The sequence below is a fragment of the Candidatus Methylomirabilota bacterium genome (genome assembly GCA_036002485.1).
Taxonomy (GTDB): Bacteria; Methylomirabilota; Methylomirabilia; order Rokubacteriales; family CSP1-6; genus AR37.
Genome location: DASYTI010000177.1, coordinates 1 through 49,702 on the forward strand (window position 1 = coordinate 1; position 49,702 = coordinate 49,702).

Below are 49,702 nucleotides of genomic sequence, written 5' to 3' on the forward strand. Positions count from 1 at the left end.
CGACAGCTTGTCCCAGAGGGGGCTGCCGTAGATGTCCACGAGCTCGTCGGCGAGGGGGCGGCCGTCCTCCGGCTCCGGGGTATCCCAGGCGATGTCGCGGGAGGCATTCCACTGATCGCGCTTGGCCTTCTCGTAGAGGCCGCGCATGTCCTCGGCCTGCACCGCGTAGTCGAACTCGAAGACTGTATCCATCGGGCTGGGGATCACGCGGCGATCCATGGCGGAACCTCCCGGGCGGCCCTGGCCGTCCTCTTTGGATGGCAACACGATCGCAAAAAACTCCAAGGTATTCTTTTGAGACTATACGGTTTTTAGCATGCCGGAGGCGTCCCGTCAAGTAGACTCCGGAGCCATGAACGCCCGGCGGCAGGCCGTCCGCGACCAGATCCTCCGCACGGCGGCAGACCTCTTTCGCGAGCGCGGGTATCGGGCCTCCACCCTCGACGACATCGCCCGGCGGCTCGGCATGTCCAAGGCCTCGCTCTACGCGTACTTCCACGCCAAGGACGAGATGCTCGCGGCCATCTCCCGGGAAACCATCGAGGGATTCACCCGGGAGCTCAGCCTGGTGCTGCGCTCGAGCTTGCCCCCGGAAGACAAGCTCCGCCGGGTCGTCCGGCAGCACGTGCGCTTCGTCATCGCCAACCGCTCGTTCCTCACTGTCTTCTTCAGCGAGGAGGCCAACCTGCCCGCGCGCTTCGCGCGCCAGCTCGCCGCGCAGAAGGACCGGTATGACAAGGGCGTGGAGTCCATCGTGGACGAAGGCATCCGGCGGGGGATCTTCCGCGACGTGCCCCCCCGCCTCGTCGTCTTCGGGCTCCTGGGGATGCTCAACTGGCTCTACAAGTGGTACAACCCGGCCGGCCGCTGGGGCGCCGAAGAGGTGTCCGGCGCGTTTCTGATGCTGGTGGAAGACGGGTTGCACCGGAAGCCGCCGCGGGGGCGGACCCTGACGGGAAAGATGCGGCGGCTCAAGCGCGAGCTCCAGGCGGTGGAGCGGGCGCTCGATGCCTGATCTTCTCGGGGCCCACATGTCCATCGCGGGAGGAGTCCACCGGGCTCTCGAGCGCGGGCGCGAAGTCGGCTGCTCGGTCGTCCAGATCTTTCTCAAGAACCAGCTGCAGTGGACGGCCGCCCCCTACACGGAGGAGGACATCCGACGATTCAGCACAGCGTGGAAAGCCACGCGCATGCGGACGGTCTTCGCCCACTCGAGCTACCTGATCAATCTCGCGGCCCCGGCGGAGACGGAGTGGAAGCGCGCGGTGGCGGCGTTTCACGATGAGCTCGAGCGGGCGGAGGCGCTCGGGCTGCCCTTCGTGATCATCCACCCCGGCTCCCACCGGGGCGAAGGCCTCGAGGCCGGCATCGACCGCATCGTGGCCGCCCTCGACGAGTTGACGGCGCGCACGCGGGGCTATCGCGTCATGGTGCTGCTCGAAAACACCGCGGGCGGCGGCGCCACCATCGGCCGGACCTTCGAGGAGCTGGAGAAGCTTCTGGACGCCGTCAAGGCGCCCGAGCGGGTCGGCGTTTGCCTCGACACTTGCCACCTCTTCGCCGCGGGCTACGACCTGCGTACACTCGAAGGCTACGAGGCGGCCATGCAGGCGTGTGCCCGCCACCTCGGGATCCGGAGGGTCCGCGCCTTTCATTTGAACGACGCCAAGGCGCCGCTGGGCTCCGGGCTCGACCGCCACGAGAAGATCGGCAAGGGCAAGCTGGGCGTAGCCGCGTTCCGCCGGCTCATGACCGACCCGCGCTTCCTGCGCGTGCCCATGGCCCTCGAGACGCCGAAGGAGCCAGAGCCGCAGTCGGACCGAGCCGCCCTCGCCCTCCTGCGCAAGCTCCGCGCCGGCGGTCCGTCCACATAGTTGGTGTGTCCTCGCCAGCAAGAATGCTCCGCTCCGAGCGCCGGCTTCGCCGGCGCAATCCCATCGTGGGGGAGGCTCGGAGGGGGCCGTCGAGGCCCCCCTCCGATTGTGACTAGCGCGAGCGCATGACGCCCACGCGGGCGCAGCGGGGGCTCACGGGGCACTCCGAGCATCTGGGCGAGACGGGCTGGCAGATGTTCTGCCCGAAGGACACGAGCAGATCGTTGTAGCCGATCCAGTACCGGCGGGGCAGCTGCTTTCTCAGCGCCGTCTCGGTCTCGGTGGGGTTCTTCGTCTTCACGTAGCCCAGGCGGTTCGAGATGCGGTGGACGTGGATGTCCACGCAGATGCCCGGCTTGTTGAAGCCCTGGGTGACCACGAGATTGGCGGTCTTTCGGCCCACGCCCTTGAGGGTGAGGAGCTGATCGATCTCGTCCGGCACCTGTCCTCCGAAGCGCTCCAGGAGATCCCCGCACACGCCCAGGATGACGCGCGCTTTGGTGCGGTAGAAGCCGACGGGAAAGATCGCGCGCTCGATCCGCTGGGCGGGCAGCCGGAGCATGGCTTCCGGCGTGTCGGCCATGGCGAAGAGGCGGGCGGCCGCGGGCCCCGTGGTCTCGTCCTTGGTTCGCAGCGAGAGCAGACAGGCGATGAGCACGCGGAAGGGGTCGCGGCGCTCCGCCGCCACCTCGGCCATCGACGTCTTGCGCCAGCGCGGGGCGTGCCGGGTCAGGGTCTCGATGACCCGGCCGATCTCCACCCGCCGCCCTTTCCCCCTCAGGTGCGCGCCTTGATCTTGGCGAGGAGGGCCTTGGCGTCCGGCACGTCCTTCATGGTCCAGTCCGCGGGATTGAAGGGCGCCTTCTCTTCGAGCACGGCCTCGAGCTCGCGCCGGGCATCGGCCCCGCGGCCCTTCTTCCACAGCGTGCGGGCGAGGCCGAGCCGCATGTTGGTGTGGTGCGGGTCGATCTCGAGACCCTTGCGGAAGAGGGCCTCGGAGCGGTCGAGGTCGCCGCCCGCGAAGGCCGGGACCTCGTAGTAGATGGTGCCCCCGAGGGCGTAGGCGGGCGCGTAGGAGGGATCGAGATCGAGCGCCGTCTGCATCGCCTCCTTGACCGCGGGCAGGAGAAAGAGCGAGCGGAGCACGCCCTTGGTCTGCCCCCAGCGGCCCGTGTTGGTGCCGTACCAGAACCGGGCGGCAGGACTCTTGGGGGCGAGCTCGATGGCGCGCTGGGCGGCCTGACGTCCGCGGTCATAGGCCTCGAGCTTTTCCTGCGTGCTCTTCGCGCGGACATCGCCGTACATGAAGCAGGCCTCGGAGAGAGCGAGGAGGATCTCGGGCTGCGGGTCCGACTGCGCGGCCTTCTCGAGGGCGGCCCGGAGCTCGTCGATGCGCGGGAGGTTCTCGTGATAGCGCGTCGACAGGAAGCGGAGCTCGCTCACGAGCGACGATTCGGCTCCCGCCGTGATCGCGGTGGCCATCACGAGCAGAGCGACCACGAGCGCGCGCATGGTCTGATGCTAGGGGCCGCCCGCGAAGGTGTCAACTTGAACTGGGGCGAAGGGGCCGCTACTGTGGACGCGATGAAGCAGGTGACCGTGGCCGCCCTCGGACTCTGGCTCGGCGCCATGGGCTTCTTTGCCTTCGTGGTGGCGCCCGCGGCCTTCTCGACGCTGGACCGGGAGGCGGCGGGCCGCTTCGTGGGGGTGGTCTTTCCGAAGTACTATGCGGTGGGATTGGGGCTCGGGCTGATGGCCCTGGCCAGTGTGGTCGTGCGGGTGCTCGGGCGCGGGGTCCGGCCGCTGGACTGGGTGCCCATAGGCCTCCTCGTGCTCATGCTGGCCCTGACGCTCTACGCGGGCGCCGTGGTCCTGCCCGCGGCCCATGCCGCTCGCGAGGCCGTGCGCGCGGCCGGCGCGGATCCGGCGACGGCGGCCGGTTTCGCCCGGCTCCATCGCCTGTCGAGCATCCTGAACGTCATCGTCATGCTCGCGGGCATCGTGACCTTGATCATGGAGGCGGTGAGGACCCGATGAAAACCTTCGACCCGCTCGGTCTCGACCACATCGTGTTGCGCGTGAGCGATCAGGAAGCCTCCCAGCGCTTCTACGTCGACATCCTGGGCTGCACGCTCGACCACGTCAATGCCCGCATCTCGCTCGTGCAGCTCCGCTTCGGCGAGCAGCTCATCGATCTCCTGCCCGGCCGGCCCTCCGCGGAGGGTCTCGATCACTTCTGCCTGTCCATCCGCTGCGCCGATCTCGGCGCGGTCAGGGAGGCGCTGGCGGACCGCGGGGTCAAGCTCGAGGGCGAGGTGGTGGAGAGGCGCGGGGCCTATGGCACGGGGCCGTCGCTCTATCTCCGCGATCCCGACGGCTACCTGATCGAGCTCAAGCCCCGCTGAGGGTCAGGCCCAAGAGGGTTCGCACGATCTCCCCGGGCGGCACCGCGCCCCCTTGCGTCGCCGATTGGAGGAGGCAGCCCTCCGCCGCTCCCAGGATGACGGCGGCCACGGCGCCGGCGTCGAGATCTTTCCGAAAAGTGCCCGCGGCCGCTCCCGCCTGAAGGATCTCCTGGAGGGCGAGGCGGAGCTGCTCCCGCTGCCAGGCCAGGGCCAGCCGATGGTGCTTGTCGCGGCGCGCCCGCATCCAGGCCGTGAGGAGGAGCTCGGAGAAATCCGGATCGCTCTGCCCGTGGGCGCCGAAGATGATCTCCATCGCCCCCTCCAGCCTCACCGCGGGCGATTCGCTTCCCCGGGCCACGCGGTCCACGGCGGCCACGATGGGAGCGAAGCGCTCCTCGATGGCGCGGACGGTGTCGGCGGCAGCCTCGGGGCCGGGCGCGGGCGACGCCGCCTTGGGAGCGTCCGGCGTGATCCGCGGCGCGGGCGGCGGGCGGGGAGCTTTGCGCTTCACGCGTCGATTATCCCATGCGACAATCCCCGCTCATGGACTTCCGCCTCTCGCCTGAGCAGGAGCGATTCCGCGCCGAGCTGGGCGAGTGGCTCGCCGTCAATTCTCCCGGGGACTGGGGGAAGATCCGCGCGGAGCTCAAGAATCGGGACGCGCAGGCCGCCTTCCTCATCGACTGGCAGCGAAAGCTCCACGCGGCGGGCTATGTCGGGCTTCAGTGGCCGGCGGCGTATGGCGGCCGCGGGGCCACCATCATGGAGCAGGCGCTCTTCTACGAGGAGATGGCTCGGGCGCGGGCCCCCGAGCTGCCCAACGCGATCGGGCTCGACATGGCGGGCCCGGCCCTCATGACCCACGCGACAGAGACCCAGAAGCGCCTGCACCTGCCGCGCATCCTCTCGGCGGAGCATATCTTCTGCCAGGGCTTCTCGGAGCCCGATGCGGGAAGCGATCTCGCGTCCGTGCAGACTCGGGCCGAGCGCACGAATGGCCGATACGTGATCAACGGGCAGAAGGTGTGGACCTCCTATGCCCACTACGCCAACTGGTGCATTCTCCTCGCCCGCACCGACCCCGCCGCCCCCAAGCACAAGGGTCTGACCTTCTTTCTCGTGGACATGCAGAGCCCGGGCTTCACCGTCAAGCCGCTGCGCCAGATGAGCGGGGACGCCGAGTTCAACGAGCTCTATTTCGACAACCTCGAGGTGCCGGCGGACAACGTGGTCGGGCGGGAGAACGGAGGCTGGGCAGTGGCCATCACCACGCTCATGTTCGAGCGCGGGCCCCGCGCGCTCTCCCGCCAGCTCATCCTCCGCCAGGGCCTGGCCGAGGCGCTGGAGCTGGCCAAGGCGCGCGGCAAGGCGGGTGACCCGGTCATGCGCCAGCGACTGGCGCAGGCGTTGATCGACAGCGAAGTTCTCCGCTATGCCAATCTCCGCCTCCTGACGCGGCTGATCCGCGGCGAGCCGCCGGGCCCCGAGGGCTCGGCCTCCAAGCTCTTCTTCAGCGAGACCTGGCAGCGGCTGCTCGAGCTCGGCGTCGAGCTGCAGGGGCCCTATGCCGCGCTCTGGCAGGGGACGGATCGCGCGGTCGAGGATGGGTGGTGGCAGTTCCGCATGCTGCGCTCGCGCGGGGACACCATAGCCGGCGGCACCTCCGAGGTCATGAAGAACATCCTGGCCGAGCGGGTGCTGGGCCTGCCCAAGGACTAGAGAGCGCTACGGGCTCTCCGTCCGTCGGGCGCCGCTGACAAACTCGAAGGCCTCGATCTCCACGCGATAGCGGCGGTCCGTCCCCGACGACGAGAGCCTGATCTCGAAGGGCACCGTGGCCTTCGCTCCCACGGTGCCCGGCACATAGGCCCGACCTCGGCTCACCACCCGGCCATTCTCGTCGAGGCCCTCGGCCCTGACGACGACGCGCTCGCAGGCCTGGGCCGAGGCATTGCGCACCTCGCCCAGGATGAGCACGCGAGCGCCCCCCTCCCGCTGCGTCTGGAACGTCAGCGTAAGGTCCTTGGAGGACTGGGGCGTGAAGGTATATGTCTGGGCGGCCGCCGGGCCAAGCCAGGCCGCGGCCACTACGCAGGCCAGCAGGAGCCGGGCCGTCATTCGTAGCGGAGCGCTTCGATGGGATTGAGGCGGGCGGCCTTGCGGGCTGGATAGAAGCCGAAGAAGATCCCGATGGCCGCCGCAAAGCCGAAGGCGATGACGATGGCTTCCGGCCGGACCAGGGTTCGCCAGCCCGCGAAATAGGGAATCGTGTACGAGGTGACGAGACCGAGCACCACGCCGATCGTCCCCCCGATCAGCGAGAGGGTCACCGCCTCCACGAGGAACTGCATCAGGATGTCGCGCCCGCGCGCGCCCACGGCCATGCGGAGGCCGATCTCGCGGGTCCGCTCCGTCACCGAGACGAGCATGATGTTCATGATACCGATCCCCCCCACGAGCAGCGAGACGGAGGCGATGGCGGCGAGGAGGATGGTCATCACGCGCGAGGATTCTTCTTGCGCCGCCGCGTACTCGGCGAGGTTGCGGATGTCGAAGTCGTCGTCCTGATACGGCTGGAGCCGATGGCGCTGGCGCAAGAGCTCCCGCGTCTGGGTCTCCGCGTTCTTCATGTCCTCGCCCTCGCGCACCTTGACGGAGATGGCGCCCACGGAGCGCGCATTGGCCTGGCTCACCCCGAGGAGCTTGCGCTTGGCCGTGGAGAGCGGAACCAGGATGATGTCGTCCTGGTCCTGGCCCCAGGTGGTCTGCCCCTTCTTGCCGAGGACGCCCACCACGGTGAAGGGGACCTTGCGGATGCGAATGACCTGGCCGAGAGGATCCGAGTCGGCGAAGAGATTGCGGGCCACGGTCTCGCCCAGGAGCGCCACCTTGGTCGCGCCGTCCACTGCATCCTGGGCAAAGGCCTGCCCCGCCACCACCGACCAGTCCCGTGCCTCGAAGAACTCGGGCGTGATGCCCTGCACCTGGGTCGACCAGTTGAGGTTGCCCCAGACCACCTGGGACCAGCCGCGCATGCTCGGCGCGGCGGCCTCGACAAGCGGGACCTCGCGCTTGATGGCCCAGGCATCCTCCTCGGTGAGGCTGAGCTGGGAGCCCGTCCCCAGGCGCAACCCGCCCGTCGTGCGGGAGCCCGAGAGCACGATCAGCATGTTGGCGCCGAGACTCTGGATCTGCTCGGCGATGCGGGCCTGCGCGCCCGAGCCGACCGAGATCATGGCGATCACCGCGGCCACGCCCATGATGATGCCGAGCATGGTCAGGATGCTCCGGAGCTTGTTCACGCGGAGGGCGCGAACGGCGATGCGGGCGCCCGCGAGGATGTTCACTCCTCGTCCTCTTCCTCGGGCAGGGTGGCGAGCACCCGGCGCGCGTCGCGGGTCTCCGCCATCGCTTCGTCCTTGAGCACCCGACCGTCGCGGAACGTGATGGTCCGCGCGGCGAAAGGCACGATGTCGGCCTCGTGGGTCACGAGGACGATCGTGATGCCCTGGCGATTGAGGTCCTGCAGGATGGCCATGACCTCCACGCTGGTGCGCGTGTCGAGGTTGCCCGTCGGCTCATCGGCCAGGATCAAGACCGGGTCGTTGACGAGGGCGCGGGCGATGGCCACGCGCTGCTGCTGTCCGCCCGAAAGCTGCGAGGGGTGATGGTCGGCCCGGTCGGCCAAGCCGACCGCCACCAGCTTGGAGCGGGCGCGCTCATGCCGCTCGCGGGCCGGCAGGCCCGTATAGAGAAGCGGCAGCTCCACGTTCTCGAGGGCGCTCGTGCGGGGCAGCAGGTTGAAGCCCTGGAAGACGAAGCCGATCTTGGCGTTGCGGATCTTGGCGAGAGCGTCGCCCGACAGGTTGGACACGTCCTGGGTATCGAGCACGTAGCGGCCGGAGCTCGGACCGTCCAGGCATCCGAGCAGGTTCATGAAGGTAGACTTGCCCGAGCCAGAGGGCCCCATGACGGCGACGAACTCGCCAGCGCGGACTTCCAGCGAGACCTGACGCAAGGCGTGCACGACCTGGGCGCCCACCCGGTAGTTCTTGGTCAGCTCGTGCGTCTCGATGAGGGCGCTGCCCACGCTAGAGCCTCAGCCGGGGACTATCGCTGGGCCGCGAGGGTGAGCGCGAGTCCGCCGTGCCCACCAGAACCTCCTGGCCCTCCTTGAGGTCGGAGGCGAGCACTTCGGTGAAGCTCCCGTCGCTGATGCCCAGCCGCACCGTGACGGGAACGGGCTTGGCGTCCGGCCCGAGCACGAATACGCGCCCCGAGACGGCCTGGCGACCCGCCCGCGCGTCGGCCATCTCCTTGTCGTACTTGGCGCGCTGCTCCGACGTCAGGATGGCCCGGATCTGCTCGCGCGAGGCCTCGCGGATCCGCTGGCTCTCGAGGCGGCGCTGATTGTCATTGGCCCCGGGCGTGGCGAGCGCGCGGATCTTTTCCCGAGTCTCCTGCAGGATGGGCTCGAGCTTCTGCACCTGCTCCGGAGTGAGCCCCAGGGACTTGGTGAGGCGCTCCCGGATCTCATCGATCGAGGGTTGTGCTGCACCGCCGCCCGCGCCGGCGCCGGGGGCGACGCCTCGCACGGGCACGCTGTCATCGCCGGGCAGGCGGAAGCGAAGGGCGGAGTTCGGCACCTTGAGGACGGAGTCCTTCTGGTCCACGATGAGGCGCACGTTGGCTGTCATGCCGGGCAGGAGCCTGAGGTCCGGGTTCCGCGCCGAGATCACGACATTGTAGGTGACGACGTTCTGGAGCACCTGGGGCGCCTTGCGTACCTGCATCACCTCGCCCGAGAAGGTCTGGTTGGCGAAGGAGTCCACCGTGAAGGTGGCGTGCAGCCCTTCCCGGATGCGACCGACATCGGCCTCGTCCACGTTGGTATCCACCTGCATCTGCGTCAGGTCCTGGGCGATGGTGAAGAGCGTGGGGGCCTGGAGGCTCGCGGCCACCGTCTGACCGACGTCCACGGTACGCGAGACGACGACCCCGTCCACGGGTGCCCGGATCTCGGTATGGTCCAGGTCGACCTGGGCTTGTCTGAGACCGGCCTCCTGCTGAACGACGTTCGCGGACGCGGCCTGGAGCTGCGCCTCCACGACGCGCAGCTGCGCTTGAGCCGATCGAATCTGAGAGGCCTGAGCGTCCTCCTGGGCCTTGGCGGACTCGGCCTGGGCCACGGCGGAGTCATAGGCCGCCTGCGCCGTGTCCTCGTCGGCCTGCGCGATGAGGCCCCTCTTCCTGAGATCCGTGTTTCTGGTGAGAGTGCGACGGCTATCGAGCACGGCCACCTGGGCCTTGGCGGTCTGCGCCTTGGCCACGGCCAGCGCCGCCTGGGTGTTGGCGAGATCAGCCCGGGTCTTCTCGACGAGCGCCCGCTGATTGAGGACGTTCGCCTTGGCCGCGTCGACCTGGGCCTTGGCCTGGGACACCGCGGCCTGGAACTTTTCCGGATCTATCCGGGCCACGAGCTGGTTGCGCTTGACCTGGGAGTTGAAGTCGGCGAAGAGCTCCTTGATCTGCCCCGAGACCTGGGAGCCGACCTGGACGGTGACGACGGCATTGAGGGTGCCCGTGGCGGAGACGGTGGCCGTGAGCGGCCCCCGCTCAACCTTGGCCGAGCGGAAGCGGGGCGTGCTGCCGCGGCTCTGCGCGTAGAACCAGGCGCCGCTGGCCCCCGCGGCCAGCACGACCATGACGACGATGATCCACGCACGACGACCCATAGCCATGAGACTAACCTGCGAGAGGCTTTATTCCTAGAGCCGGGCTCCGCGCCCGCGACAACGGACTGTCCCAAGTAGCTCTCATGCCCTCGCGCGCAGGAGCGTTCCACTTCGAGCGCCGGCGTCGCCGGCGCAGTTTTAGGATTGCTCGCCTCGGACGGTGGGGCCCCAGCCCCACGACGTCCTGCGGCTCGCCCTGCATCGGGGGAGGCATCGGAAGGGGGGCGGAGCCCCCCTCCGACCCATCTAGCGCCGGCCGAGGAACCGCTCGAGCTGGGCGATGGCGATTCGGTAGTTCGCCAGGGCCTGGACCAGGGTGGCCTGGGCCGTGGTCAGGGCGAGCTGCGCGTCGGTCAGCTCGATGATATTGGCCACGCCGGCATCGAACCGCCCCTGGCTCAGGCGGAAGTTCTCGTCGGCGGATTCCACGCCCTTGGTGGCCGCGCCGATGGATTCCTCGCTCTGGATGGCCGTGTTGTATGCCTGCTCCACCTGCTGCCAGATGGTCAGCTCGGTGTCCCGCACCCTCGCTTGCGCGGCGTCCCGCTGGGCCTGGGCCTGCTTGTAGAGCGCGATCTTTCCCCCGCCATCGAAGATGGTCCAGTTGAGCTGGACGCCGTAGTTGTAGATCTCGTTCATGTCGGCGCGCGCGGCCCCGTAGGTGCCGCTGGCGGTGATGTTCGGGAAGAAGTTGCGGAATTGCTGCTTGACCGTCTGCTCGGCCTGCTCGAAGCGCGCCTTGATCTGGCGGTACTCGGGACGCCGGGCGAAGGCTTCCGGCAAGAGCGTCTTCGGATCGAAGTCCACGTGCTGGTAGGCCAGGATGTCCCGGACCCGGGTCGGCGTGTTCACGGGGATGCCCATGAGCGTGTTGAGCGTGGTGCGCGAGATTACCACGGCATTGAGGGCGCCGATCAGGTTGACCTGGGCCGTGGCCACGTCCACCTCGGCGCGCGTCACCGCGGACTTGGGCTGGGTGCCGACGTCGAAGAAGCCCTTGGCGCTGCGGAGATTGACGAGGGCCCGCTCGAGGGCCGCCTGGTTGACCTCGACGAGCCGCTCGTTGAGGATCAGATTGAAATAGCCCGTCTTGACGAGACGCACGCTCTCGTCCTTCTGGATCTCCACGTCCTCGGCCGAAGACTTCGCGCCCGCTTTGGCGGCGGCGGTGGCGGCCAGGGTCTTCCCGAAGTCCCAGAGGAGCTGCGAGGCGGTCACCGTCGCCGTGGTCGAGAGCGAGTGCGACGTCGTGGTGACGTTGCGGATCTGGGAGAGCGGAGCCAGCTGGCCGGAAGGGGACGGGCCCGATGAGACGGTCTGCTGCTGGAAGCCGTTCCACTGGCCCGTGAGCTGAGGCAGCTGGGGGGCGAGCTGGATGTAGATGTTCTGGATCGAGGACTGGTAGTCGCCGATCCGCGCCAGGATGAGCGGCTGATTGTCGAGGGCGATCTTGATCGCCTCCTCGAGCTCAAGCTCTTTGCCCTTGAGCTCGTCCGGAGTCGGGAAGGCCCGGATGCCGGGGGGCGTGGGCAGCATTTCTCGAATGGGAACCTGGGTCGCAGGGAGGCCCGGGATGGACCCGGTTCCCGCCGGGGGTCTCGTGGCATCGCTCGGAGGCGTGATCGTCATGGGAGGCGCCGTCACGGGCCCGGACGGCGTGGCAGGACCGGGAGCAGGCGTCGGGGGGGCGCCCGGCGTGGCCGGCGGCGTACCCGGCAACGTCTGGATGGTGCCCGGGGGAGTCTGGGTGGCGCCCGGCGGCAACTGGGAGCCTCCGGGCGGTATGACCTGCGATCCCCCTCCTGGCGGCGGCTGGGTCTGCCCGGCGGCCAGGGAGACACAGAGCGCGGAGCCCAAGAGGGCCAGCACGAGGAGCCTTCGCGGTGCCCGCCCGCTCATGCGGTCTCTCCCTGGAGCGACAGTTGGGCCGCGTCTTCCATCCGGCGCGGGAAACGCTCTTCGAGGATGACGTAGAGCGTGGGGATGAAGAGAAGCGTCAGAACCGTGGACACGGCGAGGCCACCGATGACGGCTCGGGCCAGCGGGGCATTGGCCTCGCTGCCCGTGCCGATCCCGAGCGCCATGGGGAGGAGGCCCACGAGCGTGGTCAGGCTCGTCATGAGGATGGGGCGGAGCCGGGTGCGGCCGCCCCTGACCACGGCCTCGCGGAGGGGCAAGCCTTGCCGCCTCAGCTCGTTCATGTACTCGACGAGCAGGACGCCATTGGATACCACGATGCCCACCATCATGATGATGCCCATGAACGACGTGACGTTGAGCGTGGTGCGCGTGAGGAAGAGCGCCCACACGACGCCGATCATCCCGAGGGGCACCGAGAACATGATGATGAAGGGATCGAGGAGCGAGCGGAACTGGGAAGCCATGACCATGTAGACGAGGACGATGGCGAGAGCCGAGGTGAACTTGAGGCTCCCGAACGCCTCGCGCTGCTGCTGGATCTGGCCGCCCATCTGGAAGGTGAAGCCGGGGGGTACGGGCAAGGCCTTGAGATTGTCCTCGATGTCCTGGGCGATGGCTCCAAGGTCACGGTCTGCGGCCGGCTGGGCGTTGATCTTGATGAGGCGCTGCTGGTACTTCCGCTCGATCATGACGGGCCCGACGCCCTGCTTGACCTCGGCCACGGCGCCCAGGAGAACCGGCCGGCCCCCTTCACCCATGACAAAGAGGCGCGACAAGTCCTCGGACGTGGTGCGAAAGGGCTCGTCCAGCTGCACGACGACATTGTATTGGTTGCCGGTTCGGGGATCGGTGAAAATAGACGGGTTGAGGCTGACGTTGCTGTTCAGCGAGATCAGGGCCGCCTGGGCGATGTCCCGCTGGCTCAGCCCCGCCATGGCCGCCTTCTCCCGGTCAACCACGATGTCGAACTGCGGATAGTTCTCCTCCCTGCTTATGAAGGGGAAGGTGACGCCCGGCACGTCCTGGATGCTCCGGACGACCTGGCGGGCGGTATCCCTGGCGTCGCGAAGGTCATAGCCCAGTTGCTCGATCTCGATGGGCTGCTGCGCCCCCGAATTGATGACGCGGCTGACGATGCCGCCAAACTGAATGGTGAAGATCGTTCCGGGAGACTGCCCGCCGAGCTTTGGACCAATCTCGGCGAAGATTTGCTTGTCTTTCCGGGTCCTTTTGTCTGGGTCGCTCAGATAGACCTGGAGCTGGGCCGCATGCGGCCCCGTGTTCTGGGAAAAGAGTCCCGACCGGCCCCCGGGCACCCCGATGGATGACACGATGGTCTTGATCTCTCCCGGCCTGGCCGTGGAGCGAATGACGTCCTCCATCCGCTTGACGATGCGCTCGGTCTCCTCCACGCGGGTCCCGACCGGAGCCCTCACCTGAAGGCGAAACTGGCTTTCGTCCGAGGCCGGGAAGAACTCGGTTCCCACCGCATTGGGGATGAGATAGATGACGACGGCCGAGGCCGACATCGCGAGGATGCCGCCGATCAGGGCTCGGCGGTGGTCGAGGGACCACTCGAGGCACCGCTGATACCAGGCGTCGAGCCGCTGGAAGATCTTGCCGCTCCACACGAAGAGCCGGTCGAACCGTCCTCGGAGACTCCGGTGCTCCGTCATCTCGTGCTCGCTCTTGAGCCACTGCAGGCACAGGAGCGGGGTGACCGTTCTCGAGACCAGGAAGGAGGCGAAGAGCGAGAACGAGATGGTGAAGGTCAACGGGATGAAGAGCAGCCTCGACTGGCCCTCCAGGAAGACGGTGGGCAGGAAGACGACGATGGTGGTGATGGTGGACACGAAGATCGGCATGGCCACCTCGCGGGCAGCGTCGAGCACGGCCTTGCGGCGCGGCTTGCCCGGCATGTCGAGGTGACGGTTGATGTTCTCGAGCTCCACGATCGAGTCGTCCACGAGACGGCCGACGGCGAGGGCCAGCCCGCCCAGGGTGAAGATGTTGAGGGTCTGGCCGAGGAAGTACATGGCGATGAGGGTCAACAGGAGGGACAGGGGGATGGCAATCGAGATGATGATGGTCGACACGAAGGAGCGCAGGAACACCAGGATGACCAGGAAGGCCAGGATGGAGCCCATGGCCGCCTCGTGCCAGAGGCTTTCGATGGACTGGCGGATATAGGTCGACTGGTCGAAACTCAGATTGACGTTGACGCCCGGGGGCACGCCGAGGAGCTTCGGAACGGTGGCCCTGACCGCGTCCACCACCTCGACGGTGTTCGCTCCCGGCTGCTTGTTGATGCGCAGAAACACCGAACGCTCACCGTTGACGCGGACGATGGAGACCTGGGTCTCCGCCGAGTCCTCCACCCGCCCGATGTCGCGCAGGCGGATCGGGGTGGTGCCCGTGCGGCGCACGATGATGTCCTCCATGGGCTCGACCACGGAGAACTGGTTGTTGGTGAACACGTTGTAGTCGAAGGAGCCGACCTTGACGTCACCTGAGGGCAGGAGGAAGTTGGCGTCGTTGACCGACTTGGTGACCTCATTGACCGAGAGCCCCTTCGAGTAGAGCCGGTCGCGATCCAGGTTGATGGTGATCTGCCGGATCTTCCCGCCGTCCACGCTCGCGGAGGCGACGCCGGACAGCCGCTCGAACTGTGGCTCGATGGTGTTGTAGGCCAGATCGTAGAGGGCGCGCTCGTCGAGGCCGCCCCCCGAGACCGTGACCACACAGACCGGGATGTTCGACAGGTCCGACTTGACGATGAAGGGCTGCTGCACCCCCGGGGGGAGGGTGTTGATGATCTGGTTGATCCGCTGCACCACCTCGGTCAGGGCCGCGTCGATGTCGGTGCCCCACACGAACTGCACGATGACCAGCGAGAACCCCTGGCGCGAGCGCGACTCGACGTGCTTGACGTTGGCGACGGCCGAGACCGCCTTCTCGAGGGGATAGGTGACGCTGCGCTCGATGTCCTGCGCCGAGGCGCCCTTGTAGACCGTGCCCACCTGGATCTGGGGGAAGTTGATGTTGGGAAAGAGGTCGATGGAGATGCGATTGATGGACGTCATGCCAAGCAAGACGATGGCGAGCGACGCCATCAGCACGGCGATGGCGTTCCGCATGGCCGCCAGGGTCAGCCACATGCGCTACTGGCCTGTCGCCGGCGTCGTGCGAACCTTCTGCCCCTGTCGCACCAGGTCCTTGCCCTGGAGGATGACCTGGTCATGCTCGGCCAGACCCTTGACGATCTCGATGCCCTTGGTGTCCGCGGCGCCAAGCTGTACCGGTACGGGCTCGACGGCGTTGTTCCTGACCACCATGACGAGGGGCGGGCCATCGCCGATGCGAAGGGTTTCCATGGGCACCGAAAGCACGCCCTTTCGGACTTCGACCACGGCCTCGACGCGCGCGAACATGCCGGGCTTGAGCCGGGCATCCGGGTTCGGGATCTCCACCTCGACACCCATGGTGCGCGAGCGGGGGTCGAGGTTGTGGACCACCCGCGCGATGGACCCCGCGAAGACCTCACCCTTGTACGGATCGGCCGTCACGCGTACTTCGCCGCCCACCTTCACCCGCCCGATGTCCCGCTCCGGCACCTCGAGCTGAACCTTCACGCTCTTGATGTCCTGGAGGACGATGATGCCCACCGATGTATTGGTGGTGCTCGAGGACTGCCCGCTCACCGCGGCCCCCTGATCAAGGTTGCGCTGGGCCACGTATCCCGCGAAGGGCGCGAGGAGCCTGGTATTGCTGAGATTGGTTTGCGCGAGGGACAACGCCGCCCGGTATGTCTCCACCTGTGCCTGGGCGAGCCGCACCTGGCTTTCCTGGGTGGTGATCTGCACCGTGGCCAGCCTGACCTGCGCCTCCGCGGCATCCGTCGACGCGGCCGAGGAGTCGGCGGTGGTCCGCGCATTGTCCCAGTCGGCCGCCGCGACCATGCCCTTCTGAAACAGGGTCTTCATCCGCTCGGCCTGGCGAGCGTCATTGGCGGCGACGGCGCGGGCCTTGGCGAGGTTGGCTCGCTGATTCTCGAAGTTGGCGCGCTGTCCCTCCAGCGTGGAGCGAGCGACCTCGAGCCCCGCCTGGGACGAAACGAGCGCGGCCCGGGCCTGTTCGGCGGAGGCCCGAAGCTCGAGGTCGTCGATCTCGGCCAGGAGCTGGCCCTCCTTGACGAAGTCTCCTCGCTCCACGTGGAGCTTGCGGATATAGCCGGAGACCTTCGAGAAGATCGCGGCCTGCTGGATGGGCAGGATGTCGGCCGTGAAGGAGAGCTTGACCTCTATGTCACGCCGCTGCGGGGAGATGATACCTACCAAGGGGTCTGGGCGACCCCGGGTCGCGCCGCGGGCCGGCTGAGCCCGGCTCCAGAGAAGGAGGCCGCTCCCGGTCGCCACGAGGAGGACGATGACGACGACCAGGACGCGATAGCGTCTGAGGAGACTCATCTCTTCTCGGGAACCGGAGGGGACAGGATCATCGGCTTTTGGCTGCAACCATTCTATGGATGGCGGGCAAAGAGTCAAGCCCGCGATTCTCCTATGTTAAGATGAGGTTCATGGAAGCTCAGATCAGACCGTCCAAAGCGGGTCGCTGGTCGGAGCCTGCCTTGCGGGTGCTGACCGAGCGCTACCTCGCCCGCCGCGACGGCCGCGTCGTCGAGACCCCGGAGGAGATGTGCTGGCGCGTAGCGCAGACTATCGCCAACGCCGAGTCGCGCTTCGGCCGGAGCCCGGCCGCCTCCCAGGAGATCGCCGCCGCCTTCTACGACATGATGGTCGAGGGCCAGTTCCTGCCGAATTCGCCCACGCTGATGAACGCGGGCAAGGACAACCAGCTCCAGTACTCCGCCTGCTATGTCCTGCCCGTGGGCGACTCGATGGAAGAGATCTTCGACTCCGTCAAGGCCGCCGCCATCATCCACCAGTCGGGTGGCGGCACGGGCTTTGCCTTCTCGCGCCTCCGGCCGAAGAACGACTTCGTCCGCTCGACGGGCGGGCGCGCTTCGGGCCCCGTGTCCTTTCTCAAGGTCTTCAACAGCGCGACGGAGGCGGTGAAGCAGGGGGGCACGCGCCGCGGGGCCAACATGGGCGTGCTGCGCGTCGATCACCCGGACATTCTCGAATTCGTCGAGTGCAAGCTCGACGGCGGCATGACCAACTTCAACATCTCGGTGGCCGTGACCGATTCATTCATGTCGGCCCTGGAGGCGGGCGGGGACTACGACCTCATCAACCCGCGCACGGGCATGGCGGTGGGGCGACTCTCGGCCCAGGAGGTCTTCGACCGCATCGTGCGCGCGGCGTGGCGGACGGGCGACCCCGGTCTCGTCTTCATCGACCGCATCAACGCGAGCCCGGCCAATCCCACACCCCAGGTCGGCCTCGTCGAGGCCACGAACCCATGCCTCGCCGGCGAGACGCTCGTGGCCACGGACCAAGGTCTGATGCGCATGGACGAGCTGGTCGCGCGTTACCGTGAGGGCGGGGTGGCCGTCAAGGTCGACGAGCGACTCCTCCCCGCGCGATTCATGGTCTGGGAAGGCACGCACAATGTGCCGGTTGCCTCGTACGGCGACGGGTGCCTGCCCATCAGCCAGGCCATCTCCTCCGGCGAGCGGGAGACCGTGCGGCTCCGGACCCGGGCCGGCTTCGAGCTCGTGTGCACCCCGGACCATCGCGTCATGACCGATCGCGGCTGGACGGCGGCGGGCGCGCTGAAGCCGGGTGAGCACCGGGTGTGGATCCAGAGCGATCCTGGCGCCTTTGCCTCCGATCCGCGGCTTCCCTTCCCCGGCGACTTCTATGAACAGCGCTTCTCCGATCCAGTGGTCAGCGTCGAACCGGCCGGCGTGCGCCGCGTCTACGATCTGACCGAGCCGCAAAGTCACTCGATGATCGCCAATGGTCTCGTGGTCCACCAGTGTGGGGAGCAGCCTCTCTTGCCCAACGAGGCGTGCAATCTCGGCTCGCTCAATGTCGCCCGCTTCGCTCGAGAGCAAGACGGGCGGTGGAGCCTGGACTGGGACGAGCTCGAGCGCGTGGTCCGCCTCGCCGTGCGCTTCCTCGACGACGTGATCGAGGTCAATCCCTATCCGCTGGCCGTCATCGACGCCATGGTCAAGGCCAATCGCCGCATCGGGCTGGGCGTCATGGGCTGGGCCGATCTCCTCTTTGCCCTCGACATCCCGTACGACAGCGCGGAGGCCCTCGAGCTGGGCGGACGGCTCATGGCCTTCATCCAGGACATCGGCCACGACCAGTCGGCCCGGCTCGCCGAGGAGCGCGGACCCTTCCCGAACTACGAGCGGTCCATCTACACGCGCGGCCAGGCCCTCCGGAACTCCACGGTGACCACCATCGCGCCCACGGGCACCATCTCCATGATCGCCGGCTGCTCGTCGGGCATCGAGCCGGTGTTCGCGCTGGCCTTCGAGCACCGGGTCAAGGGTGTCGAGGGCGAGCGCGTCCTGCCCTTCGTCAGCCAGAGCTTCGAGCGCATCGGCCGGGAGCGTGGCTTTTACTCCGACGCGCTCATGGTCGAGGTCGCTCGCCGCGGGACCTTGGCGGGCATCCCCGGAGTCCCGGAGGCGGCCCGCGCGGTCTTCAAGACCGCGCACGAGATTCACTGGAGCTGGCACGTGCGTCATCAGGCGGCCTTCCAGAGACATACGGACAACGGCGTGTCGAAGACCATCAATTTGCCGGCCGACGCCACGGGACAGGATGTGGCGGACGCCTATCTCCTGGCCTGGCGCGAGGGATGTCTGGGCATCACCGTGTTCCGCGACGGCTGCAAGGGTGGTCAGGTGCTCAACCTGGGGGTGGGCGGGGACGCGGAGGCCGCACCGGCGGGCGCGGAAGCGATCGACGATCGCGTGGTCAGGCCCCGTCCGCACAGCCTCGCGGGCGCGACCTATCGCATGGAAACGCCCATCGGCACCGCCTTCGTCACCGTCAACGAAACGGCAGGGGGCGATCCCTTCGAGGTGTTCGTCCAGGTCGGCAAGGCCGGCTCCGATACCATGGCGGTGGCCGAGGCCCTCGGACGACTCATCTCTCTCGTGCTCCGCCTGCCGTCGCCCCTGTCTCCGCGCCGGCGGCTCGAAGAGGTCATCAGCCAGCTCGCCTGGATCGGCGGAGGGCAGCCCACGGGCTTCGGAGCGGCCAAGGTGCTCTCCCTGCCGGACGCGCTGGCCCGCACGCTGGGAGAGCACATCGGCATCGGCCGCGGCCCCGCGCGGGATGCGCCGGATGCGAGCGAAGCCGGCCGCCGCCGGGTGGGCGATCTCTGCAAGGAGTGCGGGCAGGCGACGCTCGTGTACGAGGAAGGGTGCAAGAAGTGTCTGTCCTGCGGCTTCAACGAGTGCTAGGTGCCGGGCCGATGTACTTCGCCATACTTCGTTCTCAGTCGCCCGCGACGCTCAACGTACATACAGGTACGCCTCGCGCCGCGGGCTCCTTCGGGCCTCGTCTGGCTCGCACCTCGGCCCGGCACGAGCAGTAGGAGAAGCGCGTGTTCAGCGGCGGTGACTACGACGAGGTGGCGCGCTGGCTCGCGAACTTCGCCACCTCCCATGCCAAGCGCGAAGATCTCCACGCGGAAGTGCGGCTCGACCGTGAGGGCCCGCGCGAGGGCAAGGCCTACGGGCTGCGCGTCAGGATCGGCGAGCGGCTCTCATCCGAGATCGAGCTGGCCTACCCGGAAGTGAGAGATCGCCGCGGCAGCCTGGCCTGGTGCCAGGCCCTCGCCGAGCGGATCCGCGGGCTCGTTCGCGACACAGTGGCGCCGGCGGCGGGCCAGCGAAGATCCGCCTAGGGTGACGGTGGCGCGCCGCGGCCCGCGCTGGGTCGCGCCCGGAGACGTGAACGCCTTCTTCGGGCTCGCCCTCGACAACACCACCCAGCTCGTCATCCTCTCCAGCATCCTCATCGGCGTCTTCAAGTTCCCGCCCGACCTCGTCCTCCAGCGCATCGTGCCGGGAACCGCCGCGGGCGTGCTCATCGGCGATCTCGTGTACACGTGGCTCGCCGTGCGCCTGGCCCGCGCCTCGGGTCGGGACGACGTCACCGCCATGCCCTTCGGCATCGACACCCCGTCGCTCTTCGGCATCGTCTTCGGCGTCCTCGGGCCCGCGATGCTCGCCACCGGAGACCCGGTCCTCGCGTGGAAGATCGGCATGGGGGTCACCGTGGCCATGGGTGCCCTCAAGCTCGTGCTGGCGTTCGCCGGTGATTGGGTCCGGCGTCTCGTGCCGAGAGCGGCGCTCCTCGGCTCCATCGCGGGCGTGGCCATCCTGCTCATCGCCTTCCTGCCCGCCCTCAAGGTCTTCGCCGACCCGCTGGTGGGGCTCGTCTCGCTAACCGTGGTCCTCGTGGCCCTCGTGGGCCGGGTACGCCTTCCCGGCGGCGTGCCCGGCGCATTCGTCGCCGTGCTGGCAGGCGCGGCCGTCTTCTGGCTCCGCGCCGCCAGCGGCTGGGGGCCGGCATCGACGATGGAGCCACCCCACCTCGCCCTCGCCGTCCCCTGGCCGACCCTGGCATGGGTCGAGACCTTCGGCGCGGTCTTGCCGTACCTGTCCCTGGCCATCCCGTTTGCCGTCGCCACGGTGATCGGGGGTATCGACAACACCGAGTCCGCCATCGCGGCGGGGGACGAGTACCGCGCGCGAGATATCTTGCTGACGGAAGCCGTGGCGACCATGGCCGCCGGGCTTTGCGGGGGAGTCATTCAGAACACGCCGTACATCGGCCATCCCGCCTACAAGGCCATGGGCGCGCGGGCGGGCTACACGCTGGCCACGGGCCTCGCCATGGGCGTGGGCGCTTCGCTCGGACTCGTGGGGCTTCTCGTGAGCGTCTTGTCCGAGGCCGCCGTGGCGCCCATCCTGATCTTCATCGGCCTGGAGATCACCGCCCAGGCCTTCATCGCCTCGCCGGCGCGACATGCGGCGGCCGTCGCCGTCTCCTTCATTCCCGCCGTGGCCGCCCTCGTCCTGATCCAGATCAACACGCTCCTGGCCTCGGTGGGGAAGGGCGCGGCGGATCTCCGCGGCGACGGCCGGCTCGCCTACGAGCACCTCCTCGTGCTCGGCAATGGCTTCATCGTGACCGCGCTCCTGTGGGGATGGGCCCTCGTGAGCATCGTCGAGGGACGCCTCCGTCGCGCGGCCGCCGTGTTCCTCGTGGCGGGGACGGCGACGCTCTTCGGGGCCATTCACTCGCCGCGGGCGAGCGGGGCGCTCTTCTGGCCATGGTCGGCGGGAAGCGCGTTTCCGCTCCTGCTCGCCGCCGGCTATGGACTGGGCGCGCTGATCCTCGTGCTCCTGTCGGCTTCGACGGGCAGGACACAAGCGCGCCCCCCGGCGGGCTAGGAGTCTGTCTCAGTGAGCGCCAAGCTCTCGCCAGCCGGAATGTTCCACTTCGAGCGCCGGCTTCGCCGGCGCGATCCTCAGATTGCTCGCCTCGGACGGCGGGGCCCCAGCCCCGCGACGTCCTCCGGCTCGCCCTGCGTCGGGGGGAGGCTTCGAAAGGGGGGCAGAGCCCCCCTCCGAGCTATTTAGCCGGAGAGAAGGGCCAGCATCTCGTCATCGCTGGCGAACTTGAACTCCTCGACGCCTTCGCGGCTGGCGCGCTCGCGCTCCGCGTCCTCGATGCGGAGGACTTCGTCATAGGTCACGGGCCGTGCCCCGGCTGTGCGGAGCTCGTGCATGATCGCCGTCACCGGACGCTCCGCCTCGGCGGGCGAGCGCGTGGGCCGCGAGCCGAGGATCTTCAAGATGTGCTTGATCCCCGTCTCGGCGTCGAGACGGGCCCGGCCGACCACGCCGTCACTGGCCCGCCGAGCCCAGCCGACCACGAAAACGTCGGCGAGGGGCTGGCCCAGGGCGGGATCCCAGACCTGATAGGCCGCGGCCGGGTCCTGCTCTTCCCCGGGCGCCGTCACGTAGAGCCCCTCCTTGTAGGGCAGCCCCGCCCGCTCGTCCACGCGGTCGCCCACCGCGAAGACCACGGTGTCGCACGGTATGAGCGAGATCTCACCCGTGCCGACCGCGCTGATCCGCTCGCCCTTGCGCTCGAGCCGCGTCTCCTCGACCTCGAGGGCGATGACGCGACCGCCTTCGGTCACCACGCGCCTCGGGGAAGCCAGGAAGCGGAAGGACAGGCGGGCCCGGCAGCGGCTCTCGGCCTCTGGCCGGGCGGCCAGCGCCTTCAGGACGTCCTCCGCGCTCTGTCCCGCGGCCTCGAGGCGGGGGCGAATGCGCTCGACCTCGCGCCGGTACGCCTCCCGGTCGAAGGCGTCCTCGACATCCTCGAACTCCCGGTCGTCGTAGGCCTTTTCGTGCGGCCCCCGGCGCGCCACGGCGATGATCTCATCGCACTCGCAGAAGTGCGCGCAGTAGTTCGCGATGTCCACCATGACATTGCCGACGCCCACGATGGCCACCCGACGTCCGATGGGGAAATGGCGCTCCGAGAAAGGGGGAAGGCGGTTGTAGTGATAGACGAGGTCCTTGGCATGGTAGACGCCCGGCCGTCGCTCGCCCTCGATGCCGAGGTACTTGGTGCCCTGGGCGCCGATGGCGAAGACCACGGCGTCGAAGCCGGCCGCGCGGAGGGCGGGAACGCTCAAGGGGGCGCCCTCGCCCACCGCCACGTGACCGAGATAGGTGACGAGCGGATCCGTGAGGATCTTGTGGAACTGCTTTCGGAGGCCGCCCTTCATCTTGTACTTGTTGAGGAAGATCCCGTACTCGGCCAGTCCGCCCGCCTTGATGTCTCGGTTGATCAGGAGGACGCGGCATCCCGCCGCGGCCAGGGCGCGGGTCGCGAACAGCCCCGCCGGTCCCGCGCCCACGACCGCCACCGCGTGGGTCGCCGCTTCGGTCATGGGCCGAGACGATAGCACAGGGCTCTTCGGGCCGCGAATGGAGGTGAATCGAAGATTCGGCTTGACCGTCGAATCTTTCGGATGCTAACTGATACGCGACTTGTCAGTGATACGCGACGTGCCCCAGTGATACACGACGTACCAATGACGTATGCCAAGGGGGAGCGATGGCGATGGGGGTGAGACGGTCAGCCGTGATGGCGACTCTGGCGCTCGCGCTGGCCGCGGTGATCGCGCCGGCCGGACTGGCGACAGCCCAGGCTCCGTGGACGGCGCCCGCTAGCGAGAAGGGCAAGAAGAACCCGCTGCCCGCCGATGCCAAGACCATCGAGCAAGGCAAGAAGGTGGCGGAGGTCAACTGCGTCACCTGTCATGGGCCCAAGGGCAAAGGCGATGGAGCTGCCGCGGTGGCCCTCAACCCCAAGCCGGCCGATTGGACATCGAAGAAGGTGCAGGCCGAGTCGGACGGCGAGATCTTCTGGAAGATCAGCAACGGCCGCGGGCCGATGCCCGCGTGGAGGCATCTGCCCGAGAACGAGCGCTGGGCGCTGGTCCGGTATCTACGTACTCTCGCCGTCAAGTAGCGCCGAGGGTGGGTGCTGGGCCAATTTGCTTCGCCAGTTCTACTCAGCCCTCGCTTCGCAGCTGCGCTGCTCAGCTCGAAGGGCCACGTTCTCGGTCGCCTGCAACGCTCAACGTACATACAGGTACGCCTCGCGTTGCAGGCTCCCTCGGGCGTGGCAGTTCGAGCCGAGGGCACAGCCCGAGGTGAGGGCTGAGTTGAACTGGCTCGCAACTTGGCCCAGTACCCAGCGGGTCGGCCTCGGCCCTCACCCATTTGACTTGAGGAAATGACCTGCTCCTCGCCCGGCTGAAGTTTGCCAGGCAGGCGAGCACGACGCCGCAGTAGTATCTTGCCGGGCTGCCCATGAGCGACGACGAGCAGGTCTCCCCGGATCCGACTCCGCAAAGCCTCCACGGCGCGCTCCTCGAGATCCGACAGGGCATCGAGTCGCTGGCTGACCGGCTCCGGAGGATCGGGCTTCCCTCCGCCTCTGCCGCGCCGCGGGCCGCCGCCGAGGCTCCGGAAGAGCGAGACGCCCTCACCGTCGGCGAAGAGATCCTGGCCATCCCCTCTCGCGGCCTCGAGCCCTCTCAGATCTTTTCTCTCGCCATGGATCACGTGGCGCGTCTTCTCACGGCCGACCGCGCCATGCTCTTCACCTGGGAGGCGGAGGCTTCGAGGCTCGTGCCGCGCGCCGGTCGCGGGTTCCGTCGAGACGATCTCGACTCCATCTCCATCAAAGCCGGCGAAGGGCTCGTCGGCCAGGCCTTCCAGGACGAGAGGCTCGCCCGGGTTACCGGAGGCGCCCCCCGCATCGTCGAGGATCCTTTCCTGGTCCTCTTCCCCGTTTACGACGCGATCGCGGTGCCGGTCCGCACGGGCGGCAGCGCAGCGGGCATTCTCTACGCGGGCCGCCGCGCGCCGCGGCTGGCATTCTCGGAGCACGAGATCTTGCTCCTGCTCGTGATCGCCGATCGGATCGGCAATGCCCTGGGCCATCGTGACGCGATCGAGACCACCCGAGGCCACATTGGCCGGCTCCGCGAGCTCGAGGTCTTCCTGGGCCATGTCCTGGTGGGACAGGACATGGAGGCCGTCCTCGCGCGTGCGTGCGAAGTCGCCTGCCGGCTGACCGAGGCGCGTGTCGCGGCCATCGGCGTGCCGGGCGGCAGGGGGGGGTTTGCCCTCGCCGCGGCGCTGGGGCTCTCCGCCGACGTCCTCCACACCGTGCGCGTCGATACCGACCGTGGACTGACGGGGGAGATGTTCGCGACGCAGCGCCCGGCGTCATGCCGGGACATTCAAGGCCGCGCGGGATCCGAGGACGACTTCCTTCTCCAGGTGGGACTGCGCGCGTGTCTTGCCGTGCCCGTGCGTCTCCGGCGCCAGACCGTGGGCGCGCTCTATGTGGGCGACCCCGAGGCACGCGAATTCTCCCCTGACCAGATCGAAGCCGTCCAGGTGCTGGCCTCCATGCTCGCCCTGGGAATGGAAAACAACCGGCTCTACGGCGAGGTGCAGGGCGCTCTCCAGGGCCTCGAGAGCGCCCAGGAGCAGCTCGTCCAGACCTCGAGCGCGCGGGCGGTGGGCGCCATGGCGGGCGGCATCGCCAACGAGTTCAACAATATCCTCGCCATCGTGCTCGGCAAGACTCAGCTCATGCTCTCGCGCGTGTCCGACGGGCCGCTGCGCGAGGACCTGGCCGACATCGAGGAGGCGGGCTGGCGCGCCGCGGATATCGTGCGGCGCCTTCAGGGCTTCGCGGCGACCAGCACGGACGATGCCACGGGGCCGGTGGACTTGGTCGCGGTCGTGCAGGACGCGGTGGCGCTGACCCGCGCGGTGTGGAAGGACGAGGCAGAGGCGCGCGGGGTGCAGATCGAGGTCGTGACCGATCTGGATCGTCTCCCTCCGATGGAGGGGCAGGCGACCGCGCTCCGCGAGGGCATCATGAACCTGATCCTCAACGCCATCGACGCCATGCCGCAGGGCGGCCGTCTGGGCCTGACCGCGCGCCGCGTGGACCCGGGAGTCGAGCTCCAGGTCTCGGACACCGGGGAGGGGATGCGCGAGGACATACGCCGGCGCATCTTCGATCCATTCTTCACGACCCGGGCCCCGCATCGTACCGGACTCGGCCTCTCGGTCGTCCGGGGGGTGGTCAGCCGCCACCGCGGCACCGTGCACATCCGCAGCGAGCAAGGCGCGGGTACGACGGTGGCGCTGTGGTTTCCCGCCGCTTCTGAACATGATGTGGAGGCGTCTCGGCCCGTGGCCGCAGAGGGCGGGGCGACCGCACGGTCGGACGTCGCCTCCATCCTGGTGCTCGAGGACGAAGACCCGATCCGGGCCCTGCTCGTGGAGGCCCTGACCTCCGCAGGCCACCACGTCGAGTCGGCGACCGACGGCTTGACGGGCCTCGCGCGCTTTCAGGGTGGCGCCTTCGACGTCGTGCTGACCGATCTCTCGCTGCCGGAATGCTCGGGGCTCGATGTCGCCAGCTCGGTGAAGCGCCTCCGTCCCGAGACTCCGGTCGTCCTGATCACGGGCTGGGGCCACCTGCTCGATCCCGAGCGTCTGCGGGAGGCGGGGGTGGACTTGATGCTCGTCAAGCCGTTCAGGATCGAGCGCGTGCTCGCCGTGCTCGCCGACGCGCTGCGCCTGCGTCCTTCCAAGTAACGTCCGAGTGAAGCGGGTCGCCGCCGTCGATCTCGGCACCAACACCGTGCGTCTCCTCGTGGGGGAAGCGCGACCATCCGAGTGGCGCCCTCTCCTCGAGACCCAGCGCGTGACGCGCCTCGGCGAAGGCCAGGCCGCGCGCGGCGCGCTCGGGGACGCGCCCATGCGCCGGACCACGGCCGTGGTGGCGGAGTTCGTCGAGCGGGCTCGAGCCCTGGGGGCTGAGGAGATCCGGATCGTGGCCACGAGCGCGGTGAGGGACGCCTCGAACCGCGACGACCTCCTGGCCGCCGTTCGCGCGGCGTGCGGGTGTTCGGTCGAGGTGATCTCGGGTGAAGATGAGGCGCGCCTGACGCTCCTGGGAGTCTCGGCCGGGCTGCCCGCCCTCGGGGGCTCCTTCCTTCTCTTCGACATCGGAGGCGGCAGCACCGAGTTCGTCTTGGCCGAGTCCGCGCGCCCTGCGGTCATGGTGAGCCTGAGGCTCGGTGTGGTCGCTCTCGCGGAGCGTCACACGGACGCGGGCCCCGTGGATCTGCGCCAGCTGGCTCGTCTGGAGGCGGCGATCGACCAGGCCCTGTCTGCCGGGCTCATCCCCGGCATCAGCGGCGCGCGGTCCCCGGAGCTCGTGGGCACCGCCGGCACGGTGACGACGCTGGCCGCCCTCGATCTCGAACTCACGGCCTACGATGCCGCCCGGGTCCAGGGCCACCGGCTCACCAGGCGCGCGATCGAGGTCCAGCTCGCGCGACTCGCCGGGCTGACCGTGAGCGAGCGGGCGGCCTTGCCGTGCCTCGAACGCGGGCGGGCCGACCTCATCGTGCCGGGCGCGGCCATCTGCCTGGCCGTCCTGACGCGCCTGGGCTTCGACAGCCTGATCGTGAGCGACCGTGGTCTGCGGGAGGGCATCCTGTATGAGATACTGAGCAAGTCATGATGCGAAGATGGGCGGCCAGGCGCGGTGCCGAGCGGTCGAGCGTGCTCGGGGCCCTCGTGAGCCTGGCCCGCTGAGACGGAGGAACCATGGCGAATCGATCCGGCCAGTACACCGAGAAGCAGGAGCGCCGATTGGGCATCCAGTTGGCGCCGCGAGCGCCCAAGCTGGCCTGGCTGGAGTGGGTCCTGCCCGTGTGCGCGGCCGCGCTCCTTCTCATCATGTTCCGTCCCGACGTCGTTCCGCGCCTGCTCTCGGAGCCCGCGGCCTCGCCCGCGGCGTGGGTCGCCTGGGGGCTGGTGGGAGCGCTCTCGGGGATCGTGCTCTTCTCGGCGGCCCTCGTCGTGTTCTTTCTCGTCTACTCGCCGGTCTATCTCGCGGGGAAGATGCCCCAGCTGGTGGGCAAGGGCGGCTGGACCGATCGGCGCGAGATCCGATTCTACGGCCTGTGCTTTTTGCTCCTCTGCCTCATGATCGCCCTCATCGCCGTCTCGCTCATGACGGACGACTGGCGCTGGGTGGGCTCCGCTTTCCTCGCCCTCACCGGGTTCGCGCCGGTGGTCTGGCGGTCCCTGGTCTAAGGCGCGGTGTTGACAGTGCTCGGACCGCTGACTATCCTTGACGAACGGATATGAACGACATCGCGGTCCTGGTGCTCAACTACACATACGAGCCGCTCCATTTCACCAACGCCAAGCGCGCCGTCACCCTGCTCCTCGCGGGCAAGGCCGAGAGCGTGGAGAGCTCGCCCCGCGTGATCCGCTCGCCCTCGCGGGCCTTCCCGCTGCCCTCCGTCATCCGGCTGGCCGCCTATATCCGGAAGCCCTTCCTGGAGCGGGTAGCCTTCAACAAGAAGAACATCCTCCGCCGGGATGGCTACACCTGCCAGTACTGCTCCCGGCGCGGGGAGAAGCTCACGGTGGATCACGTCATGCCGCGCTCGCGGGGCGGCCAGACGACGTGGACCAATGTGGTGGCCGCCTGCCTCCGCTGCAACCTCTTCAAGGGCAATCGGACCCTCGACGAGTCCCGCATGCGTCTCATCCGAGAGCCGGTCCACCCGCAGTTCCTCTTCTCGGTCCACCTGATGCGGCACCCGCACGCGACCAGCTTCCTCGACTCGTGGCGGAAGTACCTGGTGGCGGTTCCCACCGCCCCCTGAGCGTGTCTTTCAGGCTGTCCTCGGAGTACGCGCCCGCGGGCGATCAGCCCGGGGCCATCGAGCGCCTCGCCTCTCTGGTGGCCGAGGGCCACCCGCACGCCGTGCTCCTCGGGATCACGGGGAGCGGCAAGACCTTCACGCTCGCCAACGTGATCAGGCAGCTCGCGCGGCCCGCCCTCGTCATCTCGCCCAACAAGACCCTGGCCGCGCAGCTCTACGGCGAGTTCAAGTCGTTCTTTCCCGACAATGCCGTGGAGTATTTCGTGTCGTATTACGATTACTACCAGCCCGAAGCCTATATCCCGCAGTCGGACACCTATATCGAGAAGGACGCCCTCGTCAACGACGAGATCGACCGCATGCGGCACTCGGCCACCACCTCGCTCTTCGAGCGCCGGGACGTCATCGTGGTCGCCTCCGTCTCGTGCATCTACGGAATCGGCGAGCCGGAAACCTACCAGGGCATGCACGTCGGGCTCGAGGTCGGACAGACGTTCGAGCGCGACGCCCTCATGCGGAGCCTGGTGGCCATCCAGTACGAGCGCAACGACGTCGACTTCCGGCGGGGCACCTTCCGCGTGCGGGGCGACGTGGTCGAGATCTTCCCGGCCGCCGCCGAGGCCGAGGCGCTTCGCGTCGAGCTGTGGGGCGATACCATCGAGAAGCTCTCCACCCTCGACCCTCTCCGCGGTGTCGCCACCGGCGCGGTGTCGGGGGCGCGCATCTATCCCGCCAGCCACTACGTCACCCCCGCCGACCAGACCGAGCGCGCGATCGCGGGCATCCTCGAGGAACTGGGGGAACGGCTGCGGTTCCTCAAGGCCCGGGGCAAGCTCCTGGAGGCCCAACGGCTCGAGCAGCGCACGCTGTTCGACATGGAGATGCTGCGCGAGATCGGCTATTGCCACGGCATCGAGAACTACTCGCGGCACCTGTCGGGCCGGAAGCCGGGCCAGAACCCGCCCACCCTCATGGACTACCTGCCCAAGAATGCCCTCGTGATCATCGACGAATCCCACGTGACGGTGCCCCAGATCCGCGGCATGTACCCGGGCGACCGGTCGCGCAAGGAGGCCCTCGTCGAGTACGGGTTCCGGTTGCCTTCGGCCTTCGACAATCGACCGCTCACCTTTCAGGAGTTCGCCGCCCTCGTGCCCCAGACCCTGTACGTCTCCGCCACTCCGGGACCGTACGAGCTCAGGCTGGCGGGGGGACGACGCGCGGCGCCCGGTCAGCCGTGGCTGGGCGGGGCGGTGGCCGAGCAGATCATCCGCCCCACGGGACTCATGGACCCGAAGATCACGGTGCGGCCCGCGGGCGTCCAGGTCGACGACCTGATGGCCGAGGTGCGGGCGCGGGCCGAGCACGACGAGCGGGTCCTCATCACCACCCTGACCAAGCGAATGGCCGAGGACCTGACCGAGTACTACCAGCAGAGTGGGTTGCGCGTACGATATCTGCACTCGGACATCGACACGCTCGACCGCGTGGCCATCATTCGCGAGCTCCGGCTCGGCAAGTACGACGCCCTCGTGGGCATCAATCTGCTGCGCGAGGGCCTCGACCTGCCCGAGGTCTCCCTCGTGGCCATTCTGGATGCCGACAAGGAGGGCTACCTCCGCTCGGCGACCTCCCTCATCCAGACGGCGGGGCGGGCGGCCCGGCACGTCAACGGCGAGGTCATCATGTACGCCGACACCGTCACCGGCTCCATGCAGGAGGCCATCGCCGAGACCGAGCGGCGTCGGTCGGTGCAGCGGCGGTACAATGAGGAGCACGGGATCACGCCCGAATCGGTCAAGCGGTCGCTGCGCGACCTCCTGGACAGCGTGCCCGAGCGCGACTACTACACGGTCGAGGTGCCCACCACGGCGGAGCCGACCTGGGAGAGTCCGGCGGCGCTCCAGGCCCACATCGTGGAGCTCGAGGGTGCCATGCGCGAGGCGGCCCGGCGGCTCGACTTCGAGCGGGCGGCCGAGCTCCGGGACCGGATCAAGGCCCTGCGCAAGGTCGACCTCGGCGTGCACTGAGGGTCTCCGCAAAGTGTTCGTGGTCAAGTGGACGCTGATATTCTTCGCCGTGCTCGCGGTGGCGCTGGTGGTGCTTTCCAAGCTGATCGCCTTTCTCAACCCGGCGAGGCGGGGGCGCGCCGGCGCGGTTGCGCTGCGGCGCTGGGGGGAGATGCTGACGTGGATGGTGCTGGTGCCGGCGCTGGTGGGCCTCGCCCTCCTCGCGGTGACCTTGTGGCTGGGCGCGTAGGGGCATCGGAGCTCGAGGACAAGCTCGACCGGCTGCCCGCCCGGCCCGGCGTCTACCTCTACAAGGACGCCAAGGGCCAGATCATTTACGTGGGGAAAGCCGCCTCCCTCAAGAGCCGCGTCCGCTCCTACTTCCAGGAGTCCCGCACGCCCGACGCGAAGACGGACGCCCTCGTCGCACAGATCCGCGACCTCGACTACATCGTCACCGGCAATGAGCTCGAGGCCCTCATCCTCGAGTCGAACCTCGTCAAGAAGCACCGGCCCCGCTACAACATCATCCTGCGGGACGACAAGCACTATCCGGTCCTCAAGCTCACCACCAACGAGGAGTACCCGCGGCTGGTGGTGGCCCGGCGCGTGCAGCAGGACGGCGCCGCCTACTTCGGGCCGTTCTACCCGGCCACGGCCATGCGGGAGACGCTCCGGCTCGTCCGCCAGCTCTTTCCCCTCCGGACCTGCCGGATCAAGATCGACGGCCAGCGATCGCGGCCGTGCCTGCAGTACTACATCCATCGCTGCAATGCGCCCTGCACGGGGTGGGAGAGCCGGGAAGGCTATGCGGGAACGGTGGCCGACGTCGAGCGTTTCCTCGAGGGGAAGAACGACGGGCTCGCTCAGGAGCTGACCACCCAGATGGAGACGGCGGCCGAGGAGCTCAAGTTCGAGCAGGCCGCGCGGCTGCGTGACCGCGTCCAGGCCCTGAACACGGTGCGGGAGCGGCAGAAGATCATCTCGACGGAGGACAGCGACCTGGACATCATCGGTGGCGTGCGTCAGGGGGCCGATGCCTGCGTCCAGCTCTTCTTCGTCCGCCGGGGCCGTCTCCTCGGGCGGGAATCCTTCTTCTTCGAGCGGCTGGGCGGGGAAGGCGAGGGCGAGCTCCTCTCCGCGTTCCTCCGCCAGTTCTACGCGCGCGAGGTGACGCCGCCGCCCGAGATCCTCCTCTCCGCCGATATTCCGGAGGCGGATCTGGTCATCGCGTGGCTGGCCAAGCGGCGGGCCGGTCGCGTCGAGCTCCTGGCCCCCCAGCGCGGGCGGAAGCGCGAGCTCGTGGGGATGGCGGAGGAGAACGCGGCGCTGGCCCTGCAGACGCACCTGCTCTCGCGGGGCAACCGGGTGCAGGCCGTGCTCGACGAGCTGCAGCGCGCCCTCAATCTGCCCGAGGCGCCGCACCGGATCGAGGCCTTCGACATCTCGACCTTCCAGGGCGGGGAGACGGTGGCCTCCATGGTGGTCTGGCAGGACGGGGAGATGAAGAAGGACGACTACAAGCGCTACCGCATCCGCACCGTGACAGGCACGGACGACTTCGCCGCCATGCACGAGGTGGTGACGCGCCGCTACGGCAAGGCCCTCGAGACCGACGGCGTGCTTCCGGACTTGGTCCTTCTCGATGGCGGCCGCGGCCAGCTGGGCGCGGGACTCAAGGCGCTCGAGGCGCTGGGTCTCGACTACCTGCCCATGGCCTCGCTGGCCAAGAGAGCCGAGGAGGTGTATACGCCGGACCGGCTCGAGCCCCTCGTCCTCGATCTGACCTCGCCCGCGCTCCAGGCGCTGCAGAAGGTCCGCGACGAGGCGCACCGCTTCGCCATTACGTATCACAAGAAATTGCGGACGCGGCGCACCATCAGCTCAGTGCTCGACCAGATCCCCGGGGTGGGGCCGACATTGAGAACGAGCCTGCTTCGCAGCCTGGGCTCGGCCCGCGCGGTACGCGAGGCCTCGGTCGCGCAGCTCGCCGCGGTGCCGAAGGTTTCGCCCAAGCTCGCCGAGCGCATCCACGACTTCTTCCACGCCACCCCTGGGCCTCCGGTGAATGAAGGGGAACCGGCGCCGTCAGATGGGGAACCCACCAGTTCGGATAGAGGTTAGAATGCCGACAGTCACGGAAAGGGGGTGAACACATGAGGAAAGTCCTGATAGCTCTTGCCCTGGTCGTCGCGACCGCCGGGGCGGCGCTGGCCAACCAGTGCCCGCTCCTGATCAAGCAGATCGAGGACGCGACCGCTGGCAAGACGGATGATGCGTCGAAGAAAGCTCAGGCCCTTGCCAAGGAAGCCAAGGCCCTTCATGACTCGGGCAAGCATGCCGAGTCGGTAGCCAAGGCCGACGAGGCCGCCAAGGCGATCAACCTGACCCTCACGAAGAAGAAGTAGCCCTCTCCATCCCCGGGGGCCGCCGGCCCCCGGGGGGCATTCTTGCGTCCCCCCAGCTAAGTGTGGTAAAAATCAGCCAGAATATGGCCACCGACGACCGCCAGGACCGCTATCCCTTCCGTGACATCGAGCCCAAGTGGCAGGGGGTCTGGGAGAAGAGCAAGCAGTTCCGGGTCACCGAGGATCCGGGCCGGCCCAAGTACTACTGCCTCGAGATGTTCCCCTATCCCTCGGGCCGGATTCACATGGGCCATGTCCGCGTCTACACGATCGGCGACCTCTTGGCCCGCTTCAAGCTCATGCGGGGCTTCAACGTCCTTCACCCCATGGGATGGGACGCCTTCGGTCTCCCGGCCGAGAACGCCGCCATCGACAACGGGGTCCAGCCCGCCGTGTGGACCCTCGAGAACATCGCCAACATGAAGACGCAGCTCGGCCGTCTCGGCATGTCCTATGACTGGGACCGGGAGCTCGCGACCTGTGATCCTTCCTACTATCGGTGGGAGCAGCTCATCTTCATCCGCATGTTCGAGCGCGGGCTGGCGTACAAGCAGCGCTCCAAGGTTAACTGGTGCCCGTCGTGCCAGACCATCCTCGCCAATGAGCAGGTGGAGGCGGGCCGCTGCTGGCGCTGCGATTCCGAGGTCGAGGCCAAGGAGATCGAGGGCTGGTTCTTCAAGATCACCGATTATGCCGAGGAGCTTTTGGACTGGTGCGACCGGCTGCCCGGGTGGCCCGAGCGGGTCCTGACCATGCAGCGCAACTGGATAGGCCGGAGCGAGGGCGCCGAGTTCGACCTGCCCGTCGTGGGACGTCCGGGCCTCGCCATCACGATCTTCACCACGCGTCCCGACACGGCCTTCGGCATGACCTATGCCGTGCTCGCTCCCGAGCATCCCCTCGTGGACGCCCTCGCGTCCGATGCGGAGGAGCGCGCGCGCCTCGCCGCCTTCAAGCAGGAGGTGGCCCGGGAGTCCGAGATCGAGCGCCTGGCCGCCGACCGGCCGAAGCGCGGGATGCGGCTGGCCGTGCGCGCGATCAACCCGTTCACGGGTGCGGAGATTCCGCTCTTTCTCGCCGACTATGTCCTGATGGGTTACGGCACCGGCGCCATCATGGCCGTGCCGGGAGAAGATCAGCGGGACTGGGACTTCGCCAAGCAGCACGGGCTCGACATCATCGCCACCGTCAAGCGCCCGGAAGGCTGGCAGGACAGCCAGGCTTATACGGGCGACGGCGTCAAGATCAACTCGGGCTTCCTCGATGGCATGCCCGTGGCGGAGGCCAAGCGCGCGGCCATCGACTGGCTCGTGGGCCAGAGCATCGGGCGCTCCAAGATCAACTACCGTCTCCGCGACTGGGGCATCAGCCGGCAGCGCTACTGGGGCGCGCCCATTCCCATTCTCTACTGCGAGAAATGCGGCATGGTGCCCGAGCGTGAGGAGAACCTGCCCGTTGTGCTGCCTCAGAACGTCCAGATCAGCGGAAAGGGCGGCTCCCCGCTCGCGGGAGTGGCGTCCTTCGTCAACGCGACCTGCCCGCGCTGCGGCGGCAAGGCCCGGCGCGACACCGACACCATGGACACCTTCGTGGATTCGTCCTGGTATTTCCTTCGGTACTGCTCGCCGCACTACGAGCAGGGCATGTTCGAGCGCGCCGCCGCCGAGTACTGGATGCCCGTGGACCTGTACATCGGGGGCATCGAGCACGCCGTGCTCCACCTCCTCTACGCGCGCTTCTTCACCAAGGTCCTCCGGGACCTCGATCTGATTGCCCTCGACGAGCCGTTCCGCGCCCTCCTGTCCCAGGGCATGGTCATCAAGGACGGCGCGAAGATGTCCAAGTCCAAGGGCAATGTCGTGGATCCCGACGACATGATCCGGCGCTTCGGCGCCGACGCCACCCGACTCTTCACGCTCTTCGCCGCCCCGCCCGAGCGGGATCTCGAGTGGACGGAGAGCGGCGTGGAGGGCGCCTCGCGCTTCCTCAACCGTCTCTGGCGCTTCGTCCACGCGCATCGCGACGAGATCAGCGCGGCGGGGCCTCCCGGACCGGGCCCGCTCTCGGAGGCGGGCCGCGCCTTCCGCCGGGTCATCCACCAGACGGTCGAGCGCGTCACCTTCGATATCGAGCGGGACTTCCACTTCAATACCGCCATCAGCGCCGTCATGGAGCTCGTCAACGCCCTCCACGACTTCGAGCGGGACTCGCTGGACCGCGTGGCCCGCGAGGAGCGGGCGGCCCTGCTGCGCGAGGCCGTCGACACCACGGTCCTCCTGCTGGGGCCGGTCTGCCCCCATGTCGGCGAGGAGCTCTGGACCATTCTCGGGCGCTCGGGCAGCCTGTTCACGCAGCGGTGGCCGGCGGCCGACCCCGGGGTGCTTCGCCGCGAGGCGGTGGAGATCGTCGTCCAGGTCGATGGCCGGGTGCGGACGCGTCTCACCGTCGAGGTCGGAGCGCCCGAGCAGAGCATCCGCGAGGCGGCGCTGGCCGAGGACAAGGTGCGTCCGTGGATAGACGGCCGGCAGGTCGCCAAGGTCGTGGTCGTGCCCGGGAGGCTGGTCAATATCGTGACCAGTTCATGAGTGGGCGCGACAGGCTTTCATGCGGTGGGGGGGTCTGGGGGAGGAGCGGCGCCGCTCCCCCCCAGATCCGGACAATACTCGCGCTGGTCGCTACGCTGTGTCTCGGAGGCTGCGGCTACTCGCTGCAGGGCAATCTGCCGGATCACATCAAGAGCGTGGCCGTGCCGGTCTTCAGGAATCGGACGACCGAGCCCGGCGTGGAGAGCGCCATCAGCAGCGCCGTGGTCAATGCCTTCACCACCAACGGCAAGCTCCGCGTGGTCTCTCTCGACACGGCGGACTCCCTGCTCGAGGGGGAGATCACCGGCTTCGAGGTGCAGTCGCTGGCCTTCGACAGCCGCCTGAACCTGCGCTCCTACCGGCTCGCCGTGACCATGAATGTCCGGTTCCGCGATCTCAAGAAGAGCGCCATGCTCTGGGAGCAGCAGGGGCTGCGCGAGGTCGTGGACTTCCAGGTCGCGGGCCAGGTCTCCGACACCGTCAGCCGCGAGGAAGGGGCGGTCAAGCATGCCGCCGTGGAGATAGGGCGGAAAGTGGTCAATCACGCGGTCGACCGCTTCTAGTGCAGTACGGTAGCTGGCTCCGGGCGGCCGAGGCAGGGCAGGTCGCCCCGGTGACGCTGCTCCACGGAGCCGAGCCGTTCCTGATCGACGAGGCCATCGGACGGGTCACACGGGCGCTCATTCCGGACGCGGCCGAGCTCGCGATGTCGCGCGATGTCCTCGAGGCGAGGGAGGTGGGCCCTGAAGGCATAGTCCGCGCGGCCCAGACCTTCCCGTGGGGAGCGGCACGGCGGGTCGTGGTGGCCCGCGGCGTGGAGGGACTCGGCCCCAAGCAGGCGGAGCCGCTCGTCGAGTACCTCGGCCAGCCGAATCCAGCGACGGCACTTCTTCTCCCCGTCTCCCAGCCCCTCGCCTCCTCGCACTGGCTGCTCAAGGCCGTGGCCTCGGCCGCCGCGCCCGCGTCGGGGGAGCCTGCGTCGGGCGAGCCCGCGTCGTTCTCAATAGTCGAGGTGCCGCGCCTCTCGGGTCGTTCTCTCATCGGATGGCTCCGGGCTCATGCCGCGAGCGCGGGGCTCGAGCTCGCCGAGGACGCCGCCCAGCTCCTCGTCACCTTCGTCGGCGAGGAGCCCGCCGCGCTCGCCGCCGAGCTCGGCAAGGCCGCCCTCGCGGGAGGTGCCGACAACCAGCGGGTCGGCGTCGGAGAGATTCGCGCCGTGGTCGGAGAGCATCGCTCGCGCGAGATCTTCGAGCTCACGCGCGCCGTCGAGCTCCGCGACGCGGGATCTGCGCTGCCGCTCCTGGACCGCCTCCTGTCAGCCGGCGAGGAGCCGCTGCGCATCCTGGCCATTCTGGCCGGGCAGGCGCGGCGCGCCACGCCGGCCGCCGCGCGTCTCGCCCGCTGCTGGAAGGCGGAACGTCGGCTGAAGCTGGGTGGCCTCGCGCGTCCCGAGCTCTGTCTGCTCGTCGCCGACTTGTGCGCCGACTGACGGCCGCCACCCTCCTGCTCGCGATGGCCGCGTTCCCGCCCGCCGCGGCGGCGCTCGAGGCGGGCGCGGCCTCGGTGGTCATCGCGCTGCCCGTAGGCACGCCGCTCGCCGGCTACGGAGGATTTCCGCGGCGCGCCTGGGTGCCCGACCTTCTCGGCTGGCGGCCCTACGCCTTCTGGTTCAGGCCCTCGACGGGCGTCCACGATCCCATTCGGGTCCGCGCGCTCGTGCTGGCCTCGGGGGCCACCCGCATCCTGTGGCTCGCCGTGGACACGGTCGGCGTCGACCCCGCCCTCGTGGCCGAGCTGCGTCAACGGCTGGCCGCGAGGGGCGTGGCGCCCATCATGGTGCTGTCGGCCTCCCACACGCATTCCGGCCCGGGCGCCTATAGCGAATCGGCGTTCTTCGGCTTCCTGGCCCTCGACCGCTTCGTCCCCGAGGTGCGAGACCGGATCCTCGACGGAATGGAAGCCGCCGCGCGAGAGGCCGAGCGGCGCCGCGAGCCGGCGCGCGCGAGCACGGGGCTCGCCACCGTGCCGGGCATAGGACGGAGCCGTCTGGGACAGCCGCTCGATCCCGAGCTCGGAGTGCTCAAGATCACCGGCGCGCGCGGCCGTCCCGTCGCCCTCGTCTGGAGCTATGCCGTGCACGGGACGGCCCTCGGCCGCGGCAATTTCCTTCTCTCCGGCGACCTCATGGCGGAGGCCTCGGCCCGTCTCGAGCGGGAGACGGGGACGCCCGCCCTCTTCGTCAATGGCGCGGCGGGGGACGTGAGTCCCCTCCGACGCGGATGGGGAGGCGTCGAGGGGGCGGGCGCCGCGCTCGCGGACGGCGCGCTCGCCCTCTGGCGCGGCATGGGCGAGGGAGAAGAGGTGCCGCTGGCCTCTCAAGCGATTCGCGTGAGGCTGCCCAAGCCGGCCCTGTCCCTGCACAACTGTCTCGGCGGATGGGCGCCGCGCTTTGCCCGCATCGGGCTCGGATCAGCCCTGCCCCCGTCATCCGAGCTCCTCGCCCTGCGCATCGGCGACGGGGCGTGGGTGACCGTGCCCGGCGAGCTTCAGACGCGGCTCGGTCTCGAGATCAAGAAGGCCGGGCGGCGACACTTTGCCCAGGTCTTCGTGGCGGGCTACAGCAATGACTACCTGGGCTACTTCCTCACCCGTGAGGACTATGCGAAGCCGAGCTATATCGCCTGCGGGAGCTTGTACGGAGAGCGGGGCGGGGAGATCCTGCGCGATGCCGCCACCGAGCTGCTCGAGCGGCTGGCCGCTCCCGTGTCCCGCAGCTGATGCGCGCGCTAGGGGGCGAGGGAGCGGGCGAGCGCCGACTTCTTGCGGGCGGCCGTGTTGCGGTGGATGATGCCGCGGGTCACCGCGCGGTCGAGGACGCGGATGGCCTCGAGCACGACCTCCTTCGATTGCGGGCTCTTCTCGGCGGCGGCCGTGCGCGCGGACTTCATGGCGGAGCGGATGGTGCTGCGCGCGCCGCGGTTGCGCAGGCGACGCTTCTCGTTCTGCTTGATCCGCTTCATGGCGGATCGCGTGTTGGCCACGGATGCTGTCCTCCCCTGATGGGACTTCGATGACGTGGACGTCGGACGCTCGAGCGCCGAGCGACAGTAGACCCTACCGTCCACCCTCGCGACTGTCAAGGACTATGTCCGCGTGAGCGACGCTCACCAGGACACGCGGCACGGCGTGGTGCGGGCCGTGGGCTCGATCGGACTGGCCACGCTCCTCAGCCGGATCCTCGGTTTCGTCCGCGACATGGTGGTGGCGCGCGCCTTCGGCGCCGGCCCGGTGACGGACGCCTTCTTCGTGGCCTTCCGCATTCCGAATCTCCTGCGGCGGCTCCTCGCCGAGGGGGCGCTGTCGACCGCCTTCGTCCCCGTGTTCACCTCGTCGCTCACCCATGACGGTCGGGCGGGGTTTCGGAGGATGCTCCGCGCCGTGACGGGTGCGACCGGTCTCGCCCTCTGCGTGGTCTCCGCCCTCGGCATGATCGCCGCGCCGTGGATCGTGCGCGTCATGGCCCCGGGCTGGAGCTCGGATCCGGCGCAGATCGGGCTCGCCTCGGATCTCACGCGGCTCATGTTTCCCTACCTGATCCTGGTGGGGCTGGCCTCCCTGGGCATGGCCGCCCTGAACGCGCATCACCGATTCTTCACCGCCGCGCTCGGGCCGGCCGTGCTGAACGTGACCATGATCCTGGCCGTGCTCGTCCTGGCCGCCCGGGTGGCCCCGCCCATCCTGTCGCTGGCCATCGGCGTCCTCGTGGGCGGGGCCGGGCAGTTTCTCGTCCAGCTGCCGGAGCTTCGCCGGCTCGGGGTGCCCCTCTGGCCCTCCGCCGAGTGGAAACACCCCGCCGTCCGCCTGATCGCGGGGCGCATGTGGCCCGCCGTCTTCGCGCTGGCCGCCGTGCAGGTGACCGTCCTCGTCAATACGTTGCTGGCTTCGCTCCTGCCGCCGGGCACCGTCTCCTATCTCTACTATGCCGACCGGGTCATGGAGTTCCCGCTGGGCGTCTTCGGCATTGCCCTGGCCACGGCTGCCCTGCCGAGCATGGCCGCGCAGGCGGCGCGCGGCGAGCACGCCGCGCTTCGCGATACCGTGAGCTTCTCGTTGCGACTCTCGGCCTTCATCGCCGTGCCCGCCGCCGTCGGCCTCTTGGCCCTCGGACATCCGATCGTGAGGCTTCTCTTCCAGCGCGGAGAATTCACGGCCGCCGATGCGATCTACACGGCGCAGGCGCTGGCCGGCTACGCGGTGGGGCTGCCCGCCTTCTCGACCACCCGCCTCGCCGCGCAGACCTTCTACGCTCTCGGCGATACGCGGACCCCCGTGTGGGCCGGACTCATGTCCGTGGCCGTGAATGTCGTGCTCGCCCTCGCCCTCATGTGGCCGCTCCAGCATGCCGGGCTTGCCCTCGCCTCCTCGCTCTCCGCCTATGTCAACCTCGCCCTGCTGTACTGGCTCTTGCGTCGTCGTCTCGGCGGACTGGGCAGCCGCGGAACGGCGCGGTCGCTCGCCCGCACGGCCCTCGCCTCGAGCGCGCTCTTGGCGTGGTGCCTGTGGGCGGGACCCCGACTGGACGCGCGGCCAGGCGCCGCATGGACGGCCGGCGCGCTCATCGTCGGCGTCTTGATCTTTGGCGGCGTTTCTGCCGCGCTCAGAGCGCCAGAGCTCCGTGCGCTTCGTCAGATCCTGCGCCGTCGCGGGCAAACCTTGCCCGCCACCGGCGACCGGTGATAAACTTCGACATGCCTCAGTGGTGGGCTGGGTGCGCCCCGGTCATGGCCCAGGCGGTTCGAAGGGGCCGGTACCGGGGCGTCGCTGTGTCTCAGCCCCTTCGAGCACGCCAACGCTCCTGCCGAAGGCCCTGAATGGACCCGGTTCACGATTTTCTCGCCGCCCTTCAGACAGAGCGGGGCGCCTCCCCTCACACGCTGGCCGCCTATCGGCGGGACCTGACGGGATTTGTCGGCTTTCTCGAGCGTGAGGGACGCGCGGTGGCCTCGGCCCGCGTGGGTGATCTGACAGAGTACCTGGCCGTGCTCCGGCGGCGAGGGCTGGGGGCACGCAGCACGGCCCGCCACCTTTCCGCCGTGCGCGGGCTCTACCGCTTCCTCCTCGGCAGCGGCGGGATACGGCGCGACCCCACCGAGCACCTCGAGGCGCCCCGGCCACCGCGGCGGTTGCCGCGCACGCTGTCGGTGGAGGACGCCGCGACCCTGGTCGAAGCCCCTGATCTCTCCGGTCCCGAGGGTCTGAGGGACCGGGCCATGCTCGAGCTCATGTATGCCGCGGGGCTTCGCGCCTCCGAGTGCTTGAGCCTCCGCATGGAAGATCTCAATCTCGCCGCGGGGTATGTGACGGCGACGGGGAAGGGCAGCCGCCAGCGGCTCGTGCCGGTGGGAGGGCAAGCCCTCCGCTGGGTCAATCGATATGTCGCCACGTCGCGCCCCGGCTTCGTCAAGCGCGGTGATCCCGGCCTCCTGTTCCTCAACCGCTACGGGCGGGCCCTCTCGCGCCAGGGACTCTGGGCCATGATGAAGCGGGCCGCGCGGCGGGCCGGCCTCCGCGCCTCCGTGTCGCCACATACCTTGCGCCATTCCTTCGCGAGCCACCTGCTCGAGCGGGGAGCCGACCTGCGCTCCGTTCAGGCCATGCTCGGCCATGCCGACATCTCGACCACGCAGATCTATACGCATCTGCCGTCGGCCGCCGTGCGCGCCATGTACCGCAAGTTCCACCCGCGGGCCGTGGGCAAGGCGAGCTGAGGCGATGGCCAGATCGCGGCATGCCTATCCGCAAGTCGACGCGCGGGCGAGCGGGCTCATGGATGGTCGCGTGGTGAGCCTTCCCAGTTCATGGACCGTCTCTCGCGCGCTGGAGGCGGTGCGCTCGGCGGGGGCCCAGGTTGCCCTGGCGAAGCCGTCGGCGGCGGCCTCGAGGAAAGATCTCGAGCGCGCGGCCTCGTGGCAGCTCGGGCGTCTTCGCTGGATGGACCTGGCCTATCCTCGGCTGCCCGTCATTGCCGCGAAGGCGCCGGAGGTCGCGGTCCGCCGACTGGTGGACGGCGGCGCGCCCATCGTGCTGATCCGAGAAGGCCGTCGCATCGTGGGCACGGTAGAGGCATCGACCATCTCGAGGCCGACGCCCTCGCTGGCCGCCCGGCTCGACCGCCTTCCCCGCTCCGATGGTCCGGACGATCCGGGGGAGAGCAGGCTCTGGGTCCTTCGCATGGCGGGAAAGCTCGGCGAGGCCCAGGGTCAGGCCGTCTTCGTCGTGGGCGGCTTCGTCCGCGATCTTCTCCTGGGCGGCGAGTCCTTCATGCCCGATCTCGATCTCGTGGTCGAAGGAGACGGGGTGGCGTTCGGGCGGCGGCTGGCCGACGAGACGGGCGGACACCTCGTGGTGCACGCCGCCTTCGGCACCGCCTCGCTCGAGGGTGGCGTCACTCCCGACGGCACGCGACTCGGGCGCATCGACATCGCGAGCGCGAGGCGGGAGCGATACGGCTGGCCTGGGGTATTGCCCGAGGTCAGCCCCGCCTCCATCGAGGAGGACCTGGGCCGGCGCGACTTCTCGGTCAATGCCATGGCCGTGGCTCTCTCGCCGTCGGCCTGGGGAAGGCTCCACGATCCTCACGGCGGTGAGCGCGATGTCCGGGAGCGGCGCCTCCGCGTCCTTCGCCCCCTGTCCTTCGTCGAGGACCCGACGCGAATCTTTCGAGCCGCACGATATGCCACCCGGCTTGGACTCAGACCCGATCAGGCCTTTCGCCGCGCCATGGCCCTGTCCCTTCGGCTCGACGCGTACCCGGCGATGTCGGGCCAGCGCCTCGTGGCCGAGATCGAGCTCATCATGGAGGAGCCCGACCCGTGGCGGGCCCTCCGCCTGCTCCTCGGCTGGGGCGCCTTCCGCCTCTGGGACGCAGGCTATCGGCCCACGCGCGCGAGCGGGACGAGACTCGGCGCCGCGGGGGCGCTCATGCGCTGGGCGCGCGGCGCCGGGGTGGCGCTGGACGCGACCGAGCTGGCGATCCTCACCCTGCTCTTCGAACAGCCGAAGCCGGTGGCGGACCGCTGTCTCAGGCGACTCGCGGTCCGGGACCCCGGGGCGCGCCTGCTCGATGCGGGACCGGCGCGACAGCTGGCGCGACGCCTCGATCGGGCCAGGCGGTTGCGTCCGAGCCAGGTCGCCGAGGCCTTGAGACCCGCCGCCCCGCCGGTTGTCCTGGGGGCCTGGCTCTGTGGTGGCCGGCTGGCCCGGCGGCGCATCGAGTGGTTTCTCCAAACGGGCCGTGGCGCGCGGCCCCTCTCCTCGGGGGACGACGTGATGGCGGCGGGCGTGCCGCGCGGGCCGCTGGTCGCTCAGGCGCTGGCCATGCTGAGAGACCTGAAGCTCGACGGGCGGGTGCGGACCCTGGATGACGAGCGGGCGACCACCGACAAGTGGCGACTGAGGAGTGGACGTTCGAGCCGAGACGGTGCCGACGAGCCGCAAGCGAGGAGACCGGCGAGGCGAGGGCTGAGATGAGCGTGGCAATTCGAGGTGAGCGCCGACGGCGCGAGGCGAGGGGTGGGTAGAATGCCACTGACGCGATAGAGTCATCACCACGAAAGGAGATCTCTGGTGACCCCGAAATTCATCTTCGTGACCGGCGGCGTCGTCTCGTCCCTGGGCAAGGGGCTGGCCGCCGCCTCCATCGGGTCGCTGCTCGAGGCCCGGGGCTTCCACGTCACCTTGCTCAAGATGGACCCGTACATCAACGTGGACGCGGGCACGATGAGTCCCTACCAGCACGGCGAGGTCTATGTCACCGACGATGGCGGCGAGACCGATCTCGACCTCGGGCACTACGAGCGCTTCACGGGGGCGCGGATGACCCGGGACAACAACATCACCACGGGCAAGGTGTACGGCACCGTGATCGAGAAGGAGCGTCGCGGCGACTACCTCGGCCGCACGGTCCAGGTCATCCCGCACATCACCGACCAGATCAAGGCCTCCATCCGCAAGGTCGCCTCGGGCGTGGAGGTGGTCATCGTGGAGATCGGCGGCACCGTGGGCGACATCGAGGGTCTGCCCTTCCTGGAAGCCGTCCGCCAGTTCAAGAAGGACGTGGGCAAGGACAATGTGATCTACGTCCACCTGACTCTGGTGCCCTTCATCAGCGCGGCGGGCGAGCTCAAGACCAAGGCGACCCAGCACTCGGTCAAGGAGCTGCGCGCCATCGGTATCCAGCCCGACGTGCTCCTCTGCCGTACCGACAAGGAGCACCCCCTCACGCCCGGGACCAAGTCCAAGATCGCCCTCTTCTGCGATGTCGAGGAAGAGGCGGTGGTGGCCGCGCGGGACGTGGACACGATCTACGAGGTGCCGCTCGCCTTCTTCGAGCAGGGGCTCGACGAGAGCATCATCAGGATGCTCGGGCTGCCTCAGCGGCCCGCCGATCTCGGGCGCTGGGAGGAGATCGTCCGCCGGGTGAAGGCGCCGCGGAGCCGCGTCCGGATCGGGGTGGTGGGCAAGTACATCGAGATCAAGGACGCCTACAAGAGTCTCTACGAGGCATTGACCCATGGCGGCATCGCTCACGAGGCCGCGGTGGACCTCGCCTGGGTCGACGCGGAGAGGCTCGAGCGCGAGGGGGTGGCGGGCCATGTCGCCGGCCTCGACGGCATCCTCGTCCCCGGGGGCTTCGGCGATCGCGGGATCGAGGGCAAGATCCAGGCGATCCGATACGCGCGAGAGGGCAAGGTCCCGTATTTCGGCATCTGCCTGGGCATGCAGTGCGCGGTGATCGAGTATGCCCGCCACGTCTGCGGCCTCGCCGGCGCGAATTCCACGGAGTTCAATCCCACCCCCACCCACAACGTGATCGACCTCCTGCCCGAGCAACGAAGCATCACCGACAAGGGGGGAACGATGCGGCTGGGGCTCTACCCGGTGGTCCTCGCGGAGGGCAGCGGCGCCTCGCGCGCGTACGGGCAGGGGGTGATCCAGGAGCGTCACCGCCACCGCTACGAAGTCAACAATGACTACCTGCACACCCTGGAGAAAGGCGGTCTCAAGATCTCGGGCATCTGGGCGGAGAAGCAGCTCGTGGAGATCATCGAGCTGCCCGATCATCCGTGGTTCGTGGCCGGCCAGTTCCACCCGGAGTTCCTCTCCAAGCCGTGGGCGCCGCATCCGCTCTTCGCCGCCTTCATCCGCGCGGCCCTGGATCACCAGGCCATGACCCATCAGGCCAGGACATGACGGCGGCGTCTACGGACACGCGCCCGGTCACGGTGGCCGGGGTGACCATCGGCGGCGGGGCGCCCCTCGTCCTCATCGGCGGCCCCTGCGCCATCGAGGACGAGCGGCACGCCCTCATGATGGCCGAGCGACTTCAGCGCATGACGGGGGCGGCCCGCGTGCCCTTCATCTACAAATCGTCCTACGACAAGGCCAATCGATCGTCGGTCCACTCGTACCGGGGACCCGGGCTCAAGGAGGGGCTGCGCATCCTGGCTCGGGTCAAGGAGACGAGCGGCCTGCCCGTCCTTTCCGACGTGCATGATGTCTCCGAGGTCGGACCGGCCGCCGAGGTGCTCGATGTGCTCCAGGTCCCGGCATTCCTGTGCCGGCAGACGGATCTGCTCCTGGCCTGCGGCGCCACGCGCAAGCCCGTCAACGTGAAGAAGGGGCAGTTCCTGGCCCCGCGAGACATGGGCAATGTGGTCGACAAGATCCGCTCCACGGGCAATGAGGCGATCCTGCTCACCGAGCGCGGGACGTCCTTCGGTTACAACAATCTCGTGGTGGACTTCCGCGGGCTGCCCATCATGCGGGCCTTCGGCTATCCGGTGATCTTCGACGCCACTCATGCCGTCCAGCTGCCGGGAGGGGCAGGGGACCGCTCGGGCGGGGAGCGGCAGTACGTGCAGGCCCTGGCCCGGGCCGCCATCGCGGTGGGGGTGGACGCGCTCTTCATGGAGATTCACGAGGATCCCGACCGCACCTTGCCCGATGGGCGGCCATTGTCGGACGGGCCGAACATGCTGCGCCTCGACGACCTGCCGCGGCTCCTCGACGAGCTCGCGGCCATCAGCCATGGACTCGGGAAGGGAGGCCCGTGATCGATCGGGTTCGGCTCCTGGCCATGGCCGATCGGGTGCTGCGGCTCGAGGCGGAGAGCGTGGCCTCCCTGCGCGAGCGGCTCGACGAGCGATTCGTGCGGGCCGTGGAGCTGATGCACGGCTGCCGGGGCCGCGTGATCGTCACGGGCATCGGCAAGAGCGGCATCATCGGGCGCAAGATCGCCGCCACTCTCGCGAGCACGGGGACGCCCGCGTATTTCCTGCATCCCGCCGAGGGTGTCCACGGCGATATCGGGATGATGGCCAGGGAAGACATGGTCCTGGCCCTCTCCAACTCGGGTGAGACCGACGAGGTGCTCGCCGTGCTCTCCGCCATCAAGCGCCTGGGTGTCCCTCTCGTCGTGCTCACGGGCAGCGTGAGCTCGACGCTCGCCCGCCAGGCCGACGTGGCCCTGGACGTGGGGGTGGGCGAGGAGGCGTGCCCGATGAACCTGGCCCCCACCTCGAGCACGACGGCGGCCCTGGCCATGGGCGATGCGCTCGCCATGGCCCTCCTCGACCTGCGGGGGCTGCGCCCCGAGGACTATGCGGCGCTCCACCCGCGCGGGGCCCTGGGCTGGAAATCGCTCTTCCGCGTGCGCGACCTGATGCACACGGGCGATGCCGTGCCCGTGGTCCGGGACAGCGCGACCATGAAAGAGGCCATCGAGGAGATGAATGCCAAGCGGCTCGGCATGACCACGGTGGTAGATGCAGCGGGTCGTCTCCTCGGCGTGATCACGGACGGCGACCTGCGGCGCCAGCAGCTCGCCCACGGCACCCTCCTCGACCGGCGTGCGGGCGAGTGCATGACGCCCGATCCGAAGCGGATCGGGCCCGATGAGCTCGCGGCGCGGGCGCTGTCCCTCATGGAGGGTGTGATCACGAGCCTCATCATCACCGACGAGAGTGGCCGCCCGGCCGGGGTGATCCACGTCCATGACATTCTGCGCGCGAAGATAGTGTGAGGGCGAAGTCCCCGTCCTCCGCCGCGCGAATCCGGCTGCTCGTCCTCGACGTCGACGGGGTGCTCACGGACGGAACGCTCGTCTTCGGCTCCTCGGGCGAGGAGACCAAGCGCTTCCACGTGCGCGATGGCTACGCGATCCAGAGGGCCCGGAGCGCCGGACTCGAGATCGCGGTGATCTCGGGCCGCGCGTCGCCCTCCGTCACGCGTCGGATGACGGAGCTCGGCGTGGCCGAGGTGCACCAGGGGGTGGACGACAAGGCCGAGGTCTTCCGCGGCATCCTGTCGCGGCTGCGCCTCGAGCCCTCGGCCGCCGCGGTCATGGGCGACGACCTCCCCGACCTCCCGCTCCTGCGGCTCGCGGGCCTGGCCCTCGCGCCCGCCGATGCCGTGGCGGAAGTGAAGCGCACTGTCGGCTGGGTTTCCAGATTCGATGGGGGGCATGGGGCTGTCAGGGAAGCTATTGAAATGCTGCTCCGAGCGCGGAAGGCCTGGCCGCCTAAATAGATAGGCTTTTGGCTCTTGCCTTTCGTGTTTGCCACAGTAGGTGCTCTATGCTAGCGTGGTCCCGAACTTGCATATGCAAAAGACCGCCGCCGGCATCCTGGTTGGAGTTGTTCTCTTCGTTACAGTCGTGATCGGTGTCCTCATCGTCAAGGGACATCGGGCCGCGCGGCCACCGGCTGATATCGTCCCTGCCCAGTCCGATCAGCAGATCAAGGAGATTCACCTCCAGGAGGACGCCAAGAGCGGCTATCGCTGGAGTCTGGACGCCGAGCAGGCGGATTCCTACGAGAGCACCGGGAAGACGCTCCTCCGCAAAGTCGTGATCGGCATCGAGGAGCCAACCCGGAAATGGACGATCACCGGTGACGAGGGCGATCTCATTCAGCAAACGCGCGACGTCGAGCTGCGCGGCCACATCGTGCTCGTCTCGAGCGATGGACTGAGACTCGAGACGACGCGCCTTCTCTGGAGCAGCTCCGAGAGCCGTGCCTGGACCGAGGAGCCCGTCACCGTGTACCGCGCGGGGGTCGTCGTCACGGGCAGCGGCCTCGACACGCGACCGTCCGAAGAAGTCACGGTCATCCGCGGTCCCGTGCGGGCGACCTTTGCGGGCGTCAAGGGCGGCGCCCGGCCAGTCGCCTCGGCGCCCGCCAGTTCGCAGACCGGGCGAGCGAGGCCATGAGCCTCGGCCGGACGGCGGCGATGGTCGGCATGCTCGCCCTGGGGGCGCTTGTCCTCGCGGGATCGACGGGGGCCCAGCCGGCCGCGCCCAAGGCACCTCCGGCGGCCTCGTCCTCCCCCAATGGCAAGAATGCGCCGGTGACCGTGAACTCCGACACCCTCGAGAGTCTCCAGAAAGAGGGACTGGCCGTCTTCAAGGGCAATGTGGTGGCGCGTCAGGATAATTCCACCCAGTATGCCGACCGGATGGAGGTGTACACGGACGCCAAGACCCGGAGCATCGAGCGCGTGGTGTCGACGGGCAATGTCAGGATCATCACGCGCGACTGCCGCATGGGCACGGCCAATCGGGCCGAGTACTACGACGCCGAGCAGCGGGTGGTGCTGATCGGCAATGCGCGGGTCTGGCGCGAGGACAATATCGTGACGGGCGAGCGGATCACCATCTATCTCGCCGAGGACAGGAGCGTGGTCGAGGGCGGCAAGCAGGAGAGAGTCAAGGCCATCTTCTATCCCTCGGCCCAGGATCGGCCCAAGGCGGACATGAAGGCAGGGCCCGGTGGCCCCGTCTGCCCATGAGATCAGCCGCCGCACGGAGCCTTTGACTTGGAAGGACTCATCGCGCAGAACTTGAGGAAGCGCTTTAGGAATCGCCTCGTGGTGGATCGTGTCACGCTGGACATCCAGCGAGGCGAGGTGGTGGGGCTGCTGGGGCCCAATGGCGCCGGCAAGACGACGTCCTTTTACATGATCGTGGGGCTGCTGCGCGCGGACGGCGGACGGATATTCCTGGAGGGGCGTGAGGTGACCGACTTGCCCATGTACAAGCGGTGCCGGCTGGGCATGGGGTATCTGCCCCAGGAGTCCTCCGTGTTTCGCAAGCTCACGGTGGAGGAGAACCTGCTCGCCATCCTCGAGACGCTGGATCTGAGCCACCATGAGCGGCGCGCGCGTCTCGAGGAGCTCCTGGGCGAGCTCGACCTCACTCCGCTCGCCGGCCACAAGGCCTTCACCCTGTCGGGGGGCGAGCGCCGCCGGCTGGAGATCACGCGGGCCCTCGTGACCAATCCCCACTATCTCCTGCTCGACGAGCCTTTCACGGGCATAGACCCCATCGCCATCGGCGATATCCAGGAGATCGTGGGCCGCCTCAAGGAGCGCGGCATCGGTGTCCTCATCACCGACCACAATGTGCGCGAGACGCTCGCCATCACGGACCGTGCGTATATCCTCCACAACGGCAAGATCCTGGCCTCCGGAACGGCGGCGGAGCTGGCGCAGAACCCCCGGGCCCGCGAGATCTATCTCGGCGAGAAATTCTCCCTTTGATGCGACCCACGACGCGACCCACGACGCACCCCATGCGAGCCTGACCCATGCGTCTTTCTCTCCGCACGACCCAGCGGGTGGTGATGACCCCACTGCTCCAGCAGGCCATCCAGCTCCTGCAGCTGTCCACCCTCGAGCTCGAGCAAGTCGTCCGCAAGGAGCTCGAGGAGAATCCCCTTCTCGAGGAGTTGCCCGAAGAGAAGCAGGAGGTGGACGGCGAGACTCCCGCGGCCACCTCCGCGGATGGCACGGATCTCCCGCCCACGCCCGCCCCCGCCGAGCCGGCGTCCAAGGAAACCTCGACGGTGGACGAGGAGCGCGCCGACGATCTGCCCTTCGACCTGACCTCGGCCGTCTTCGATCAGCAGGACGAGCGGACGCCCGTCTCCACGGAGGAGCGCGAGGATCTGCCCTTTGAGAACCTGGGACGCACGGCCACCTCGCTCGCCGAGCATCTGGAGGAGCAGCTGCGGCTGGCCACGGATGACCCGCGCATCGTCGCCATCGGCGAGGCCATCATCGGCAACCTCGACGAGGACGGCTATCTCCGCGCCGAGGTGGACGAGATCGCCAAGGGGATGGGGGTGACGGCCGAGGAAGTCGAGGTCGCCCTCCGCATCGTCCAGGGGTTCGATCCGACCGGGGTGGGGGCGCGGAGCGTGCAGGAGTGTCTGCTCCTCCAGCTCACCGCCGACGCCGAGCCCGATCCCGTGTCCGTCGAGATCGTGGAGAAGCATTTCGAAGACCTCGAGCGCCGGCGCTACGCGGACATCGCGCGGACGCTCAAGCTCTCCCTCGACCGGATCATGGAGTCGGTGGAGGAGATCCAGGGGCTCGAGCCCAAGCCCGGCCGGCGCTTCTCGCCCTCCGAGCAGCGGTACATCGCCCCCGACGTGTCCATCCACAAGGTGGGCGACGACTA

The 49,702-nt window shown here is 68.7% G+C and carries 45 protein-coding genes; 32 read left to right on the forward strand and 13 right to left on the reverse strand.

Features of this window, described 5'->3' with window-relative positions:
- Positions 1-219, reverse strand: a 219-nt coding sequence (locus tag VGT00_16535) for an aminobenzoate oxygenase (GenBank protein HEV8533032.1), incomplete at its 3' end; no start/stop codon positions are given.
- Positions 220-352: 133 nt separating this feature from the next.
- Between VGT00_16535 and VGT00_16540 the strand changes: the two genes are divergently transcribed.
- Together VGT00_16540 and VGT00_16545 are read left to right on the forward strand one after the other, a co-directional pair.
- The gene (locus VGT00_16540) at positions 353-1,015 is read left to right on the forward strand and encodes a TetR/AcrR family transcriptional regulator (protein HEV8533033.1); all 663 of its coding nucleotides are present in this window, start codon (positions 353-355) and stop codon (positions 1,013-1,015) included.
- Positions 1,008-1,874 (forward strand): deoxyribonuclease IV, encoded by an 867-nt coding sequence (locus VGT00_16545; GenBank protein ID HEV8533034.1) that lies wholly within the window; start codon positions 1,008-1,010, stop codon positions 1,872-1,874. The genes VGT00_16540 and VGT00_16545 overlap by 8 nt, the downstream gene beginning before the upstream one ends.
- A 112-nt stretch (positions 1,875-1,986) precedes the next feature.
- On the opposite strand, the gene nth is transcribed toward VGT00_16545, so the two are convergent.
- Both nth and VGT00_16555 read right to left on the reverse strand, forming a co-directional pair.
- Entirely contained in the window at positions 1,987-2,628 is a 642-nt protein-coding gene (nth, locus tag VGT00_16550) for an endonuclease III (protein HEV8533035.1), read from the reverse strand.
- Between the two features lie 23 nt (positions 2,629-2,651).
- Positions 2,652-3,386 carry a tetratricopeptide repeat protein gene (locus VGT00_16555; protein HEV8533036.1) on the reverse strand — a complete coding sequence of 245 codons (735 nt, stop codon included), beginning with the start codon at positions 3,384-3,386 and terminating at the stop codon, positions 2,652-2,654.
- Between the two features lie 6 nt (positions 3,387-3,392).
- Between VGT00_16555 and VGT00_16560 the strand changes: the two genes are divergently transcribed.
- A complete protein-coding gene (locus VGT00_16560; GenBank protein HEV8533037.1) occupies positions 3,393-3,911 on the forward strand; it encodes a DUF4149 domain-containing protein in 519 nt (172 codons plus the stop codon).
- Entirely contained in the window at positions 3,908-4,279 is a 372-nt protein-coding gene (locus VGT00_16565; protein HEV8533038.1) for a VOC family protein, read from the forward strand. The genes VGT00_16560 and VGT00_16565 overlap by 4 nt, the downstream gene beginning before the upstream one ends.
- Here VGT00_16565 and VGT00_16570 read toward each other — a convergent pair.
- Positions 4,266-4,790, reverse strand: a complete 525-nt coding sequence (locus VGT00_16570; GenBank protein ID HEV8533039.1) for a TetR family transcriptional regulator C-terminal domain-containing protein — start codon at positions 4,788-4,790, stop codon at positions 4,266-4,268. The two genes, VGT00_16565 and VGT00_16570, sit on opposite strands and share 14 nt — an antisense overlap.
- Positions 4,791-4,804: 14 nt before the next feature.
- On the opposite strand from VGT00_16570, the gene VGT00_16575 reads away from it, so the two are divergent.
- Positions 4,805-5,998 (forward strand): acyl-CoA dehydrogenase family protein, encoded by a 1,194-nt coding sequence (locus VGT00_16575; GenBank protein ID HEV8533040.1) that lies wholly within the window; start codon positions 4,805-4,807, stop codon positions 5,996-5,998.
- A gap of 6 nt (positions 5,999-6,004) precedes the next feature.
- Here VGT00_16575 and VGT00_16580 read toward each other — a convergent pair whose 3' ends face one another.
- The 7 genes from VGT00_16580 to VGT00_16610 all read right to left on the reverse strand — a co-directional run bounded on the left by VGT00_16580 (position 6,005) and on the right by VGT00_16610 (position 16,400).
- Positions 6,005-6,397, reverse strand: coding sequence for an FxLYD domain-containing protein (locus VGT00_16580; GenBank protein HEV8533041.1), 393 nt, complete (start codon positions 6,395-6,397; stop codon positions 6,005-6,007).
- A complete protein-coding gene (locus VGT00_16585) occupies positions 6,394-7,626 on the reverse strand; it encodes an ABC transporter permease (protein ID HEV8533042.1) in 1,233 nt (410 codons plus the stop codon). Before VGT00_16585 ends, VGT00_16580 begins: the two co-directional genes overlap by 4 nt.
- Positions 7,623-8,369, reverse strand: coding sequence for an ABC transporter ATP-binding protein (locus tag VGT00_16590; protein ID HEV8533043.1), 747 nt, complete (start codon positions 8,367-8,369; stop codon positions 7,623-7,625). The genes VGT00_16585 and VGT00_16590 overlap by 4 nt, the downstream gene beginning before the upstream one ends.
- A 1-nt stretch (position 8,370) precedes the next feature.
- A complete protein-coding gene (locus VGT00_16595; protein ID HEV8533044.1) occupies positions 8,371-10,014 on the reverse strand; it encodes an efflux RND transporter periplasmic adaptor subunit in 1,644 nt (547 codons plus the stop codon).
- Positions 10,015-10,260: 246 nt separating this feature from the next.
- On the reverse strand, positions 10,261-11,913 hold the full coding sequence (locus tag VGT00_16600) for a TolC family protein (GenBank protein HEV8533045.1): 1,653 nt from the start codon (positions 11,911-11,913) through the stop codon (positions 10,261-10,263).
- Entirely contained in the window at positions 11,910-15,092 is a 3,183-nt protein-coding gene (locus tag VGT00_16605; GenBank protein HEV8533046.1) for an efflux RND transporter permease subunit, read from the reverse strand. Before VGT00_16605 ends, VGT00_16600 begins: the two co-directional genes overlap by 4 nt.
- A 3-nt stretch (positions 15,093-15,095) precedes the next feature.
- Entirely contained in the window at positions 15,096-16,400 is a 1,305-nt protein-coding gene (locus VGT00_16610) for an efflux RND transporter periplasmic adaptor subunit (GenBank protein ID HEV8533047.1), read from the reverse strand.
- Positions 16,401-16,510: 110 nt separating this feature from the next.
- Here VGT00_16610 and VGT00_16615 point away from each other — a divergent pair, with 110 nt between their 5' ends.
- The 3 genes from VGT00_16615 (at position 16,511) to VGT00_16625 (ending at position 21,325) form a co-directional block, all read left to right on the forward strand.
- On the forward strand, positions 16,511-19,324 hold the full coding sequence (locus tag VGT00_16615) for a ribonucleotide reductase N-terminal alpha domain-containing protein (protein ID HEV8533048.1): 2,814 nt from the start codon (positions 16,511-16,513) through the stop codon (positions 19,322-19,324).
- Positions 19,325-19,467: 143 nt separating this feature from the next.
- Complete coding sequence (locus VGT00_16620) at positions 19,468-19,770, forward strand: hypothetical protein (protein HEV8533049.1); 303 nt, start codon at positions 19,468-19,470, stop codon at positions 19,768-19,770.
- Position 19,771: 1 nt separating this feature from the next.
- Positions 19,772-21,325, forward strand: coding sequence for an MFS transporter (locus tag VGT00_16625; protein ID HEV8533050.1), 1,554 nt, complete (start codon positions 19,772-19,774; stop codon positions 21,323-21,325).
- A 185-nt stretch (positions 21,326-21,510) separates the two neighbouring features.
- Here the strand turns inward: VGT00_16625 and VGT00_16630 are convergent, their stop codons facing one another.
- Positions 21,511-22,842 (reverse strand): FAD-dependent oxidoreductase, encoded by a 1,332-nt coding sequence (locus VGT00_16630; GenBank protein HEV8533051.1) that lies wholly within the window; start codon positions 22,840-22,842, stop codon positions 21,511-21,513.
- Positions 22,843-23,039: 197 nt separating this feature from the next.
- On the opposite strand from VGT00_16630, the gene VGT00_16635 reads away from it, so the two are divergent.
- The 13 genes from VGT00_16635 (at position 23,040) to VGT00_16695 (ending at position 37,959) form a co-directional block, all read left to right on the forward strand.
- Positions 23,040-23,426, forward strand: coding sequence for a cytochrome c (locus tag VGT00_16635; protein HEV8533052.1), 387 nt, complete (start codon positions 23,040-23,042; stop codon positions 23,424-23,426).
- A gap of 344 nt (positions 23,427-23,770) precedes the next feature.
- Complete coding sequence (locus tag VGT00_16640) at positions 23,771-26,086, forward strand: GAF domain-containing protein (protein HEV8533053.1); 2,316 nt, start codon at positions 23,771-23,773, stop codon at positions 26,084-26,086.
- Between the two features lie 7 nt (positions 26,087-26,093).
- The gene (locus tag VGT00_16645) at positions 26,094-27,020 is read left to right on the forward strand and encodes a Ppx/GppA phosphatase family protein (GenBank protein ID HEV8533054.1); all 927 of its coding nucleotides are present in this window, start codon (positions 26,094-26,096) and stop codon (positions 27,018-27,020) included.
- An 86-nt stretch (positions 27,021-27,106) separates the two neighbouring features.
- A complete protein-coding gene (locus tag VGT00_16650) occupies positions 27,107-27,598 on the forward strand; it encodes a hypothetical protein (GenBank protein HEV8533055.1) in 492 nt (163 codons plus the stop codon).
- A 50-nt stretch (positions 27,599-27,648) separates the two neighbouring features.
- On the forward strand, positions 27,649-28,179 hold the full coding sequence (locus VGT00_16655) for an HNH endonuclease (GenBank protein ID HEV8533056.1): 531 nt from the start codon (positions 27,649-27,651) through the stop codon (positions 28,177-28,179).
- A 2-nt stretch (positions 28,180-28,181) separates the two neighbouring features.
- A complete protein-coding gene (gene uvrB, locus VGT00_16660) occupies positions 28,182-30,209 on the forward strand; it encodes an excinuclease ABC subunit UvrB (protein ID HEV8533057.1) in 2,028 nt (675 codons plus the stop codon).
- Between the two features lie 13 nt (positions 30,210-30,222).
- On the forward strand, positions 30,223-30,438 hold the full coding sequence (locus VGT00_16665) for a hypothetical protein (protein HEV8533058.1): 216 nt from the start codon (positions 30,223-30,225) through the stop codon (positions 30,436-30,438).
- Positions 30,423-32,312, forward strand: a complete 1,890-nt coding sequence (uvrC, locus tag VGT00_16670) for an excinuclease ABC subunit UvrC (GenBank protein HEV8533059.1) — start codon at positions 30,423-30,425, stop codon at positions 32,310-32,312. Before VGT00_16665 ends, uvrC begins: the two co-directional genes overlap by 16 nt.
- A 32-nt stretch (positions 32,313-32,344) precedes the next feature.
- A complete protein-coding gene (locus tag VGT00_16675) occupies positions 32,345-32,596 on the forward strand; it encodes a hypothetical protein (protein HEV8533060.1) in 252 nt (83 codons plus the stop codon).
- An 83-nt stretch (positions 32,597-32,679) separates the two neighbouring features.
- Positions 32,680-35,181 (forward strand): leucine--tRNA ligase, encoded by a 2,502-nt coding sequence (leuS, locus tag VGT00_16680; protein HEV8533061.1) that lies wholly within the window; start codon positions 32,680-32,682, stop codon positions 35,179-35,181.
- Complete coding sequence (gene lptE / locus VGT00_16685) at positions 35,178-35,744, forward strand: LPS assembly lipoprotein LptE (GenBank protein HEV8533062.1); 567 nt, start codon at positions 35,178-35,180, stop codon at positions 35,742-35,744. The genes leuS and lptE overlap by 4 nt, the downstream gene beginning before the upstream one ends.
- Positions 35,744-36,670 carry a DNA polymerase III subunit delta gene (holA, locus tag VGT00_16690; GenBank protein ID HEV8533063.1) on the forward strand — a complete coding sequence of 309 codons (927 nt, stop codon included), beginning with the start codon at positions 35,744-35,746 and terminating at the stop codon, positions 36,668-36,670. The genes lptE and holA overlap by 1 nt, the downstream gene beginning before the upstream one ends.
- Positions 36,658-37,959: a neutral/alkaline non-lysosomal ceramidase N-terminal domain-containing protein gene (locus tag VGT00_16695; GenBank protein ID HEV8533064.1), complete on the forward strand. Its 1,302-nt coding sequence runs from the start codon at positions 36,658-36,660 to the stop codon at positions 37,957-37,959. The genes holA and VGT00_16695 overlap by 13 nt, the downstream gene beginning before the upstream one ends.
- Before the next feature lie 8 nt (positions 37,960-37,967).
- On the opposite strand, the gene rpsT is transcribed toward VGT00_16695, so the two are convergent.
- Positions 37,968-38,222 (reverse strand): 30S ribosomal protein S20, encoded by a 255-nt coding sequence (gene rpsT, locus VGT00_16700; protein HEV8533065.1) that lies wholly within the window; start codon positions 38,220-38,222, stop codon positions 37,968-37,970.
- Positions 38,223-38,334: 112 nt separating this feature from the next.
- Here rpsT and murJ point away from each other — a divergent pair, with 112 nt between their 5' ends.
- The 11 genes from murJ to VGT00_16755 form a co-directional block, all read left to right on the forward strand.
- Entirely contained in the window at positions 38,335-39,918 is a 1,584-nt protein-coding gene (murJ, locus tag VGT00_16705; GenBank protein HEV8533066.1) for a murein biosynthesis integral membrane protein MurJ, read from the forward strand.
- 134 nt (positions 39,919-40,052) lie between these two features.
- Positions 40,053-40,949 carry a site-specific tyrosine recombinase XerD gene (gene xerD / locus VGT00_16710; GenBank protein HEV8533067.1) on the forward strand — a complete coding sequence of 299 codons (897 nt, stop codon included), beginning with the start codon at positions 40,053-40,055 and terminating at the stop codon, positions 40,947-40,949.
- A 4-nt stretch (positions 40,950-40,953) separates the two neighbouring features.
- Entirely contained in the window at positions 40,954-42,711 is a 1,758-nt protein-coding gene (locus tag VGT00_16715; protein HEV8533068.1) for a hypothetical protein, read from the forward strand.
- A 96-nt stretch (positions 42,712-42,807) separates the two neighbouring features.
- A complete protein-coding gene (locus VGT00_16720; GenBank protein ID HEV8533069.1) occupies positions 42,808-44,433 on the forward strand; it encodes a CTP synthase in 1,626 nt (541 codons plus the stop codon).
- Positions 44,430-45,296 carry a 3-deoxy-8-phosphooctulonate synthase gene (gene kdsA, locus VGT00_16725; protein ID HEV8533070.1) on the forward strand — a complete coding sequence of 289 codons (867 nt, stop codon included), beginning with the start codon at positions 44,430-44,432 and terminating at the stop codon, positions 45,294-45,296. The genes VGT00_16720 and kdsA overlap by 4 nt, the downstream gene beginning before the upstream one ends.
- A complete protein-coding gene (locus tag VGT00_16730; protein ID HEV8533071.1) occupies positions 45,293-46,264 on the forward strand; it encodes a KpsF/GutQ family sugar-phosphate isomerase in 972 nt (323 codons plus the stop codon). Before kdsA ends, VGT00_16730 begins: the two co-directional genes overlap by 4 nt.
- The gene (locus VGT00_16735) at positions 46,261-46,770 is read left to right on the forward strand and encodes an HAD hydrolase family protein (GenBank protein HEV8533072.1); all 510 of its coding nucleotides are present in this window, start codon (positions 46,261-46,263) and stop codon (positions 46,768-46,770) included. The genes VGT00_16730 and VGT00_16735 overlap by 4 nt, the downstream gene beginning before the upstream one ends.
- Positions 46,771-46,843: 73 nt before the next feature.
- Positions 46,844-47,452, forward strand: a complete 609-nt coding sequence (gene lptC / locus VGT00_16740) for an LPS export ABC transporter periplasmic protein LptC (protein ID HEV8533073.1) — start codon at positions 46,844-46,846, stop codon at positions 47,450-47,452.
- Complete coding sequence (lptA, locus tag VGT00_16745; protein HEV8533074.1) at positions 47,449-48,030, forward strand: lipopolysaccharide transport periplasmic protein LptA; 582 nt, start codon at positions 47,449-47,451, stop codon at positions 48,028-48,030. Before lptC ends, lptA begins: the two co-directional genes overlap by 4 nt.
- 27 nt (positions 48,031-48,057) lie before the next feature.
- Positions 48,058-48,780 carry an LPS export ABC transporter ATP-binding protein gene (gene lptB / locus VGT00_16750; GenBank protein ID HEV8533075.1) on the forward strand — a complete coding sequence of 241 codons (723 nt, stop codon included), beginning with the start codon at positions 48,058-48,060 and terminating at the stop codon, positions 48,778-48,780.
- 47 nt (positions 48,781-48,827) lie between these two features.
- The coding region (locus VGT00_16755) for an RNA polymerase sigma-54 factor (GenBank protein HEV8533076.1) at positions 48,828-49,702 on the forward strand (875 nt) is incomplete at its 3' end.

Bases quoted from the DNA above. Each gene is read 5' to 3' on its own strand.
- VGT00_16540 (HEV8533033.1), top strand. From the start codon at position 353: ATGAACGCCCGGCGGCAGGCCGTCCGCGACCAGATCCTCCGCACGGCG.
- VGT00_16545 (HEV8533034.1), top strand. From the start codon at position 1,008: ATGCCTGATCTTCTCGGGGCCCACATGTCCATCGCGGGAGGAGTCCAC.
- VGT00_16555 (HEV8533036.1), bottom strand. From the start codon at position 3,386: ATGCGCGCGCTCGTGGTCGCTCTGCTCGTGATGGCCACCGCGATCACG.
- VGT00_16560 (HEV8533037.1), top strand. From the start codon at position 3,393: ATGCTAGGGGCCGCCCGCGAAGGTGTCAACTTGAACTGGGGCGAAGGG.
- VGT00_16565 (HEV8533038.1), top strand. From the start codon at position 3,908: ATGAAAACCTTCGACCCGCTCGGTCTCGACCACATCGTGTTGCGCGTG.
- VGT00_16575 (HEV8533040.1), top strand. From the start codon at position 4,805: ATGCGACAATCCCCGCTCATGGACTTCCGCCTCTCGCCTGAGCAGGAG.
- VGT00_16580 (HEV8533041.1), bottom strand. From the start codon at position 6,397: ATGACGGCCCGGCTCCTGCTGGCCTGCGTAGTGGCCGCGGCCTGGCTT.
- VGT00_16595 (HEV8533044.1), bottom strand. From the start codon at position 10,014: ATGGGTCGTCGTGCGTGGATCATCGTCGTCATGGTCGTGCTGGCCGCG.
- VGT00_16600 (HEV8533045.1), bottom strand. From the start codon at position 11,913: ATGAGCGGGCGGGCACCGCGAAGGCTCCTCGTGCTGGCCCTCTTGGGC.
- VGT00_16605 (HEV8533046.1), bottom strand. From the start codon at position 15,092: ATGTGGCTGACCCTGGCGGCCATGCGGAACGCCATCGCCGTGCTGATG.
- VGT00_16610 (HEV8533047.1), bottom strand. From the start codon at position 16,400: ATGAGTCTCCTCAGACGCTATCGCGTCCTGGTCGTCGTCATCGTCCTC.
- VGT00_16615 (HEV8533048.1), top strand. From the start codon at position 16,511: ATGGAAGCTCAGATCAGACCGTCCAAAGCGGGTCGCTGGTCGGAGCCT.
- VGT00_16630 (HEV8533051.1), bottom strand. From the start codon at position 22,842: ATGACCGAAGCGGCGACCCACGCGGTGGCGGTCGTGGGCGCGGGACCG.
- VGT00_16635 (HEV8533052.1), top strand. From the start codon at position 23,040: ATGGCGACTCTGGCGCTCGCGCTGGCCGCGGTGATCGCGCCGGCCGGA.
- VGT00_16640 (HEV8533053.1), top strand. From the start codon at position 23,771: ATGAGCGACGACGAGCAGGTCTCCCCGGATCCGACTCCGCAAAGCCTC.
- VGT00_16650 (HEV8533055.1), top strand. From the start codon at position 27,107: ATGGCGAATCGATCCGGCCAGTACACCGAGAAGCAGGAGCGCCGATTG.
- VGT00_16655 (HEV8533056.1), top strand. From the start codon at position 27,649: ATGAACGACATCGCGGTCCTGGTGCTCAACTACACATACGAGCCGCTC.
- VGT00_16675 (HEV8533060.1), top strand. From the start codon at position 32,345: ATGAGGAAAGTCCTGATAGCTCTTGCCCTGGTCGTCGCGACCGCCGGG.
- leuS (HEV8533061.1), top strand. From the start codon at position 32,680: ATGGCCACCGACGACCGCCAGGACCGCTATCCCTTCCGTGACATCGAG.
- lptE (HEV8533062.1), top strand. From the start codon at position 35,178: ATGAGTGGGCGCGACAGGCTTTCATGCGGTGGGGGGGTCTGGGGGAGG.
- xerD (HEV8533067.1), top strand. From the start codon at position 40,053: ATGGACCCGGTTCACGATTTTCTCGCCGCCCTTCAGACAGAGCGGGGC.
- VGT00_16715 (HEV8533068.1), top strand. From the start codon at position 40,954: ATGGCCAGATCGCGGCATGCCTATCCGCAAGTCGACGCGCGGGCGAGC.
- kdsA (HEV8533070.1), top strand. From the start codon at position 44,430: ATGACGGCGGCGTCTACGGACACGCGCCCGGTCACGGTGGCCGGGGTG.
- lptC (HEV8533073.1), top strand. From the start codon at position 46,844: ATGCAAAAGACCGCCGCCGGCATCCTGGTTGGAGTTGTTCTCTTCGTT.
- lptA (HEV8533074.1), top strand. From the start codon at position 47,449: ATGAGCCTCGGCCGGACGGCGGCGATGGTCGGCATGCTCGCCCTGGGG.